Source organism: Flavobacterium tructae, from assembly GCF_001853485.1.
In the GTDB taxonomy this organism is placed as follows: domain Bacteria; phylum Bacteroidota; class Bacteroidia; order Flavobacteriales; family Flavobacteriaceae; genus Flavobacterium; species Flavobacterium tructae.
Window position 1 is genome coordinate 288,357 of the sequence record NZ_MIKE01000023.1, and the last position, 57,671, is coordinate 346,027.

Annotated in this window: 40 protein-coding genes (2 of these 40 cut by a window edge); 32 read left to right on the forward strand and 8 right to left on the reverse strand. The window is 37.7% G+C overall.

Annotated elements, in window-relative coordinates:
• The 17 genes from BHE19_RS12200 to BHE19_RS12275 all read left to right on the forward strand — a co-directional run.
• Positions 1-1,112: the 3' portion of a glycoside hydrolase family 88 protein gene (locus BHE19_RS12200; protein WP_070907351.1), read on the forward strand. Its footprint begins 91 nt before the window's first position; 1,112 of the gene's 1,203 nt are visible here — the last part of the coding sequence; its start codon lies beyond the left edge, outside the window; the stop codon is at positions 1,110-1,112.
• Positions 1,113-1,378: 266 nt separating this feature from the next.
• Positions 1,379-4,162 carry a polysaccharide lyase family 8 super-sandwich domain-containing protein gene (locus BHE19_RS12205; RefSeq protein WP_070907352.1) on the forward strand — a complete coding sequence of 928 codons (2,784 nt, stop codon included), beginning with the start codon at positions 1,379-1,381 and terminating at the stop codon, positions 4,160-4,162.
• Between the two features lie 39 nt (positions 4,163-4,201).
• Positions 4,202-4,369, forward strand: a complete 168-nt coding sequence (locus tag BHE19_RS22900; RefSeq protein ID WP_207544120.1) for a hypothetical protein — start codon at positions 4,202-4,204, stop codon at positions 4,367-4,369.
• Positions 4,370-4,381: 12 nt separating this feature from the next.
• Positions 4,382-6,184: a heparin-sulfate lyase HepC gene (hepC, locus tag BHE19_RS12210; RefSeq protein WP_207544121.1), complete on the forward strand. Its 1,803-nt coding sequence runs from the start codon at positions 4,382-4,384 to the stop codon at positions 6,182-6,184.
• Positions 6,185-7,564: 1,380 nt separating this feature from the next.
• Positions 7,565-10,717, forward strand: a complete 3,153-nt coding sequence (locus BHE19_RS12215) for a SusC/RagA family TonB-linked outer membrane protein (protein ID WP_070907353.1) — start codon at positions 7,565-7,567, stop codon at positions 10,715-10,717.
• A gap of 16 nt (positions 10,718-10,733) precedes the next feature.
• Positions 10,734-12,620, forward strand: coding sequence for a RagB/SusD family nutrient uptake outer membrane protein (locus tag BHE19_RS12220; RefSeq protein WP_070907354.1), 1,887 nt, complete (start codon positions 10,734-10,736; stop codon positions 12,618-12,620).
• Positions 12,621-12,808: 188 nt separating this feature from the next.
• Positions 12,809-13,774 carry an ROK family protein gene (locus BHE19_RS12225; protein WP_083342532.1) on the forward strand — a complete coding sequence of 322 codons (966 nt, stop codon included), beginning with the start codon at positions 12,809-12,811 and terminating at the stop codon, positions 13,772-13,774.
• Between the two features lie 435 nt (positions 13,775-14,209).
• Complete coding sequence (locus BHE19_RS12230) at positions 14,210-15,589, forward strand: sulfatase family protein (protein WP_070907355.1); 1,380 nt, start codon at positions 14,210-14,212, stop codon at positions 15,587-15,589.
• Between the two features lie 37 nt (positions 15,590-15,626).
• Complete coding sequence (locus BHE19_RS12235) at positions 15,627-18,293, forward strand: DUF4962 domain-containing protein (protein WP_207544122.1); 2,667 nt, start codon at positions 15,627-15,629, stop codon at positions 18,291-18,293.
• Positions 18,294-18,305: 12 nt separating this feature from the next.
• Positions 18,306-20,984: a DUF4962 domain-containing protein gene (locus BHE19_RS12240; protein ID WP_070907357.1), complete on the forward strand. Its 2,679-nt coding sequence runs from the start codon at positions 18,306-18,308 to the stop codon at positions 20,982-20,984.
• A gap of 92 nt (positions 20,985-21,076) precedes the next feature.
• Positions 21,077-25,120, forward strand: coding sequence for a hybrid sensor histidine kinase/response regulator transcription factor (locus BHE19_RS12245; protein ID WP_070907358.1), 4,044 nt, complete (start codon positions 21,077-21,079; stop codon positions 25,118-25,120).
• Positions 25,121-25,353: 233 nt separating this feature from the next.
• Complete coding sequence (locus BHE19_RS12250; protein ID WP_070907359.1) at positions 25,354-26,484, forward strand: DUF4861 family protein; 1,131 nt, start codon at positions 25,354-25,356, stop codon at positions 26,482-26,484.
• Between the two features lie 1,204 nt (positions 26,485-27,688).
• Positions 27,689-28,483 carry a gluconate 5-dehydrogenase gene (locus tag BHE19_RS12255; RefSeq protein ID WP_070907360.1) on the forward strand — a complete coding sequence of 265 codons (795 nt, stop codon included), beginning with the start codon at positions 27,689-27,691 and terminating at the stop codon, positions 28,481-28,483.
• A gap of 46 nt (positions 28,484-28,529) precedes the next feature.
• Positions 28,530-30,458, forward strand: a complete 1,929-nt coding sequence (gene nagB, locus BHE19_RS12260; RefSeq protein ID WP_070907361.1) for a glucosamine-6-phosphate deaminase — start codon at positions 28,530-28,532, stop codon at positions 30,456-30,458.
• A gap of 388 nt (positions 30,459-30,846) precedes the next feature.
• Entirely contained in the window at positions 30,847-31,725 is an 879-nt protein-coding gene (locus tag BHE19_RS12265) for a helix-turn-helix domain-containing protein (protein ID WP_070907362.1), read from the forward strand.
• 71 nt (positions 31,726-31,796) lie between these two features.
• Positions 31,797-32,624 carry an SDR family oxidoreductase gene (locus BHE19_RS12270; RefSeq protein ID WP_070907363.1) on the forward strand — a complete coding sequence of 276 codons (828 nt, stop codon included), beginning with the start codon at positions 31,797-31,799 and terminating at the stop codon, positions 32,622-32,624.
• A 116-nt stretch (positions 32,625-32,740) separates the two neighbouring features.
• Positions 32,741-33,124: a DUF5367 family protein gene (locus tag BHE19_RS12275; protein WP_070907364.1), complete on the forward strand. Its 384-nt coding sequence runs from the start codon at positions 32,741-32,743 to the stop codon at positions 33,122-33,124.
• Between the two features lie 80 nt (positions 33,125-33,204).
• Here BHE19_RS12275 and BHE19_RS12280 read toward each other — a convergent pair whose 3' ends face one another.
• The 3 genes from BHE19_RS12280 to BHE19_RS12290 are packed head-to-tail and all read right to left on the reverse strand — an operon-like array spanning position 33,205 to position 35,327.
• The gene (locus BHE19_RS12280; protein ID WP_070907365.1) at positions 33,205-34,476 is read right to left on the reverse strand and encodes an MFS transporter; all 1,272 of its coding nucleotides are present in this window, start codon (positions 34,474-34,476) and stop codon (positions 33,205-33,207) included.
• A gap of 20 nt (positions 34,477-34,496) precedes the next feature.
• Positions 34,497-34,724 (reverse strand): hypothetical protein, encoded by a 228-nt coding sequence (locus BHE19_RS12285; protein WP_070907366.1) that lies wholly within the window; start codon positions 34,722-34,724, stop codon positions 34,497-34,499.
• 6 nt (positions 34,725-34,730) lie between these two features.
• On the reverse strand, positions 34,731-35,327 hold the full coding sequence (locus tag BHE19_RS12290; protein WP_017495331.1) for a TetR/AcrR family transcriptional regulator: 597 nt from the start codon (positions 35,325-35,327) through the stop codon (positions 34,731-34,733).
• 376 nt (positions 35,328-35,703) lie between these two features.
• Here BHE19_RS12290 and nagA point away from each other — a divergent pair, with 376 nt between their 5' ends.
• The 3 genes from nagA to BHE19_RS12305 all read left to right on the forward strand — a co-directional run bounded on the left by nagA (position 35,704) and on the right by BHE19_RS12305 (position 39,392).
• Positions 35,704-36,843 (forward strand): N-acetylglucosamine-6-phosphate deacetylase, encoded by a 1,140-nt coding sequence (gene nagA, locus BHE19_RS12295; RefSeq protein WP_070907367.1) that lies wholly within the window; start codon positions 35,704-35,706, stop codon positions 36,841-36,843.
• 285 nt (positions 36,844-37,128) lie between these two features.
• Complete coding sequence (locus BHE19_RS12300; RefSeq protein ID WP_070907368.1) at positions 37,129-38,367, forward strand: hypothetical protein; 1,239 nt, start codon at positions 37,129-37,131, stop codon at positions 38,365-38,367.
• Between the two features lie 14 nt (positions 38,368-38,381).
• A complete protein-coding gene (locus BHE19_RS12305; protein ID WP_233431377.1) occupies positions 38,382-39,392 on the forward strand; it encodes a hypothetical protein in 1,011 nt (336 codons plus the stop codon).
• Between the two features lie 326 nt (positions 39,393-39,718).
• Here BHE19_RS12305 and BHE19_RS12310 read toward each other — a convergent pair whose 3' ends face one another.
• Both BHE19_RS12310 and BHE19_RS12315 read right to left on the reverse strand, forming a co-directional pair.
• Entirely contained in the window at positions 39,719-41,173 is a 1,455-nt protein-coding gene (locus tag BHE19_RS12310) for a glycosyltransferase (RefSeq protein WP_070907370.1), read from the reverse strand.
• A 705-nt stretch (positions 41,174-41,878) separates the two neighbouring features.
• Complete coding sequence (locus BHE19_RS12315) at positions 41,879-43,480, reverse strand: Na+/H+ antiporter (protein WP_070907371.1); 1,602 nt, start codon at positions 43,478-43,480, stop codon at positions 41,879-41,881.
• 339 nt (positions 43,481-43,819) lie between these two features.
• Here BHE19_RS12315 and BHE19_RS12320 point away from each other — a divergent pair, with 339 nt between their 5' ends.
• Positions 43,820-46,168: a mechanosensitive ion channel family protein gene (locus tag BHE19_RS12320; protein ID WP_083342534.1), complete on the forward strand. Its 2,349-nt coding sequence runs from the start codon at positions 43,820-43,822 to the stop codon at positions 46,166-46,168.
• A gap of 97 nt (positions 46,169-46,265) precedes the next feature.
• Here BHE19_RS12320 and BHE19_RS12325 read toward each other — a convergent pair whose 3' ends face one another.
• Entirely contained in the window at positions 46,266-47,273 is a 1,008-nt protein-coding gene (locus BHE19_RS12325; RefSeq protein WP_070907372.1) for a hypothetical protein, read from the reverse strand.
• Positions 47,274-47,647: 374 nt separating this feature from the next.
• Here BHE19_RS12325 and BHE19_RS12330 point away from each other — a divergent pair, with 374 nt between their 5' ends.
• The 8 genes from BHE19_RS12330 (at position 47,648) to BHE19_RS12355 (ending at position 53,509) form a co-directional block, all read left to right on the forward strand.
• A complete protein-coding gene (locus BHE19_RS12330; protein ID WP_233430701.1) occupies positions 47,648-47,812 on the forward strand; it encodes a hypothetical protein in 165 nt (54 codons plus the stop codon).
• Between the two features lie 58 nt (positions 47,813-47,870).
• Positions 47,871-49,574, forward strand: coding sequence for a tetratricopeptide repeat-containing sensor histidine kinase (locus tag BHE19_RS12335; protein ID WP_070907374.1), 1,704 nt, complete (start codon positions 47,871-47,873; stop codon positions 49,572-49,574).
• Between the two features lie 7 nt (positions 49,575-49,581).
• Positions 49,582-50,250 (forward strand): response regulator transcription factor, encoded by a 669-nt coding sequence (locus BHE19_RS12340; RefSeq protein WP_017495302.1) that lies wholly within the window; start codon positions 49,582-49,584, stop codon positions 50,248-50,250.
• A 202-nt stretch (positions 50,251-50,452) separates the two neighbouring features.
• Entirely contained in the window at positions 50,453-51,055 is a 603-nt protein-coding gene (locus BHE19_RS12345; protein ID WP_083342544.1) for a PH domain-containing protein, read from the forward strand.
• Positions 51,056-51,058: 3 nt separating this feature from the next.
• Complete coding sequence (locus BHE19_RS22300; protein WP_083342535.1) at positions 51,059-51,268, forward strand: TM2 domain-containing protein; 210 nt, start codon at positions 51,059-51,061, stop codon at positions 51,266-51,268.
• 22 nt (positions 51,269-51,290) lie between these two features.
• Positions 51,291-51,713, forward strand: coding sequence for a hypothetical protein (locus BHE19_RS12350; RefSeq protein ID WP_233430702.1), 423 nt, complete (start codon positions 51,291-51,293; stop codon positions 51,711-51,713).
• 24 nt (positions 51,714-51,737) lie between these two features.
• Positions 51,738-51,941: a hypothetical protein gene (locus BHE19_RS22305; RefSeq protein ID WP_083342537.1), complete on the forward strand. Its 204-nt coding sequence runs from the start codon at positions 51,738-51,740 to the stop codon at positions 51,939-51,941.
• Between the two features lie 215 nt (positions 51,942-52,156).
• On the forward strand, positions 52,157-53,509 hold the full coding sequence (locus BHE19_RS12355; protein WP_070907375.1) for a GH1 family beta-glucosidase: 1,353 nt from the start codon (positions 52,157-52,159) through the stop codon (positions 53,507-53,509).
• Positions 53,510-53,822: 313 nt separating this feature from the next.
• Here the strand turns inward: BHE19_RS12355 and BHE19_RS12360 are convergent, their stop codons facing one another.
• Complete coding sequence (locus tag BHE19_RS12360) at positions 53,823-54,455, reverse strand: hypothetical protein (protein ID WP_089059966.1); 633 nt, start codon at positions 54,453-54,455, stop codon at positions 53,823-53,825.
• A 333-nt stretch (positions 54,456-54,788) separates the two neighbouring features.
• Between BHE19_RS12360 and BHE19_RS22630 the strand changes: the two genes are divergently transcribed.
• Together BHE19_RS22630 and BHE19_RS12365 are read left to right on the forward strand one after the other, a co-directional pair.
• Positions 54,789-54,980 (forward strand): hypothetical protein, encoded by a 192-nt coding sequence (locus BHE19_RS22630; RefSeq protein ID WP_123923527.1) that lies wholly within the window; start codon positions 54,789-54,791, stop codon positions 54,978-54,980.
• Positions 54,981-55,037: 57 nt separating this feature from the next.
• A complete protein-coding gene (locus tag BHE19_RS12365; RefSeq protein WP_070907377.1) occupies positions 55,038-56,747 on the forward strand; it encodes an ATP-binding protein in 1,710 nt (569 codons plus the stop codon).
• A gap of 150 nt (positions 56,748-56,897) precedes the next feature.
• Here the strand turns inward: BHE19_RS12365 and BHE19_RS12370 are convergent, their stop codons facing one another.
• Positions 56,898-57,446, reverse strand: coding sequence for a 5' nucleotidase, NT5C type (locus BHE19_RS12370; RefSeq protein WP_070907555.1), 549 nt, complete (start codon positions 57,444-57,446; stop codon positions 56,898-56,900).
• Positions 57,447-57,530: 84 nt separating this feature from the next.
• On the opposite strand from BHE19_RS12370, the gene BHE19_RS12375 reads away from it, so the two are divergent.
• Positions 57,531-57,671 carry the beginning of a DeoR/GlpR family DNA-binding transcription regulator gene (locus tag BHE19_RS12375; protein WP_070907378.1) on the forward strand. 609 nt of this gene lie beyond the right edge of the window, so only the first 141 of its 750 coding nucleotides appear in the window; the start codon lies at positions 57,531-57,533; the stop codon falls past the right edge of the window.

The window sequence follows — 57,671 nt, forward strand, 5'->3', positions numbered from 1 at the left end:
GGTTTAAAAAAACAACCGAAACCATTCGCTTCCAGCTAAACAAAGCGGCACAGACTTATAAACCGGGGAAAAATCCGCGTTCTGTAAATCCTGACGGAACGGTGAGATTGGCCGGTTTAACAGACTGGACTACCGGTTTTTTTCCGGGAAGTTTGTGGTATGGCTATGAACTCACCGGGGATAAAGCTCTGGCGGATGAGGCTAAAAAGTTTACGCTTGCTTTAGATTCCATCCGAAATATAAAAAACACACATGATGTAGGTTTTATGCTCTACTGTTCTTATGGAAATGCTTACAGAATTACGGGAGACAAAACTTATCTTCCGGCACTGGCTGACGGAGCAGCAAATCTTTATGCCCGATTTAGTCCAACAGTTGGAGCTATTCGTTCCTGGGATTTCGAGTGGTTGCATTATCCGGTGATTATCGATAATATGATGAACCTTGAATATTTGTATTGGAGTGCCAATGCGTTTAACAAACCTGAATATGCCACCGCTGCCAATACGCACGCGCTGACGACTATAAAAAACCATTTTAGAAAAGATTTCAGTTCCTACCATTTGGTTGATTATGATCCGAAAACAGGCAAAGTATTACGAAAAGGAACGCATCAAGGTGTTACTGACGATTCGGCCTGGGCGCGAGGTCAGGCTTGGGGATTGTACGGATATACGATGTGTTATGCCAATACCAAAAAACCAAAATTTTTACAACAGGCCGAAAATATTGCTGCCTTTATAATGAATCATCCGCGTATGCCAAAAGACAAAATACCGGTTTGGGATTTTGATGTGCACAACGCCATGGACACTGCTGAACTTGCTCCAAGAGATGCTTCGGCAGCAGCTGTAATCGCCTCAGCATTGCTTGATTTAAGTACTCAGGTTAAGGATGGAAAAAAATATGCCAACTATGCCGAAGCCATTCTAAAATCTTTATCGTCTGATGCTTATCTCGCAAAACCGGGTGAAAACAATTATTTTTTACTGAAACACAGCGTGGGTGCCTTTTTATACAATTCAGAAATTGATACACCACTTGACTATGCCGATTATTATTATCTCGAAGCTTTGAAAAGATACGCATCTCTCAAAAAAATAGAAATTTAAAAGTAGACCGTTCGTGCAAAAATCTGTCTGCGAAAGGAAATAAAACAGGAAGTTCTTTACTTTAGAAATTACAAAAAAATACTCCACCGAACAATTAACAGTTTGCCGAAAAAGAGTTCTGGCGGTATTTCCTTAAAATAATTTCTGATAAAAATAACTTCATTACAAGCCCGCAAAACCTCCGATTCTAACCGTTGGAAGTCTTGCGGGTTAGTTGCTAAGAATACAATAAATTACTAACCACTAATCTATTAATAACCACTCTTATGCACAAAAAAATACTTTTATCCGTCGGGCTAATAGCCTTCGTTTTTAACTTTTCGTACGCTCAGATGAGTGTTGTAAACGAGATTGCCGTCAAATATCGAAACTGGCTCACAGGGGAGAATCTCGATTATTCTAAAACAGAAGTCAACGAAAGATACAGCCGTTTTCTGAGCAATGGTATAGCTGCTAAAAACCTCTCGGCATACGATTTTGCCAATCCTGGTCCGGCATGGAATTTTACCATCAGTGCCGATCAGACTGCGTATCAGGTTCTGGTCGAGCAAAAACTAATCCGCTTAGTCTTTTTGTACCAATTAAAAGGGTCAGCTGCCAGTCCTAATCCCGATTATCACAGTCCTGCACTGCGAGATTCTATTTTGGCACTTTTCAACTATATGAAAGCTAAAGGCATCAGTAGTACTACTAATTTTGCTTATCTCTCCATTCCTGCCACCGAAGAAGTGATTACCAGTGGTCATGGGATATGTTTGCGCTCCTCAGGATATGCAACTTCCGTTTTTTTGATGAAAGACGAATTAGTTGCTGCCGGAGAATTTACACATCATCTCGGAGCACTAAAAAGCTTAACGGCTTTTATTTCTCCGGATTATCCTAATTTCAATTTCACCAATCCCGGTTTCAATTCTGACGTTATCCGTTCTTCCATTCAGCAGCGATTTTGTTATGTACTCGCTCAGGACGATGCTTCAACTACAAAAGTGACCGATATGGATTTCCTGAAACGCTTTATTGACAATGCTCTCAAAATAAGCAACGGCTGGAACGATTGTATTAAGCCTGATTTTATTACCTATCATCACCGAGGTCCTTATTCGAATTCCTACGGAGTAGAAGCGCTGCAACAATCTTCGATTATGAATATGATGCTTAAAAACACCTCCTATGAATTAAATGTCGAAGCACAAAGCAATCTCAAAAATGCCATTTTAAACTACAGTAAATTCAGTAAAGGTTTTGAAATGCCTTTAGGACTCGCCGGAAGATTCTTCACCAACACTGATGCGCTAAACGACTTACGACCTGCACTGGCATTTTTATATGTAGCCGATCCTGTAGCCAATCTGGAAGCAGGGAGAGAATTTGTCCGCCTTTGGAATCTTTCTGCAACCGCTAATACAAATTTACTGAGACAGAATGCTCTATCGATCACACTGGTTCATACACCTGGCAGTTTAATGGATCTGCTGCAAACTTTAAATGCAGGACTTAGTCCGCTTCCTGAAATAACCCAAGGACAATTTAATTTTCCTTTTGCCGGATTGAGCGTTCACAAATACAATGGCTTTCAGGCAAGCATAAAAGGAACCAGTAAACACATCTGGCATTTCGAAGATTCGGCCACAGAAAATGTTTTTGGCAGATACACCTCTGCAGGCGCTATGGATTTACTGACCACCGGTGCTCCTGTGACCCGAGCTTCAAATGGTTATTCCGAAAATGGCTGGGATTGGTCACATCTTCCCGGAACAACAGTTGCTTATCTTCCGCTAAACATCCTTGAAACGGGGACTATGAGGGAGATGAACGGAAAATCATTTCTGGCAGTAGGCTCTTTAGACCATAATGGTATTTTTGGTATGGACTATAAAGATTATAATTCGGCTACCGGAATGACGGCTTTGAAGTCTAATTTTTTCTTCAAAAATATGATTCTCTGCCTGGGTTCTAATATCAAAGATACCAACGGAACCTACCCTATTCATACCACTTTGTTTCAAACAGCACTGGCCAATACAACAACCGCAACTTATGTTAACGGTACGGCTACTACAGGCAATACTTATACACTTACCCAAACTGGAGCCTTCTGGGCGACAGATGCTTTAGGCAATGGCTACGTAGTTCCCGGAAATTCAAGTAATACCGATGCGATAACCGTTAACCGATTGGAGCAAAATTCCCGCAACAACAGCAATACCGCTACTACTTCTGGTAATTTTACTAGTGCCTATATCAATCATGGTACCGCCCCTGTTTCAGCCAAATTTCAATACGCGGTTGTACTACAGGGCGGACAGACCGCTACACAACGACTGGCTGCTAATTTTACTTCTTACTTTAAAATTTACCATCAAAACAGTCAGGCACATATTGTACAATACCTGCCGGATGCCATATTTGGTTATGTTATTTTTACTCCATCAACCGTATTTACTTATGATGTAGTGGTAAGTGTAAACAAACCGGCGGCTGTGATGACGCAAAAAACAGACAATGGAAACCGATTAAAAGTCAGTCTGACCAATCCAAACTTAGGGTTGCTGGCTTCTAATGAAACCTACACTTGGAGCCAGATTAGCAGCCAGAACTCCATTTTAAACAGAGTGGCACAAGCAGATCCTGTAAAATTAACGTTGGCGGGTCAGTGGGAATTGGCCGCACCAGCTTCCAATATAACCACCTCTATCAATGGCGCTAATACAGAAGTTACTTTTGCTACCATTAATGGACTTACAATTCAAACTGAACTCGTGAAATCATCCACATTGGGTATTCATGATCCGACGGAGCAAGCTTCTAAAGATTTAACCGTAATTGTTGCTCCCAACCCTTCCCAATCCGATTTTAAAATCAATGTTACAGGTGAAGCCGGAGAGACTATTTTTGTAAATGTGTTCGACACTTTAGGAAAACGTGTCAACATCCTAAAATCAGACTATGGGCAAACCATCGTTCTGGGCAGTGACTGGACTCCCGGAATATACTTTGCCGAAATACGTCAGGGCAAACAAAAGAAAACCGTCAAATTAATAAAACGATAAACAATCAACTAAATTTTAAAAAACAATAACTACATACTAATGAAAAACCTTAAAAAAACAATAACCTTACTCCTCCTATTTACCACCGCTTATTTTACTCATGCGCAGGAAAAACAACTGACAAAAGAAAGTTTTGATGTTGTCAACCTTCACTATCCGGGTTTAGAGAATGTAAACCAGCTTTTTACTTCCGGTAAATATGACTAAGCTGCAAGAGCGTTGCTCAATTATTACCGCGAGCGAAGAAAAATCAAAAACCCTGATTTTAATGTGGGCGATGAAACCCGATTTAGAGGAAAAGATATCGGAAAAGCCAATCAGTTAAAAGCCGATAATGCTTTGTTGCATCAGTTTCAGCCTCATAAAGGCTACGGTTATTTTGATTATGGAACCGATATTAACTGGGATTATTGGCCTGTAAAAGACAATGAAGTACGCTGGCAGCTGCATCGTGTAACCTGGTGGCAACCTATGGGAATGGCCTACAGAAGCAGCGGCGATGAAAAATATGCCAAAGAATGGGTTTCCCAATTTCGTGATTGGGAGAGAAAAAACGTTTTAGGGCGTTCGAAAGAAAATGACCAATTTGCCTGGCGTCCGTTAGAAGTATCAGAGCGTATACAGAGCCTTCCGGGAACCTTCAACCTGTTTGTAGTTTCATCGAATTTCACACCCGCTTTTTTGATGGAATTCTTAAACAGTTTTTCGAAACAGACGGCTTATATTCCTAAGAATTACAGCAAAGAAGGCAATCATTTATTGTTTGAAGCACAACGTATCCTGAGTGCAGGAGCCTTTTTTCCGGAACTCAAAGCAGCAGAAGAATGGCGTAAAAGCGGCATCGAAATACTCAATCGCGAAATAAAACTACAAGTACTCCCTGACGGTGTACAATGGGAACTTTCACCGATTTATCATGTTGCCTGTATCGAAATCTTTTTAAAAGCCTACAACTCGGCTAAAATGGCGGGTGTAGCAAAAGAATTTCCGGAAACCTACTCCAAAACAATCGAAAAAATGATGGTCGCAACAGCCAATATTTCTTTTCCGGATTACAGTACACCGATGTTTGGCGACTCCTGGACTTTTGATAAAAATGGCAGAATAAAACAATTTCTAAACTGGTCAAAAATGTTTCCTGAAAACGGGCTCTTGAAATATTTAGGCACGACTGGTGCTGAAGGACAATTACCTAATTATGAATCCCATGGCTTATCAGACGGAGGTTTTTATGCTTTTAGAAACGGATGGAACGATAAATCAACCGTCATGATTGTTAAAGCGGGTCCTCCGGCCGAATTCCATGCACAGCCGGACAATGGTACATTTGAACTTTGGGTAAAAGGACGCAATTTTACACCAGATACAGGCTGCTACATTTACAGTGGTGATGCTGAGGTAACCAAAATGAGAAATTGGTACCGTCAAACCAGAGTACACAGCACGTTGACACTTGACAATCAGAACATGATCATTACCAAAGCCAAAGAAAACAAATGGAGTACCTCTAAAAACTTAGACCAATTGACCTATACCAATCCTAGTTATTCTGACTTAAATCATCAGCGTACCATTCTTTTTATAGATCAGAAGTACTTTATAATTCTTGATAAAGCAATTGGGAAAGCTACCGGAAACTTAGGAGTTCACTTTCAATTAAAAGAAGACAGCAAACCGGTTTTCAATAAAACGAACAATAGCATTACAACCACTTACGAAGATGGCAACAATCTTTTGATACAATCTTTAAATACCGATAAAGTGACATTAAATGAAGAAGACGGTAAAGTTTCCTATCAGTACGCCAAAGAAATTGCACGCCCTACTTTTGTTTTTGAAAAGCCGAAAACTACTGCTGCAGCACAAAGTTTTATTACGGTAGTTTATCCATATGATGGAACTAAAGCTCCGGAGATCAGTATTAAGATGAATAAGGCTAATGATTTCGAAAAAGGAATTATTGATTTGAGTTTACAAATTGATGGTAAAAAAAGTGAGGTAAAAACAAATCTGAATGATTAAGCTTTTCTAATTCCTTTCAAAATATTATGTATTGTAAAGGCGTCTAAATTTTAGGCGCCTTTTTTTGGGACCTACTAATTACTGGATAATTCCTTCTTCCCCACTTTTTTATCTGTTTTTTCATTCCTATTTCATCCGTCATAATCTGCCACCCCGGTGGGGTTCTAGCGTTGGGGATACTGTTTTCTACAAATATGAAGCCCCTCCGGGGCTTTATGTTTTGACACCATGATTACCGGATAATATGTGCCATTCCTACGGAATTCAAATATTCGGTGCGAAATTATTTTTAAATGGATTAAAATCCATCCCTACAAAATAGACCGAGCCAAAGGCTCTTTTTCAATAGTTCAGAAGAAACGACTCATATTGTAGCAATGGATTTTAATCCGTTGAATGTAAAAGGAACACAACATTTGAATTCCGTAGGAATGGCACATATAAAAATTACCGGCCCGCTGGAGTTCTAACCTATGAGACATTGTTTTTTTTTATAAATATGAAATCCCTCTGGGACTTTATTTTAAATGCACCTCCATTAATCTAACCTGAAAAAACAGTTCCACAGAAGTAAAATATTTATATCAATTTTATAATCGCACGACAGGTAAAGCTCCAGAGGAGCGGCATCTATTTCACAAACAAATAAAGCTTCCGATTAAATTCCCCATCAATTTCTAAATAACGATGAATCTATCGTCCAATTCCTATTCAAAAAATAAATGCTCGCAATACTTTTATCAGTTTTATCTGAAAAAGAGAAAGCAAACTACTTTACTTCCCTCCTACATTCTGTAAAAATTACATCGTTTTCGTTAACCTGCTATTCCATTTAATTTAACTTTTGCCCAACACAAATGATCACGGAACAGTGCAGTAAAAACAACACTTTTATACTGAAAACAAAATCTCAAAAACGCCATAAAACCCTGATTACACAAGGATTTTAAAGAGTTTTAAAAGCACAATTAATCAAAATCAATAGCAATTTGGACATTTTCAAAACTGTCCTCTATAGTCGATTTATATATTTGTTTTTATTAAATCAAAAAAACATGACCAATTCCAAAAAAATGAACCAGCAACTACAGAATCCATTTTTAATTGTCAGGCGGAAAATTCCTCTGCGAATTTCCTCAGTTAATAAATTGTTATAATTTTCGTCCATTAAAAATAATGAAGCGATTGGTTAAACAATAGTATCAAACGGCAGTCGATCTCAAACTTATTACAACAGTAATTCGGAATTTCGGTCAAGCAATAATAAGAAGATAAATGATTCAGAAGAGTGATTTCTAATTATCCAGCAAGACCAGATATCAACTTATACAACATCAATTTAGGAAGTAAGGTTACCCTTATTCCGGTTTAAAAAAAATTATGAAAAGGACTCTATTTTTATTTTTGCTGCTTACCACCTGCAAAGTGATGTACGGGCAGGATATTATTACCGTAAAAGGTGTGGTAACCGATGCTCAGAATATGCCTATGCCGGGAGCAACTGTTTCTGAAAAAGGAACCAAAAATACCACTGTTACTGCTATGGACGGTGATTATCAAATTAAGGTAAAACCAAATGCTATTTTGGTTTTTTCGTTCATCGGAACTAAAACTAAAGAAGAACCTGTTAAAAACAGAACGCTTATCAATACTAAATTACTCGATGACGCCAATAATCTGGATGAGGTAGTTGTAGTAGGCTACGGAACCAAAGCGAGAAAAGATCTTACGGGAGCTATCTCTTCCGTTAAGGGACAGGAACTCGCTAAAATTCCGGTTCAAAATGTGGCACAGGCATTACAGGGCCGTATTGCCGGTATGCAGGTTACCATGTCTGACGGTACACCCGGATCTGAACCTTCTCTTAGAATTAGAGGCGGAACTTCGATTACTCAAAGTAATGAACCTTTGTATGTCGTTGACGGTGTAGCTCAAACCGGAGGATTAAGCTTTTTAGATCCGATGGATATTGAATCTATCGACGTTTTAAAAGATGCCTCTTCGACTTCTATCTATGGTGCACAAGGGGCCAACGGGGTAGTTTTAGTGACAACCAAAAAAGCAAAAGGCGGAAAACTAACTTTAAGTTACGATACTTATGCCGGGATTAAGACTATCGCCAAAACAATTCCGGTGATGAATCCTTACCAATACACCCAATTACTTTATGAATCAGCAACTGATGATGCCAGAATGCAGAAGTTTGTGAGTGCTTTTGGAACTTATGATCAACTTGAAGGCCTTTACAAAGACAGACAAGGCATCAACTGGCAGGATGAGGTTTTTGGAAATGCCGTGGAAAGTCAATACCACAAACTAAGCATCAGCGGTGGTGAAAATGATACCAAATACAATGCTTTCTACTCGGTGAATAACGATCAGGGAATTATGCTGGGAAGCGAATCGGTAAAAAATATTGCAAAACTAAACGTAACCAATTCGATCAGCAAAAAGGTTACGGTTACCGCAATTGTAAATTACTCCAATCAAAAAGTAACCGGATTATCAACAAACGATGGTGGAAATGCACGTTTGAGCATGCTGCAAAATTTATTGCAATACCGACCTACCATTGGAAAAACAGGATCTGATGAAGATCTTAAAACCTTAACCGTAGATCCCTTAGACAATCAGGATTCTCCAACCTTCCAGAGTCCGTTGATTACCATTGACAGTCAAAAAAGAGAGGCCATTACCAGAGCCATCAACATGAGTTTACAGCTGCAATACAACATAACGCCAAGCTTAATCTATCGCGGATTAATCAGTTATACCGACAACAGCATGAAGAGCAAATATTTTAACGATTCCAGAGGTATACAAGCCATCAGAAGCGGTGGTGCCAATGGCGGGGTGACGCACAATATTGGCACCCGATTAAATTACAACAACGTTCTGACGTATAGTAAGACTTTCAGTAAAAAACACAAGTTTGACGCCTCTCTCGGACAAGAGTACATTTACAATTATGCAGAAGGAATTACGGCTTCGGCAACCGCTTTTCCTGACGTTAATCTGGGGTGGGATAAATTGCAACTGGGTACCATTGCCGGAATTCCGACAACCTACGCAGAAGATGACAAAATATTATCTTTTTTTGGAAGAGCCAACTACTCGTACAAAAACAAGTATTTGCTGACTGCCACTTTAAGAGCAGACGGGTCTTCTAAATTTGGGACAGAAAACCAATGGGGATATTTCCCTTCTGTTTCGGCAGCCTGGAGAATTATCGAAGAACCTTTTATGGATAAATTACCTGCATTTTCAGACTTAAAACTTCGTTTGAGTTATGGGGAAGCCGGAAATAACAGAATTGCCAATTATGCCGCTTTGGGTATTTTTAATTCTGGCTCTTATCCTTTGAACAATCAAATGAATATCACGGCATTTCAGAACAATCTTCCAAATCCCTTTTTAAAATGGGAGGCTACAAAATCGACGAATATTGGTTTTGACATTGGTTTTTTCAAGCAAAGGATCGCGCTTACTACAGAGTTATACGAAAACCGTTCTAAGGATTTACTGTATAACACCCGTGTACCTGCAAGTTCAGGTTTTAAAAAACAATTTCAAAACATCGGAGCTACCTCCAATCGCGGAATCGAATTTACACTGAACACGGTAAACGTAAAAAACAATAGTTTTAACTGGAGTACAACTTTCAACATTGCTTTTAACAAAACTAAAGTACTAAGTTTGAGTGAAGGCGAAAATTCGTTGATCACCAACAGTTATACCGATCGGAACGACTACATTTTGCAGGTTGGAAAACCGGTGGGCGTCATGTACGGTTATATAAGAGACGGATTGTATCAGGTAAACGATTTTGATTATAATACCACAACTAGTACCTACACTCTTAAACCGGGGGTAGTACGCGACAATATCGTTGCACAGCCTGGCTTTATCAAATTTAAAGACATCAGCGGTCCTAATGGTACACCGGATGGCGTAATTAATGATTTAGACAGAACTGCCATTGGAGATGCCAATCCTAAATATACAGGAGGTCTTAACAATACCTTTAGCTACAAAGGAATTGATTTAAGTGTATTTCTTGATTTTACGGTAGGAAATGATATCTATAATGCCAACGTTCTAAACAACTCAAGGCTTAATCTCGACAATTTAAACACCGTAGCGATCTATGCTGACAGATGGACAACCATTAACGCAGCAGGACAACGTGTTACCGATCCCGCCGAACTGACTGCCCTTAACGCTGGCAAAACCAATCCTGCCTTTAACGGAAATGCTACCGGACGTTTGTACAGCGATATTATTGAGGATGGCTCGTTTTTAAGAATCAACAACATCAGCCTTGGGTACACCTTACCAAAAGAATGGCTTAAAAAATCTAAAATCTCAAATTTGAGAATTTATTTTACCGCTTACAATCTGTATGTATTCACCAAATATTCAGGTTATGATCCTGAAGTAAGCGTACTCAACAATGCCATAACCCGCGGAGTCGATTTTAGTGCTTACCCTAGAAGTAAATCGTTTATCACAGGATTAAATATTTCGCTATAATTTAAAGTTTATAAAGATGAAAAACAATATATTTTCCCGCAAAACACTTATAGCAGCCGGTATTGCCTGCCTCTTATTACCGCTTAATTCCTGCGACAAAGAACTGGAAGTTACCCCCTATTCTTATTTCACCACTGCTAACTTTTTCTCTGATGCAAACGAAGCCAATATGGCCACCCTTGGTGTTTACGAATCCATGTCGTCAATGGACAGTTATGGCTGGAACATTTCCTTAGTTTTTGATGCCGATACCGATATTGAACAAATGACCGGAATTGGTGCCGACGACTGGAGAACCATAGCACACTATCAGGGAATTTCTCAAACGAATATGTTCTACACCGTTTGGAGCAAATTGTATGAAGGAATAGACAGAGCCAACGTAGTGATCGAAAGAATACCACAAATGGAACTTTTTTCAAACGGCAACACAGCCCAAAAAGAACAGTTGAACCGTTACCTCGGTGAAGCAAAATTTCTGCGTGGTTTCTATTATTCAGAACTTGTACGTTTATGGGGAGATGTGCCTTTTAAAACAAAAAGTTCACAATCCGGCGATAATCTGAAAGGAGCATTAGTAGACCGTCAGGAAATTTATACCCAGATCATCAAAGACATGACCGAAGCATCACTTCTCCTTCCGGAACAGTTGCCTACAGACGAACGTATCAACAAATGGGGAGCCAAAGCCATGCTGGCCAGAGTAGCCCTATTTGCCGGAGGATACTCTTTAGGTGCAGACGGAACGATGAAACGTCCTTCAAACTACAAAGACTATTACAAACTGGCACAGCAACAGATTAACGACGTTATAGCTCAAAATCCGTATAAGCTAAACCCATCTTATGCTAAAGTATTTAAAAACCAGTGTCAGCATGTATTAGAACCTACCGAGAATATTTTTCAGGTTGCTTTCTACAATCCGTCAGGAAACATAGGAAATGCCTCCTGGGTAGGAAACTTCAACGGTCCGGCAACAGCAGCTGGTTTCTATCCATCCAACATTTCGAGATGTTTGGTTCCAAAACCATTTTACAATAGTTTTAATGCGGCCGATCAGCGCAGGGATTTTTCAATTGCCACCTACTCCATCAACAATTTGGGGAACAAACTTCCTCTTTTAACCACCAATCAGGACGAAAGATGGACCGTTGGTAAATGGAGCAGAGAATACCAGACCAATGCAACTGCAGAAAGAGTTTACACACACATCAATTGGGTCATCATGCGTTATTCCGATTTGCTTTTGATGCGTGCTGAGGTAGAAAACGAACTAAACGAGGGCCCTAATACTATTGCTTACGACGCCATCAATCAGGTTCGCAAAAGAGCCTTTGGTGCTGACATACAGGGAAGCCGAATTGCGGTTGACATAAAAACAAAAGGAACCGGATATACCAATGCAGCCAATGTTTTAATACAAATCACAGGTGGCGGCGGTACTGATGCGGCGGCGGCAGTAATCACCCTTTCGGCCGGAGGAATCAATACCATTGGAATGCTGCGTTCCGGTGATGGTTATACCACTGCCCCAACTGTAACCATTACCAGTACAGACGGAAAAGGTACCGGAGCAACCGCAACCGCAAGACTCTTGACCAAACCCACTACAGCCGAAATGAGTTTAGCAACAGGTCTGAACAAAGACAATTTCCTGAAAGCCGTTCAGCAGGAAAGAGCCTGGGAACTTTCGGGCGAAGGAATGCGCAGAGCCGACTTGATCCGATGGGGAATCTTAGGAGATAAACTGATCGAAACAAGTGCCGCGGTCAAACAAATCCGATCGACTTATTTCTTCCCGGCAATTACCAATTTTGTGGCCGGAAAACATGAATTGTACCCTTATCCACAAAATGAAACAGACGTAAACAAAAACATCACACGTCAGAATCCAAAGTACTAGACAAATAGTATTTAAAAATCATGCACACCCCACTAAATAATGACACTTATTTTGAAAAACTCAAATTATTAAAAATAAATGATGCAACATTATTTAGAAATGAATAAGTTTATAACCGTTAATGCAGGACTTTGTTCTGCATTAATTGTTTGTAACAAAAAAGAAAACTACTAAAAATAAAAAACAATATGGTTACCAAAAATGATACACAACTGTCAAAATCCTACGCAATTGGGATCGACATTGGTGGTACTTCACTGAAATGTGGTGTTGTGAATGAACTCGGAGAAATTTTATTTTCGTTTATAGTTTCTTTAAAAGAAGCCCGTACCGAAAAAGAGATTATCCGCTTAATGGTCGATGCCATCACACAATGTACCGATCAGTTAAAAGAACCCATTGTGGGTATCGGAATTGGTTTTCCGGGTCTGATTGAAAATGATGTGATCATTGGCGGCGGTGTAAACTTACCCGGTTTTGACCAATTGCCCTTGGGAAAAATTCTAAAGGATCTAACCGGACATCATGTGGTAATTGATAATGATGCCAACTTAATGGGGCTTGCCGAATTAATTTACGGAGCAGCCAAAGACAGTACCGATGCCGTTTTTCTAACGATTGGTACCGGAATAGGCGGTGCCATTATGATTAATAAAGGCTTGTATAGCGGTTTCAAAAATCGCGGTGGCGAACTGGGCCATACCGTAATTCAGCAAAATGGTATAGCCTGTAATTGCGGTGGACGAGGCTGTCTGGAAACCTACGCTTCTGTAACCGCTTTAATCAAATATTATCAATCTCAAAATCCTGCCGCAGATGAAAATATTGACGGCAAAACCATCATCGATAAATACCTTGCCGGAGAAAATCATGCGATAAAAACCATGGAGCATCATTTTGATTACCTGGCTGCCGGAATTGTTAATTTTGTCAACATCTTCAGTCCGCAAAAAGTAATCATTGGAGGAGGTATTAGCGAAGCAGGTCAGTTTTATATTGACGAACTAACCCACAGAGTCAAAACCTTTGCTATTCCCGTTGCTTTTGCGCATACCAGCATCGTAGCGGCAGATTTAGGCAACAAAGCAGGATTACTGGGAGCCTGTGCCAATGCTTTTCAAAAATTTAAAGATTTGAAATACAGCACTACCTAAAAAGAAAACGCTCGCGAAGGCACAAAGTCGCAAAGATCTTGGTAGATTGTGTGAATGGATTGCCTTTCTACAAACTGCAAAAAACTTTCCGCCTTTGCGTCTCTGCGAGCAAAATCCACACCAACAACGCATCACTCTAATCCATTTAATCTGCGGCATAAAAACTTTACGGCTTTACGTCTCTGCGAGCAAATCCACACCAACAACGCATCACTTTAATCCATTTAATCTGTGGCAAAAAACTCTGCAGCTTCGCCTCTCTGCGAGCAAATATTCTTAAGAATCACCTCACTAATTGCCTATTATTACAGGTTTTAACTAAAATTAATAGCATTTTGAACAAATTCAAAACCCCAATTGAAGCCCGATGATTAACTTCGTTTTTGCATTTAAGAATTTAAAAGGCAAAACGTAATCTATTAAAATCAGGCCGATATGATATTTCAAAAAATCATAGGATTTATTTGTTTGTTGGGAATACTGGCTATTCCTTTTTCCGGCAATACCCAAACCACTGCACGCCCCAATATCCTGATCATCATGACCGATCAGCAAACTGCCGATGCGATGAGTATTGCAGGAAACAAAGACCTCCATACCCCAGCAATGGACAAACTCGCTCAAAACGGAGTCCGTTTTACCAAAGCCTATTGTGCTCAGCCTTTATGTTCCCCTTCACGTACGGCCATCATGAGCGGGAAAATGCCTTTTGAAACCGGTTTTGTGGGCAACGCTCCTGAAAAAGACGGTCAATGGCCGGACGACTTACTAATGATGGGGAAAATTTTCCACAACGGAGGATATAAAACCGGCTACGTAGGCAAATGGCACCTTCCGGTTCCCACTACCAAAAAAAGCCAGCACGGTTTTGAATACATTGAAAACACCAATTTTCAGGATTACAACGATGCAGCGACACCCTCGTTTTGTGCGCGCTTCATTAAAGAAAACAAAAACACTCCTTTTCTTTTGGTCGCTTCTTTTTTAAATCCGCATGACATTTGTGAATGGGCCCGAGATGAAGATTTAAAAATGGATGTATTAGAAAAAGCACCACCGCCAGCTCAGTGTCCGCAATTGCCTACCAACTGGAAAATCCCCGACTATGAACCTAAAATTGTCCGTGATCAGCAAAAAGTAAGTTTCAGAACCTACCCTACTGTAAACTGGACTGCAGATCAATGGCGTCAATACCGTTGGGCCTATAATCGTTTAGTTGAAAAAGTAGACGGTTATATCGAAATGGTGCTTGCCTCTTTGAAAAAATACAACATCGAAAAAAATACGATCATTATTTTTACAGCAGATCATGGTGACGGTTATGCAGGCCATAGCTGGAATCAGAAACAAATACTTTACGAAGAATCTGCTAAAATACCTTTCATCATTTCAAAAATAGGCGAATGGAAACCTCGCACCGACGATCTTCTGGTTTGTAATGGTACTGACATTATTCCAACCATTTGTGGCTTCACCGGAGTACCCAAACCAACCTATTTGAAAGGAATTGACATCAGTAAAAAAATAACCAATCCAACCGAAATCCTGCGGGATACTTTGGTTATCGAAACCGATTTTGCCGATAACGAAGAACTTTTAAACATTAGCGGACGCGCTGTAATTTCTAAAGATTTTAAGTACATCGTTTACAATAAAGGCGATTTAAAAGAGCAGCTTTTCAATCTGACGACAGATCCGGGAGAAATCACCAATCTTGCAGTAAACAAGGCCTATAAAAAAGAACTAATTGCCCTGCGTCGTTATTTAAAAGAATGGTGCAAAAAGAACGGAGACCCTTTTCAATCCGGGTTATAAATCAACCAACAAGATGATGTTGCAACGAAAAACATTTATGTTATTACTGTCTCTAATAACATTTCAAATATACAGCCAACAGCCAGCGTCAATTCAACTGACTGCTGAAAAACTGCATAGCAGATTGAGAGAGTGGCCTTATCCGGCAAATGGAGTAACCATCCATACAAATGCACCGGCTTTGTTATGGCCGGGAACAAATGGCGAAAAAGAAATTGTATTGTCAGGCGATATTGGGGATGATTTTACGATCGATCCTAAAATTCACGATGTGGTTTATAAAGTAATACTGGCTTCCGATCCTGATTTTAAACAAAATTTAATCATCGGCGAAGAGCAGGAATGGGCCATGTATCCACTACACCAGTCTTTGAAATCCGGAATGTGGTACTGGAAGTATGGCTATCGTCAGAAAAACACACCAAATTGGGTTTGGTCGCCTTCCTATAACTTTATTGTTAATGCAACAGCCGCAAACAATCCGGTTTCACCAGCAGCCAGTACGGTATTACAGCGTGTAAGTGGCCAGCATCCGAGACTTTGGAATATGAACAAAACAGGTAACGAATTTTACCTGAAAAACCTGTCAAATCCGGAAGCTAAAAAATTTATAGCCTACGCCGAAAAATTAATGCTCGAACCACTTCCTGAAGAAAAACCAAGACGTTACATTGATACTACCGGAAAATCTGAACTTCAGAAAAAAATCAACATTGAAGCCATGTACCACGGTTTTGGAGATATGGTGGGTAATCCTGTACGCAATCTCTGTATTGCTTATCAGTTGACCAAAGACAAAAGATTCATTTTAGATGCCAAACGTCGAGCCATAAACCTCGCCAACATGAATCCTGACGGTCTGGCTACTCGAGATGATTTTACAGGAGGTGCTTTATTAGAAGCTATTGGATGGTTTTACGATGCCGGATTTGAATTTCTGAGTCCGGATGAAAAAACATTCTTAAAATCTGTTATCAAATTAAGAGGTGAACGAATTTACCGTCATCTTCCCAATCGCTTTGAAATCAATATCAACGACAATCACATTTGGCAGATTACCTTACGAAATCTGGCTATAGGTGCTGTTGCTACAGTCGATGAACTGCCTGAAGCCAATAAATGGCTGACTTATATTTATGAAGTCTGGTCGGCCCGATTCCCTATTTTAAGCAATACCGATGGCGGATGGCATGAAGGCAGCGGCTATTTTAAAGTCAATTTCAGGTCCTTTCTTTATCTGTCGCAATTATTAGGAGATTTGAGTGGTGTCGATTATTTTCAACTTCCCTGGATGCAAAACCTTCCCTATTTTCTGCTTTACACACATCCGTCTGCAGCATCTTGTATGGCCATGGGCGATATGTGGGAAAAGGAGCCTAATATCGCTAAAATAGACGCCTGGTTTGCCGATGCGCTTACGTATCGAATAAACAATCCTTTTTTGAATACTTATGTAGCAACCATTAAAAAAGATTATCCAAACTATTTTACAGGAACAGATGACTTATTGCTTTACCGCTTATTAAATTACAAATCGGAGCAAAATCTGCCGGAATCGTCATTTCATGAACTTCCTAAATCACGTTGGTTTCAAGATGTTGGGATGACTGCCATGCATGAAAATTTATCGGATTCCTCTAAAAATTTAAGCAGTTATTTTTTTAGCTGTCCTATGGGTTCTTCCGGACATGGTCATGCTTCACAAAATGCTTTTACGATTAACTACAAAGGCAAAACCATATTTGGAGGTACTGGCTATTACAGTAATTTTAGTGATCGTCATAACCTTTTAGACTATCGCAGTTCTAGAGCCTATTCGACCATCCTGGCCGACAGTCTCGGACAGAAAATTGGCGAAGACGGCTATGGCTGGACACCACGCTTCATTACAGGAAAACACCTTCAATATGTGCTTGGTGATGCGACAAAAGCTTACGGTCCTGTCACCAATGAATTTTGGCTGGATCGTTTTGAAAAAATTAATATCGTACCCAATGAAGCAAATGGATATGGACAGCAAAATATTACACTTTATCGTCGACATTATCTGCAATTAGAAGAAGGTTATGTGGTGATCTACGACGAACTGGAAGCGGAAAAACCTGTAAAATGGACTAGCCAATTCCAGGTACCTTATTATACCATCGAATCCCAAAAAACTGTCAGCAATAAACAGCAGAATTTTACCGTAAAAACAGATGTAGGTTTAGTCAATACCAGTGTTTTTGCCCATAATGACCTTAAAATGCAGGTACACGATCAATTTGCCGAAACAGCCGTAAACTGGAACAAAGTAACCGGGGCAGACGGAAAAGTTTTCGAATATAAAAATCAGTGGCATGCCGGAATAACTTCTGTATCCAGTAAAAAAATGCGCTTTCTGACCCTCATACAAATCGATGGTAAACCTATTGACAACATAAAATCTGCCGTATTAAAAAATGGAATCCTTCAGCTTAATTTTGGCAACTGGCAGCTGTCTGCACAATTAAATAGTGATGAAGCCCCGATGCTGGACATTAAAAATGAAAAATTAAATTCGGCCTTTAATTACGGTACTTCTTCCCTTAAACTAGGAAAGAAAACGTATGAGCACCAAACCAGCGGAAGCTCAATGCTTGTTGAAATAACCAATAACAAACCGACCCTACAAGAAGTAATCGACGAGTTACCAGATGTCGCAAAATATGATTTTAAAAAATAAGTAATGATTGTTATGATAAAAAAAATAAGCTTCTCCATCTTACTGATTCTAAGCGGTAAGTTATTTGCACAACAACCTGCCGAAATTAAACTCACCGCCGAAAAATTACATTCAAGAGTGCGCGAATGGCCCTATCCTGTAAACGGAATCACGGTACCTACCAATGCTCCTGCCCTGCTTTGGCCGGGAACCAATGGCAAAAATAGGATAACCCCAATGGAAAGCGGAAGCGATATTCCGGAAGATCCCAATATTGGCAATGTACGCTACAAAGTGATGCTCGCAAGCGATAAAAACTTCACCAAAAACCCGTTCACCAGTGCCGAACAACGTTGGGCAGTTTACCCCTTGCATCAGGCCTTAAAAGCCGGAAAATGGTATTGGAAATACGGTTACGCCTTAAAAGGCAGCAATCAATGGACCTGGTCGCCTGTTTATGATTTTGTGATTGATGCCAAATATGCTGCGCAAAAGGTAGCTCCTCCCATTAATGAAGTCCTTAAAAGAAACGAAGGTGCACATCCTCTTTTATGGGATATGAACCGCATAGGCGAGGCCTTTTACCGCAACAATCTGGACAATCCCGAAGCTAAAAAATTTATTGCTTTCGCAGAAAAACTAATGCTGGCTCCTCTTCCAACAGAAAAACCGCAGAGAGTAATTGATACCACAGGCAAAAATCCGTTAGAGAAAAAAATTATTATAGAAAGAATGTATCACGGATTTGGAGATGCTGTTGGAAACCCTGTTCGAAATTTATGCATCGCCTATCAGCTCACCAAAGACAAACGTTTTATTTTGGATGCCAAACGCAGAGCTTTAAACCTTGCCAACATGAATCCTGACGGCCTGGCAACAGGAGATGATTTTACAAGTGGTGCCGTACTGGAAGCCCTGGGCTGGTTCTACGATAGCGGTTATGATTTTTTAACGCCGCAGGAAAAAGAAACCTTAAAAAACATCATCACGATCAGAGCCAAAAGAGTTTACGACCATTTGCCCAATCGTTTTGAGCTGCACGTAAGCGACAATCACGTTTGGCAAATCACCTTACGCAACCTTGCCATCGCAACCGTAGCCGTAATTAATGATGTTCCGGAAGCCAAAGAATGGCTCACCTATATGTACGAAGTCTGGTCGGCACGTTTTCCGGTCTTGGGCACTACTGATGGCGGCTGGCATGAAGGAAACGGCTATTTCAGAGTCAACTTTAAATCCATTATTTACCTGTCTCAAATGTTTGGTGATTTTAGCGGGGTCGATTATTTTAAATTACCGTGGATGCAAAATCTTCCGTACTACATGCTGTACACCCATCCAAACGGTGCGGCAAGTACTGCCATTGGTGACATGTGGGAAAATATTCCATACATCGTAAAAGGCGAAGCCTGGTTTGCCGATGCTTTAACCTACCGCATGAATGATCCTTATCTGAACTGGTATGTTGCTGAAATTAAAAGAGACTATCCTTCCTATTATCATGGCACCGATGATTTTTTATTCTTTAGATTATTAAACTACAAACCCAATAGAAACTTACCTGCGACCTCGCCCGAAAAACTCCCTAAAACTCGAAAATTTGCCGATGTAGGCGTTGTAGCCATGCACGAAGATCTGACCAAAGCCAATACAACCCTGAGCAGTTATTTGTTCAGCAGTCCGTTTGGTTCTTCGGGACATGGTCACGCTTCGCAAAATGCCTTTACGATTAATTATAAAGGAAAAGTCCTCTTTGGCGGAACAGGATATTACAGCAATTTCAGCGACAAACACAATCTTTTAGATTACAGATCTTCTAAAGCATACAACACCATTTTAGCCGACAGTCTGAACCAAAAAATTGGAGAAGAAGGTTACGGATGGATTCCGAGAGCGATTTCCGGACAACGCATCCAATACGCTTTAGGAGATGCCAGCAATGCTTATGGAGACATAAAAAGTGATTTCTGGCTGAACAGATTCAAACAAATTAACGTAGTACCCAATAAAACAAACGGTTACGGAGAATCGGGTGTGACCTTGTACCGCAGACATATGCTGCAGCTTGAAGGCGGGTATATTGTTTTATACGACGAACTGGAAGCTAAAACCCCGGTAAAATGGACTACTCAGTTTCATTGTCCGTACTATGTCATCGAAGGACAAAATTCGGCGAATGCCAAACAGCAAAACTTCACGGTACAAACAGATTTAGGAAATATAAACGCCAGTGTTTTTGCTAGTAGTTCGCTAAAAATGGCTGTACACCATCAATTTTACGAAGCCGCTGTCAACTGGAATAAAGTAACCAACGACGAAGGTCAGATCAAAGAATTTAAGGACCAATGGCATGCCGGAATCACTTCTGAACCGAAACAAAAATTCAGATATTTAACCATCATACAAATAAAAGACGGCAAAACGGAAGTAATCAAAACAGGATCAGACAACGGTGGTTTATCACATTTTCAGGTGGGTGACTGGGACATACAGGTACAATTAGACGGCGAAAAACCGGCTGCTTTACAAGTTACCGGAAAAAGGATAAAATCATTATTCAACTATGGAAGTTTACCCATTACATTTGAAGGTAAAACATTTTCTCCTAAAATTGCAGGAAGTTCTGTATTGCTTGAAATGAACGGTACTGAGCTAAACAAACAGGAAGCTGTTGACGAATTACCGGATGTAGCCAAGTACGACAAAAATTAAAAACAAAAGGACGTTTGCTTTTTCTTTAAATTTAGAGTTAAATTACCGATAACCTATTAAACACAAACCAAACCATTAAAATTGAAACTTTCATGAAGAAAACGATTGCCCTAGCTGTGCTTTTCTATCTTATACTATTTGCCGTTAAAAGTCAGGCTCAGGTACAGGATCGATACTTCCGTACGATTTCGGTTGATAAAGGCTTGTCGCAAAGTTCCGTTTTTGCTATTGAACAGGATACTCTGGGTTTTATCTGGATAGGAACTCAGGACGGACTAAATCGTTATGACAGTAAAGGTTTTAAAGTGTATCGTCCCGTAAAGAATGTCAAAAACAGTTTGCAATCGTACTACATCCGAAGCTTGTTTACCGATCATAAAGGGCAATTATGGGTGGGCGGTAATCAGGGAATTAGTGTTTACAATTACAGTACCGACAGCTTTACCAATTACAAGCTTCCGCGAACTATTGGGGAATGGTACATCTCGTCGATCACGGAAGACCCTGCACATAGAATTTGGGCGACCTCGATTACCGGAGAAGTTTTTGTTCTGAACCCTGAAGAACAGAATTTTTCATCCATCCGATTTAATGCTTCTTCGCACGAAATCAAAAAAATTGCCTACATCGGCGTTTGGCAAAAACAAATAATTCTGGGAACAGATGTTGGTCTGTTTAAACTAAATCCCAACTCACATCAGCTTACAAAAATTAATTTAGGCCCAAAAAAGCCGTATATCAATGCGGTTTATATCGATGGTAAAAAGCTGTGGGTGGCCACCGAAGGAGCAGGTCTAATTTGCTACAATGAAGAAAATGGTCAGACCTCTTCTCTGCTCCACACCGCCGGAACCAAGAGTATTGCAGATAATAACATCAGATGTATTGGAAAAGATACCGAAGGAAATATCTGGCTCGGCACTTTTAAAGGGCTCACCATTTTTAATCCTAAAACCAACTCTTTCAGTAATTATTACCATCAAATAGCACAGCCTTACACCATCAGTCAAAACTCTGTTCGTTGTTTCTTTAAAGACAAGCAAAACGGAATCTGGCTGGGAACGTATTACGGAGGCATAAATTACTATCATAAAAACGATATTAAATTCAATTTGTTAAGCCAAAACTCCGGAAAACCTTCTTTGAATGATGAGGTAATTGGCGCAATCAAACAAGATTCAAAAGGCAACTTCTGGATTGGAAGCAATGACAAAGGCTTGAATTACTGGAACAAAAATGCCAATACCATCAGCTATTTTTCGAACAGTGAGAACAACGCCAACAGCTTAAGTTCGAACAATATCAAAGCCATCGAATTTGATGCTAACGGGAATGTATTAATTGGTACCCACAATGGTGGATTAAATGTACTCAACCCGAATACAGGTTTTGCACAGCGTTTTCGCCATGACGAAAACAATCCCAACTCAATTGCAGGCGATTTGGTTTACAGCTTATTGAAAGACTCCAAAGGCCGTATCTGGGTAGGTACACGATCAGGATTGGACCAGTTTCATCCGGAAACCAAATCGTTTACGCACCTTCATTTAGACAAAGCCGGAAAACGTCTGGCATCAGATGATATTACTTTTCTTTTTGAGGACAGCAAACACCGAATCTGGATTGGAACGACTAATGGAGTCACGCTTTTTTATCCGGACACTAATCTGTTTGCCACTATCGGTCGAGGCAAATTAAGCGATGATATCATAAATTGCATAACCGAAGATCCAAAACACCGAATCTGGATGGGTACCCGTGAAGGATTACGGTTGTACGATGAAACTCAGGAGTCCTTCAAAAATAGTAAAGCCCGAAAAGATTTTGTTAAAGAAAACATTTACGGTATCCTTCCGGACGATGAAGGAAATTTATGGATTTCGACCAACGGTGGCTTAATCAAATTTAATCCCGACAAAGGTTCTGTACAGGCTTTTGACGAAAGTGATGGTCTGCAGAACAAACAATTTAACGATTATGCCTTTTGCAAAGCCAAAGATGGTATGCTGCTTTTCGGCGGAATCAAAGGACTTTCCTATTTCTATCCTACGATTGTAAAACAGCAGCCGCTTCCTTTAAAATTAAGTTTTACAGCTTTAGAAGTACTAAACAAAACGGTTGCTGCCGGAGATGATACCGACATACTCGAAGGACATATTGACCAAACCGGCGAATTAGAAATTGGACCTGAATACAAACAGTACAGCATCTTCTTTAATACGTTTAATTATATTTCTTCCAATCGGACTTATTACTATTACAAACTGGAAGGAATCGACAAAGACTGGCAGCGAACAGATGAGCTTAAAGTAAGTTACAGCAACTTATCTGCAGGAAACTACAACTTCCAGATCAAAGCCGTTGGACCAAACGGAGAAATGAGTGCTGTTCGAAACTTAAAAGTTATTATACTTCCGCCCTGGTATAAAACCATCTGGTTTTCATTGTTATTACTTGCCATCATTGGTACCGCAGCCTATATTGGTTTTAAAATTATAAAAGAAAGAATAAAAGCCGTTCAGCAATTAAAATTGGAACGCATCGATAAAGAACGCGTAAACTATATCAATCAGGTTAAAATGGATTTCTTTACCAATGTTTCTCACGAACTAAGAACTCCTTTAACCCTGATCTTAGCACCTCTGGAAGAACTTTTAAAAATGCCGTTTACCGATAAAGTTTCCAAAAAGAAACATGAATTAATGTTTATCAATGCCAAAAGACTCTATAATTTGGTCGATCAGCTTTTTGAGTTTCGTAAAACCGAAATGGGCACGCGACAATTAAAAGTAGGCAAAGGCGATATTGTAAGTTTCACGCAGGAGATTTTTGAGTCTTTTAAACCGCTTTCAGAGAAAAACAGCATTCACTATACCTATCATTCTGAAGAGCCACAATTGTCATTTTATTTTGACAAAGATGCTATGGAAAAAATCCTCTTCAATCTTTTATCCAATGCTTTTAAATATACTAAAACCGGGCAAAGTATTGCTGTCACACTAGTACAGAAAAAAGATACGGTACAAATAAAAGTCGCTGACAAGGGAGTCGGAATTAGTACGGAAGATTTATCAAAAGTTTTCGACCGTTTCTATCAGGTAAACAATCGCGAAATGAATTTGGGTTCCGGTGTTGGTTTGGCCTTTACCAAACGTCTGGTCGAATTGCATCATGGTGACATTACTGCCGAAAGTAAAATGCAGGAAGGAAGCAGTTTTACTGTCACTATTCCGATTTCAGATGCTGTTTATAATAATGATCAGCATGTGGAAGAATCTGCTTATGACCTCGCAATCCTGTCCGACAACGATCTTGAAAATGAAGACGCTTTACTGCCGGAAGAAAACGAAATCATCGAAAAAAATCAACCAATTAAGCTTTTGATCGTCGACGACAACAAAGAGATTTTAGATTATCTACAGGACTATTTCAGTAAAATATACGAGGTCACCGTAGCTCATAACGGACAAATGGCATTGGAACTTCTCGAAATCCAGCCTTATGACCTGATCATCAGCGACGTAATGATGCCCGAACTGGATGGTTTACACTTTTGCAAACGCGTCAAACAAAACATTAATACTTCGCACATTCCGTTGATGCTTTTAACGGCAAGAACCGAAACCAGCCAGCAGATAAAAGGACTCGAAATGGGTGCCGATGATTATATTACCAAACCATTTTCGACACCTTTACTCGCCGCAAAAATTACCAATCTGTTGCGCTCCCGTAAAAGACTGAAAGAATATTATGCGGTTGGAAAAGAAATGGTTCCGGAAAATATTGCTTTTAATACACTGGATGAGGAGTTTCTAAAACAGGCCATTCGCATCGTTGAAGATCATTTGGCCAATTCTGAATTTTCAGTGGATCAGTTTAGCAGAGAAATTGGCATGAGCCGATCGAATCTGTATTTAAAATTAAAAGCCATTACCGGAGAATCGGCTATGGATTTTATCAAACGAATCCGATTTAAAAAAGCGGTCGAATTGATGCAGAGCAAACGCTATACGATTGCACAAATCACTTATATGTGCGGTTTCAACTCTCCTTCTTATTTTTCAACAGCCTTTAAACAGCATTATGGCTGTATGCCAAGTGAGTACTTAGCAAAAATCGACGATACAAAAGAATAATTTAAACGACACAAACTACTATAAATGCAAAAAGAAAAAACAATACCTTAAAAACCCTGATGCTATTGCATTAGAAATCCTTTAAGCCACCCCGAATTTCAATTTTAGAAATCAGAATCTCGTTCAGATGAAACTTTCATTTTAGAACGGGAACGCCAAAACTATGTCTTAACGGAACTGTTTTATTGAAAAAAAACAATCCCAAATCAACGTTTAAAAATTAAATCCCCTTTATGAAAATAATGAAACTCCTCTTACTACTGATTCTAGTTTCACCGATTACTACAATTGCGCAAACAAAAGCAACAGTAACCGTTCACAATAATTCGATCATAGACCGCAAAGAAACGGTTGTAGCCATACCCTGGAAATCGGTACTTTCCTCCTATCCGCAAATTGACACAGCTAACTTTGTCGTGTTGAATACCCTCACCAAAAAACAAATTCCGTTTCAGTTAGAACATCGCGGAAATACTGCCGTTCAAAATCTACTGGTACAAATTGATGTAAAAGCAAAAGCAATTCTGAATCTTTCCATTCAAAAAGGAAAACCGGAACCTTTTGCTGTCAAAACCTATGCACGTTATGTCCCGGAACGTCTGGATGATTTTGCCTGGGAAAATGATAAAATTGCCTTTCGTACTTATGGAAAGGCTCTCGAAAAAACAGAAGGTGATGCGTACGGTTATGATGTTTGGGTAAAACGAACCGATAAACTCGTCTTAAACGATCGCTACAAACGCAACGATTATCATATCGATCATGGCGACGGACTAGACTATTATCATGTTGGGCACACTTTAGGCGCAGGAAATATGGCTCCATACGTAAAAGATACTATTCGATATTCCGGTAATTACCACCAATGGAAAATTTTAGACAATGGACCTCTCCGTACCACTTTTCAACTGACATATGACCTCTGGAATGCCGGTGGAATACCCGTTAAAGCCACAAAAATCATTTCTATAGATGCCGGTTCACAGCTCAACCGAATGGAGAATATTTACACGTTTGATGATAAAAATCCACTGCCAGTAGTTGTTGGAATTATTAGAAGGGAAAAAGCCGGAGTTCTTTCTTTAAACGAACAACAAGGTATTATGGGGTATTGGGAACCTACTTTTGATAAAGAAGGCACTACCGGAGTTGGTTCCATATTAACAACTCCGGCAAATGCAATATGGGTAAACAAAGAACAATTACTCACCAAAACCACTGTCAGAAACAATGAACCTCTTGTCTACTATACTGGTGCAGCCTGGGACAAAGCCGGAAAAATTACTTCGGCCAGACAATGGTTCAATTACCTCGATCATTTTAATGAAGAGCTTAAAAATCCATTAACAATTAGTGTAAAATAACTGTAAAACGAAATCGCAATTCATAACGTGCATTTTTTATAGCCACAGATTCGAATGATTTTATGGATTAACTCCTCTAATCTGCAAATCTGTTGCAGAAACTTTCAAAATATTAAATCCCTTTAATCGGTGAAATCTGTGGCAGATATTTTAAAATTATGAATGTGCTAAAAATAAAGGCCTTCAACGAAATAAAAACAAATTAAAATTACTAATAACCAAAAACAAACAAAAAATGCCAATTACTTATTTGATTTAATGGGAATTACCTGAATCATTTTAATGAAGAGCTTAAAAACCCTTTAACGATCAGTGTAAAATAACTGTAAAACGAAATCATAATTCATAACGTGCATTTTTTATAGCCACAGATTCGAAAGATTTTATGGATTAACTCCTCTAATCGGCGAACCTGTTGCAGAAACTTTCAAAATATTAAATCCCTTTAATCGGTGTAATCTGTGGCAGATATTTTAAAATTATGAATGTGCTAAAAATAAAGACCTTCAACGAAATAAAAACAAATTAAAATTACTAATAACCAAAAACAAACAAAAAATGCCAATTAACTTATTTGATTTAATGGGAATTACCTCGATCATTTTAATGAAGAGCTTAAAAACCCTTTAACAATCAGTGTAAAATAGCAGTAAAACGAAATCATAATTCCTAACGTGCATTTTTTATAGCCACAGATTCGAATGATTTTATGGATTAACTCCTCTAATCGGCGAACCTGTTGCAGAAACTTTCAAAATATTAAATCCCTTTAATCGGTGTAATCTGTGGCAGATATTTTAAAATTATGAATGTGCTAAAAATAAAGGCCTTCAACGAAATAAAAACAAATTAAAATTACTAATAACCAAAAACAAACAAAAAATGCCAATTAACTTATTTGATTTAGTGGGAATTACCTGAATCATTTTAATGAAGAGCTTAAAAACCCTTTAACGATCAGTGTAAAATAACTGTAAAACGAAATCATAATTCATAACGTGCATTTTTTATAGCCACAGCTTCGAATGATTTTATGGATTAACTCCTCTAATCGGCGAATCTGTGCAGAAACTTTCAAAATATTAAATCCCTTTAATCGGTGGAATCTGTGGCAAATATTTTAAAGTGATGCATGTGTTAAAAATAAATGCCGCCAACGAAATAAAAACAAATTAAAATTACTAATAACCAAAAACAAACAAAAATGTCAATTAACTTATTTGATTTAACGGGAAAAACAGCACTCATTACAGGAGGCGTTCATGGTTTAGGAATGGCAATGGCCAAAGGACTGGGACATGCAGGAGCAAAAATTGTAGTAAACGATCATTCCTCACAACAAGCAGTTGATGATGCAATTGCTGAATACAAATCAGAAGGAATTGAGGCCTTCGGATACTTATTTGATGTAACAGACGAAGCTGCCGTAATTGCAGCCATCAGCAAAATAGAGGCCGAAGTGGGACCAATCGATATTTTAATCAACAATGCCGGAATTATCAAAAGAACTCCAATCATAGAAATGGAAGTTGCAGACTTTGAAGCGGTAGTAAAAGTAGATCTGACCGGTCCTTTTATTGTTTCAAAAAATGTAGCAAAAGGCATGATCACACGCGGAGGAGGAAAAATCATCAACATGTGTTCAATGATGAGTGAACTGGGAAGAGACTCTGTAAGCGCTTACGCTTCTGCAAAAGGCGGACTTAAAATGCTGACCAAAAATATGGCCACCGAGTGGGCTAAATTTAATATTCAGACCAACGGAATTGGACCGGGCTATTTCGCCACAAGTCAAACAGCACCTATCAGAGTAAACGGACATCCATTTAATGAATTTATTATGGGAAGAACTCCCGCAGGTCGTTGGGGAGATCCGGACGATTTACAGGGAGCCGCCATCTTTTTAAGCTCAAAAGCAAGTGATTTTGTAAACGGTCATATCGTATATGTTGACGGCGGAATATTGGCAACAATAGGAAAACCTTCAAACGAAGACTAATACTTTCCTTTTGGATACTATCTTAAAAGGTCAAAACTAAACTAAAATGATAAAAAGTAACATTGATAAAGCAACGGGCTTCGAAAAGCGATTTGAAAACATCGATACAGTTGTTTTTGAAAATTCAACCGAAGCCTCTAAAGCAGTCGCTCAGCAAATTGCAGCACTTATTCAATCCAAACAAAAAAACAACGAATCTTGTGTATTAGGCTTGGCAACCGGCTCTTCACCAAAAGGACTGTATGCCGAACTGGTTCGTTTGCACAAAGAAGAAGGCTTAAGTTTCAAAAACGTAATTACTTTCAATCTCGACGAATACTATCCGATGGAACCTGATTCTGTAAACAGTTATGTTCGATTTATGAAAGAATTATTGTTGGATCAGATAGACATCTTACCCGAAAACTACCACATTCCCGACGGACAACTATCCAAGGAAGAAATCGCGGATTACTGTCACCAGTATGAAGCTAAAATTGAAGCTTTGGGCGGAATCGATTTGCAAATTCTTGGAATCGGCGGAAACGGTCATATTGGATTTAACGAATCGGGATCGCTACAAAACTCAAAAACGCGTTTAGTGGCTTTAGATCACATTACCAGAGTAGCAGCCAGCGGGGACTTTTCCGGTCTTAGCAATACACCAAGAACCGCCATTACACTTGGAGTTAAAAAAATAATGGAAGCTAAGCAGGTCATTCTAATGGCCTGGGGAGAAGGAAAATCCAATATCATTAAAAAATCGGTTGAAGGAGAAGTGACCAATCAAATTCCCGCTTCATTTTTACAGGAACACAACCAGATTGTTTTTGTACTGGACAAAGAAGCATCCTCAAAACTAACGCGTATCAACAGACCCTGGCTGGTTGAAAAAATCATCTGGACCGATAAACTGATTCGAAAAGCAGTTTTAGGACTGGCACTCGATTTAAAGAAACCGATTTTGATGCTTACCGATGCCGACTATATTGAAAACGGGATGAGCGATTTACTGGCCGATTCAGGTCCGGCATACGACATTAACATCAGGATTTTCAACAAACTTCAGAATACTATCACGGGTTGGCCCGGAGGTAAACCAAATGCTGACGATACAAATCGCCCGGAAAGAGCAGAACCAGTCCGAAAAAAAGTATTGCTTTTTAGTCCGCATCCAGACGATGACATTATCAGTATGGGCGGAACTTTTATGCGCTTACAGGAACAGGGACACGAGGTACATGTGGCCTATCAAACCTCCGGAAATATTGCCGTTGCCGATGATGAAGCCTTGAGATTTGCCAAATTTGCCTGTGATTACAATGACAAATTTAAAATACAAAGTATCGAAGCCGAAACCATCTGCAAAAAAGCGGAACACTTTTTAAAAAACAAAAAAGCCAGTGAAATTGATATTCCGGAAGTTCGCTATTTAAAAGGATTGATCCGAAAAGGAGAAGCACGTGCCACCAGTCAATTTGTAGGTTTACCGGAAGAACAGATTCATTTTATGGAACTTCCTTTTTACGAAACCGGAGCGATTGAAAAAAAGCCTTTGGGCAGTGAGGATATCCAACTGACCATGGATTTAATTGAAAAAATCAAACCGCATCAAATCTATGCAGCAGGAGATTTAGCCGATCCGCACGGAACGCATAAAGTATGTCTGGACGCGATCTTTGAAGCTGTAAAAACACTAAAGCCAAAACCTTTTATGAACGATTGCTGGGTGTGGCTCTACCGAGGTGCCTGGCAGGAATGGGGAATCGATGAGGTTGAAATGGCCGTACCAATGAGTCCCGATCAGGTATTGGCAAAACGCCATGGAATTTTCAAACATCAGTCGCAAAAAGACGGTGTTGTTTTTCAGGGTACTGATGCCAGAGAATTTTGGCAAAGAGCCGAGGACCGAAACAGCGAAACAGCTCAATTGTACAATCAGTTAGGTTTGTCGCGTTACGCTGCAATGGAAGCCTTTGTACGCTGGGAATTTTAGCTTACTAATTCAAATCATACCTTTATTTTGTTCAAAAATGGATCGATTATAAAATCGTCCATTTAAAAAGAAGCCTTCTCAGATTATTTTTTGGGGAGGTTTTTTTGATTTTTCAGAAATACGGATCCTTTTAATAGATTCCATTCCTACGGAATTCAATTGTTGTGCTATTGATTTATTTTTGGATGGATTAAAATCCATCCCTACAATATTGGTCGAGCCAATGGCTCTCGCCCTAAAGTTCCGGAGGAACGAACGATATTGTAACAACGGATTTTAATCCGTTGAATAAAATGATATCACAACAATTGAATTCCGTAGGAATGGCACATATTAAAAATAATTGGTAACTTTTCAGACAATTTCGAGTCAAACCTATTAAAAAACAATGACAACAGACATTATAGAATTAAATGATTTTATTGTTTTAATCGAACAATCGAATACCTCTAAGACTTTCATACAGCAATGTGAAATCGACGGAGATGCTGTTGGCTTTGCCTTTTATGGCTCCGGAAATGTTGAACTGGAAATCAAACACAACAATCAGACTAAATATCTGACCAATACAACCGGACTCGCCATTTGTTTTTTTGGCAATCAAAAGGTCGAGTTCTCTCATAAAATAGAACCAGATAAACCACTACAGTCCATCAGCATCTTCACCAAACCAAAACATTTACATTCCCTGCCTCAGGCCGAGAAAGAAATTTTTGAAAATTACCTTCCTGAATTATTAAATCCGCAGGAACATTTTGTGCAAGGACCTTCCTTTTATATGACTTTGGAGATGCAGGTCGCGGTTCAAAAGATTTTCAATACCACCTACACCGGCAATACGAGATTACTGTTTTTAAGAAGTCAGGTCAACGAACTTTTGGCTCACTTTTATGCGTTGCTCGCAACTGGTACCAAAATTGACCTTTCCGAAATTGATAAAAACAAACTTTTCAAAGCAAAAGAAATTGTAACCAACAGCTATTCAAAACCGCCATCGATCACACAATTATCGCAAATGGTAGGCTTGAACAGTAACAAATTAAAAAAGAATTTTAAAGAACTTTTTGGCATTCCTGTTTTCAAATTTGTTCAGGAAGAAAGACTGCACAAGGCTTATGAATTGTTGCGTGACAACGAAAAAACAGTTCAGGAATCGGCCTGGGAGGTGGGTTATGACAGTTTGAGTTCGTTTTCGAATGCTTTTCATAAAAAATTTGGTATGCGTCCCAATGAAGTTCGGCAGCAATTCTTTTCAAACAAATCATAATTCTTTTACGACAAATGAATCCGTTTTAATCTAAACACCTTTGTATCAGTAATCATTTAAAAAATACTGATATGAAAAATACAAAAATTTTAGTTCTGGGTTCCAATGGAAAAACAGGACGCAGAGTAGCCGAAAGATTAGAACAAATTGAAGGTATTGCAGTTCGTTTGGGTTCCCGAAATGAAAAACTACCTTTCGATTGGGAAAAACAGGAAACCTGGCCCGCTGTTCTTCAGGGAATCGATACAGTTTATATTACTTTTCAACCCGACCTGGCCATTCCTTCAGCGGTAAAAACGATTCAGAATTTTACTGGTCTAGCCACACAATTGGGAGTACAGAAAATGGTTTTACTTTCGGGAAGAGGCGAAAAAGAAGCACAGCTTTGCGAGGAAATCGTTAAATCGACTGCCAAAAACTGGACCATTATTCGTGCCAGCTGGTTCAATCAGAACTTTAGCGAAAGTTTCTTTTTAGATCCGATATTAGCCGGAATAGTGGCCTTACCAAGAGCAGAAGCACTGGAACCTTTTACCGATGCCGATGATATTGCCGATGTGGTTACTGCCGCTCTTTTAGAAGACAAACACAACGGACAAACTTATGAATTAACCGGTCCAAGGTTATTGACGTTCCAACAAGCCGTAAATGAAATTGCCGAAGCCAGTGGTCGAAATATTACCTTTCAGGGACTATCGTTAGAAGAATACAATCAGCTTTTGCAGGAATATCACGTTCCGGAAGATCATATTTGGCTCATCAACTATCTTTTTGAACAAGTTCTAGACGGTCGAAATTCCAGTATCACCTCAGATATAGAAAACATTTTGGGCAGAAAAGCAAAGGATTTTTCCGCCTACGCGAAAGAGACTGCTAAGACCGAAATCTGGAACTCCTAAAACTAATACCGATTGTATATTCAATATAGTCCAAGTACATTGTACTATTTTCATATTACATCGGCATTATATCGGAAAACATTGGACTAAAATATAAGTAAAATTGATATAAGATTATGAAATATAGCAGAGGAATATTTTCAGGATTTATAGTTTGGTTGTGCGTTAGTTTTTCTTTTTATCTTTTAGGGAATACTCCCCTTCTGAAAGATTCTTTTCTAATACAAGCCGCAATCGTTATGGTGCTTATCGTTTTTTATGCTATCGTTGGCGCAAAATTCTATTATCAGAAAAAATACAACATCAACGGTTTTACACTTGGAGTATTAATGTCGGGAACAGCATTATTTTTGGACGTTTTGATAACCGTTCCTTTTGTTGAAATTCCCGAAGGAAGAAGTTATGAGAGCTTTTTCACCAGTCCAATTTTATGGACACTGGCTTTTATAAACGCTTTTTCGGTTTACTGGTATTGGCATAGAAAGATAAAAACCTCCTAATCAACAATTTTCATGAAAAGATAAAAAAAGAAAGCTTGTCGTTAACAGACAAGCTTTCTTATGATTTGAAATCTACAAAATTAAACTTCTGCCATTTCCGGAACCGGAGTAGGAGCAACTGTATCTTTTGATTTCACCAGTTTATTGACTCTCCAAATCAAAAATATGGTCGAAAGTGTAATTACCGCAATTACATATCCTAAAATATCGTAGTTTTCGAGAGGTGATGTCTTTGTTTTCTGATGTACAATAAACCCGGCGCAAACCGCGGCAATTCCACCTGCAATTTGCTGCAAAGAAGAAGAGATCGACATATAAGCACCACGATCTTCTAATCCGGGAATAGCTGTGTTTAATGTTGTGGCAGGGATCATTCGACTCATAATACCCATAAACATAATCATAGTAAGCACTACGATTTGCCAAAGAGGTACCGGACCAAGATTGGTGTAAATGATAATCATAATAACCGAAAGTATAGATCCGGCCGCAAACAGTTTGAACTTACTGACTTTATCACTCAACTTACCCACCAAAGGCATGATGAAAAGTACCGAAAGTCCGGTAAAGAAAAAGACCATTGGCAATTCGAGCTGACTGATGTGAATATTGTTGACTAAAAAGGCACTTCCAAAGGGCTGTAACATAAAACCTCCAACCGAAAGAAAAGCAATAGACATAAAACCAACCTGATAGTGTTTGTTACTCAGGGTATGCCACAGATGTAAAAAAGGGCTTTTGTCTGATTGTACTTCTAAATGTTTGGTGATCGGTTTCATCTGAGTGATAATGGCAATAAGTATCAATACCGCCAGAACTGCAATCATAATAAAAGCCGAATGCCATCCCCAGTGATTGGCAAAATACAAGCCTACCGGAATTCCTAAAATCTGACTGGAAGCAAATGCCATTTGAATAAATCCCATCACACGTCCGCGTTGGTGAATCACGAACAAATCCGTTACAATCGCCAGGGAAACAGATCCTATTACCCCTCCGAAAAGTCCGGTTACAATCCTTGCCAAAAGCAGCATTACATAACTGGTTGAAAGTGCGCAGAAAACGGTGCCTATAATAAATCCGATGTAAAAGAAAATTAAAAGTTTCTTTCGGTCAAACTTATCTGCAAAACCTGCAGCGAGTAATCCTGAAGCTCCAGCACTAAAGGCGTAGGCAGAAACGGTAAAACCAAAATTTGCCGGTGTCATGTTCAGGGTTTTCATTAAAATATCTCCTAAGGGAGAAATAACCATAAAATCGAGTATCACGGTGAATTGCAAAAGCGCTAATATCGCAATAATGATTTTTTGATGTGTCGAGAAAGCCGGGCTTTCTGTAGTGTTTTTTTTCATTCTTTATAAAATGTATTAGTTTAGTCTAACTCTTGACATTCATGGCCAAAGGATGTGACCATATCAATAATAGTTTCAGGATGTAATGTTTCTGAAACAACTCTGAGAACGCAATCAACATCTTCGCAGTCAATGCTCCATTGCTGAATGTCTGAATGAGTGTCAAGTTTTTGACGTATGGGACAATTAGGGTCTTTGTCGCCAATGTTTGTTTTAAAAATATGTATTGTACTTAAATTTGTTTCCATAATTTTTCATGGTTTTAGTCCTTTTACAGTGGCCTGAAAGGCTTCTTTCATAATTTCCTTAGTAAGTGTAAAGGGTTTTCCTCCCATACTCTTACCTTCAGTATGTAAGTTCAATAAAGTGTACAAAGGCCCGTAGGCAACACTCCAAAAAGCCTCAAATGTCATAGGAATCAACTCGTTATTGCGCAAGCCGTTTTCTATAAACGTTTTCATAATCCTTCTAAAATCTGCAAACTCCTGAATAGAATCCAGAATGATCTCTGAATGAGGGGAATGTTTGACAATTTCAAAAAATGCAACTTCCTTGGGATATTTCATGGTAAAGTTGGCGCGGTTTTCCCACTGTTTCCATAAACCTTCCTCAAATGACATTTCGGGCGAAAAGTTCTTCACGGTGCTGGTAAAAAACTTCAGCGCGATAATGGCACCTATTTTTTGAATCAAATCATCTTTGTCTTTGTAATAGATGTAGAGCGTGCCAACAGAAATAGAACAGGCCTTCGCCAGCTTGTTCATACTAAAACCCTGAAATCCTTCCTGGACAATCTGGTCAATTGCCATTTCGATTACTAATTTTTCTTTGTCGACATCTCTTGCTCTCATACTGATTATTTTAGCACAAATATAACATAATAAATGAATGAACATTCTTTTATTTAAAATTATTTTTGTGAACTGAAAAAATAATGACCTCACAAACAAAATTATACGGATTTCTAAAGGACAAAACAATAGCATTTTACCTCCCCGAAGCTTTAGTCTGTTCAAGTTTACCAGCCCTACTCTACGGTACTATTGGAATTTATTATGAAAAATGCAGAAAGTTCAATTTATCAAATGTACTTTGTTCGTTTTAGCTTAAATTGGTTGACTAATAAGGCCCCGTACATTTACATCTGCAAACACAGAGGTCATTATCTTTTAAATGCAAATAACACTTATTCTGTTATTTCCACTAAACTAATAAATACACTAAAAAATGAAACAAGCCATTATCAATGCCACTGTACACACTGGTGACGAAATTATTACCAACGGAGTAATCATCATTGAAAACGGAATCATCCTTTCTGTTCAAAAAGAAACTCCAAATGATATCGAAACGATTGATTTAAAAGGCAAACATATTGCTCCCGGATTTATTGATATTCAAATCAACGGAGGCGAAAAATTGTATTTCAGTCAAACCCCTACCGAGGAAACCATTCAGGACATTTATGATACAAGCCTTCAATACGGTACGACTCATATACTTCCGTGTTTGATTTCTTCTTCAAGAGAAACTATCATAAACGGAATTGAAGCGGTACGAAGTTACATGAAAAAATACCCCAACGGTGTAATAGGAATGCATCTGGAAGGCCCTTTTCTGAATCCGTTAAAACGTGGCGCACATCCTATTGATCAGGTTCGTAAACCTACTAACGAGGAACTTGAAGAAATTATCCGATTAGGGAAAGATGTTATAAAAGTAATCACCATTGCTCCAGAATGCTTTACTGAGGAACAACTCAACATGTTGATTGAAAGCGGCATTGTAATTTCGATCGGACATTCGACTGTAACCTACCAAGAAGCACAGGTTTATTTCTCAAAAGGCATTAAACTTGTCACTCATTTATTCAATGCAATGACACAATTCGGACATCGTGAACCGGGTTTAGTTGGTGCCACTTTAGAAAATGAAAATGTATATGCCCCAGTTATTTTAGACGGTGCACATTGTGATTATGCTGCTGCGAAATTAGCCTACAGATTAAAACAGGATAAGTTCTTTTTGATTAGTGATGCCACTTTCCTGGGGCGAAAAATTGCCAGTTTTAAATGGAATAATTTCGATGCATACCTTGAAGACGGCTTTTACCGAAACAGTGAAGGTAGTCTGGCCGGAGCAACAATCTCGATGCTGGAAGCCGTTCAGAATGCTTACAATCATCTGGAAGTTTCAGCAGACGAAGCTATTCAAATGGCCACTTCGCGCGTAGCTGCTGCAATAGGTCTGGAAAATCAAATTGGAAAAATAAAGCCGGGGTTTCCTGCAAGTTTTGTTCAGTTCAATGATAATTTATCTGAAATAAAAACCTTAAATTTTTCGAAAACACCGTTTTTTATTTCATAGAATAAGGAAAGAAAAATAGATTTTACAGTAATTTTTTGACTTTCCTTAAACTCGATTTCTTATGGAGTATAGTAGCGTTTTTAACTTACATTAGTAGGAAACAATCCGGAAAAAATAAATCAGAATAATCAATCATTCCCTAAACAGCACCAATTGTTACCCTCCTGAAACTAAATGTGAATAAGTTTTTTAACTTTGCCCAAAATTGCCCCAAAAACAAAACTTAAAAATTTATTTAAACAACAACAATTTTTTATATAAACCCAAATTTAACCTACTAATCCTATGAGAAAACCCATTTCTTATTTTTTGCCTTTTGTCTTTTTCGCAGGCATATTATTCGGATGCAGCGATGATGATTCAAAAGGTGACAGCTACAAAGCCAATTATTTGCCCGCTATTGATGCGTCGACTTTACCCCCAGAAAACCGACCAATGACCATGTTTGAAGACACAGAAAGTTCTTCAAAAATGTATGACAACAAAGACCGCTGGTTTCGTGTTAATCAGCCCATGCAAATTATTCAAAAAGGCAAAGATTCTGTACAAATTTCTCTTTATTCTCCAGTTGGACTTAAAGATGTAAAAGTGTATGCAAAATTACCTAACTATGACAAGCGATTTTTGCTTTTTGAATTTACAACAGTCCCTGCTTTTCACCGTTCGGCACATCAAATTCCATTAATAAACGGAACTCACGACTATCAACTTGAAAGTGGCAAGGCTGTTACTATTGATAAAATTGATGGCTTCTCTTCGGGAGCAATCGAATTTTCGGTAGAATCAACTGATCCTTTATTTGCAATGTTCAAAAGAATCAAATCAAATCGACTCGTACAATTCAGCACACAATATCACCTTAATAATCCTGCTGATGATCCTAATAAATTTTTACCAATGAATCCTGTTTTGGCTAAAGAAGCGATCACTATGATTATTAACTATTCCTATGCTATAAGTCATCCTTTGTATTATGATACTTTTATGAATTTTGACCGTTATAAAAAAGAACAGGCAACAGCAGCCGGAGCAGGTATAAACGGTGCTTTAAACTGGCACGGAAATGCTGAAGACAAAGATGGTGTTTACGATTATCTGACCAAAGCCCAAATTGAACAAGCCTATAACACTTATATCGATAGCCGGACTCTGAATATGGCGATGGTAGGAGGTGGTTCCGCCTGGGGAGGGGGAGCTTTGGCCTCACAATGGGAATCTGGTTATGTGACCGGACATTGGGTTGGCGATATGTCTGTTTGGACCCACGAATACTCTCACCACTCCGGCTACAGTCACAGTAGTAACTTATGCAACAGTGGCGAAGGCGGTGGTCAACAGGGAATGTTTACTGATTTCTATAAATACCTCATCTCTTTGAATGATCTTCCTTTTACAGATCCTGATATATTAAAAGGATATACAAAAACAAGCTATCTAAGTCAATCTTATAAAAAGCCTGTTTTCAAAATTGATCCTAAAAACCCATTTTTAGTAAAATATAAAGGAGAAGGAAAATGGAAATAACCTACAAAACTATCATGAACAAAATATCTTTTTTATTCATTCTACTCTGTCTTTTTACAGCTTGTAGCGATGATTCTTCAAACGGCAGTGAACCAGCAAAATACGATTATTACTTTCCAACAGAAGAAGCTTCCATCACAGCAGCTCAAATTGGTGCAGGAACAGGAACTTTAGATCCTAAAGGAATTACGGTTGCCAACAATAAACTATACGTTTGTAATGGTGATGTCCTGGAAGTTTTTGATGCTGTTTCGATGGCTTATATCAAAACGATCTCGGCTTATACTAAAGGAGCCACTACAATTCCGTTTACCAAACTTACTTCAGTTTGTGTAGATAGCGGACGTCTTTATATCGGAAGTGTTGACTCCAGACTATTTGTACTGGATGAGATTACAAATGCCGGAATCAATACGGTTGGAAACGGTCAGTGGTGGAATACTTTTGTGCACGTTTTTGGTGTTGTGGTTAAAGATGGTTTAATCTTCGTAAAAGAAAAAGAAACCTCAATCAAAGTTTTTCAAACTACCCAAATTACCGATAGCAGTGATTGGAATTTAAAGCCAATTGCTAAATTAAACACTTTAGACGGTTGGGATGAGGTGTATGCTATGGATATAGATGCAGGCAATTTAGTAGTAGCCGGAAGAGATGCTAAAAGTTATTTGTATTACAACATTGAGTCTATTAAAACTAATGCTGCTGCCTCTTTAACTGAACCCATAAAACCAGTAACAGCAGTTTTTGCTGCCGCGGAACCTATGGCCATAAGTTTTTCTAAAGACTGGGCTATTACATCCGAAAATATAGGGAGCAACAACTACTTGCGTCTGTATCCAAAAGGAGAATTCAAGGATCGAATCTATACTCCAAGAGTAAATGCTCTTGATATTATGGGACAAAATCCATTTGGAAGTATTGTTGGTGTAGCACAATTGAACGATCGTTTGTATTTATCTGATAATACCAACAAGAAAATCAGAGTTATAAAGCTTAATAAAGCAACAATTACAGAACAGCCATAATCGTTCTCGCTTTTAAAATATTTAAAACCTCTAAACTTAAAAACTTTAGAGGTTTTTTTATTGAAACAAAGTATAGTAATCAGAATCGCTTCTCCCATTCTCCATAATACAGATAAGTCAATTTTATCACAACTATCCAGCGATCTTCGCGTAAACCTTTGCGCACCTTGTGGTTAAAAAACAGCACAAGAATCATACGACTTCAGATTCTTTCCTTTTTAAATCCCAATTCCTAATTCTTCCAAAAATAAAAAACTCCTGCTCAGATGAGAAGGAGTCCTAAAAAAACAAATCAATTTCTATTTTTTTAATTACAATATTTTTTTCTAGGCCAATCCACGGGTCAGCCAGCCTTTTTTATTGGCTGTAACGATAGCATACGGTGTAATCCAAAACAAACTGAATGTATAAAAAACACTGTACGAATAAGCCCAAAGTGAATCGGCAAAATTATATCTTTTGGTGTAAAACAATACCGGAAAACTCGATACGATTAAAATCGCTAAAAGTGTAGAACTTAAAAACAATATCGGATGTACCGCGATGAAAAAGAACATAAAAAACATAAACGGATACGCCATAATCATCTTCATAGATTGACTCACAAATAAAAGACGTGCTCCAAATTTAGATTCACTTCTGAAATCTGTAAAAACATACTTTGCCATAGCGATGTTCTCACGCACATTACTTCTGCTCCATCTGATAAACATCTTATACAATCCGGTATATTCTTCCGGCACGTTGGTCAATACATAAGCATTTCGCTGAAACAACACATGCTGCCCTTGTCTCAAAATCATATTGGTCATGGCACGGTCTTCACCAATGTCCGATGGCTGTCCCATAAAAGTCTGATTGATCCATTCGTCCAGACAAGCAAAAACCGAGGTTTTTCTGTAAGCTGCCGCTGCTCCCGGAGTACAAAGCACAGACCCTAACTGACTTTCGGCAGAACGCATAAACTCAAAACTCATCACAAAACTCACATTCAGCATTTTAGGCAGAATTGCTTTTTTGCTATTCAATACATGAACATTTCCGGCTACTGCACCACATTTTTCATCTACTACAAACGGACTCACTAAGTTTCTTAAGGTATCTTTTTTTACGATCGAATCGCTGTCTACCGTAACAAATATCTCTCCCGTTCCCAACTCGAATCCACGGTGCAAGGCATGACGTTTTCCTCTATTTTCAGGTTGTTGAAAAATCGTCAAACGATCTCCCAATTTTATTTTAGCTTGTTGCATCCAATACCAGGTATCGTCTTTACTTCCGTCATCAACCGCTAATATTTGCATCTTTTGCTCCGGGAAATCACTCTCTGCCAAACTCATTAAAGTATCCCAAACCAGCTTTCCTTCGTTATACGCAGGAACAATCACAGTACAGGTTGGCAACATTTCATCCGAAACGGATTCGATTGGTTTATAAGTAAAATACAAGTATAAATTATACAGAAAAACTCCGGCCTGAAATACAAACAATACACCTGCCAGTATCAGGAAAGGGAATCCCCAGCTTGAATTTATTCGCTCCAACTGAAACTGATCAAAGTCAGATTGCAGCTGATAAGCAGTATAAGCTCCAATAAACATTAGGATAAATGTACTTACCAGTACAAACAACCCTGTCTTACTTTTGGTACGCTCGCTTACTTTCTTTGAAGTTACATTGGCATTACTAATACGAAAAATGGAACTGTTTAAGGCTTGTTGGTTATTAAGATCTGGATTTGAAGTATAAAACTGTTCTGATGTTAAGGTTTCACTTTTCATATGACATTACTTTTGATTGCTTTCTAATGGCTCTTATTTAATTCTTTCCCTCCGATACTACATTTTGATTAATGGAGAGAATTTTATACTAATGCCATTTTGCAAGCGTTATGCCATAATTATTCTTTTACTGATTTCTAATGAATTAGCGGTTTTGCGTCATTTTTAAGTGTGTAATTATTACACGTTTTCGTATACAGTATACAGTTTTTGTTGGGGTTTTGGGAGGTTTTAAGTTGAGGTTTTGTGGTCTTTGAACATGACGAAGTTTAGAAATAACGTTTTCTGGTGTTTATTATTGTCTCCCAAAACAAAGTCAAAAGATTTTTGGAATTTGGAATTTTAAAATTTTGGAATTTCTTTTTCTGGAGCTATTTCCTGCTATCCGCTTGTATCTTTTCCTTGCTAAAGGAGCAAGAAAAAGGATACCACTTCTATCAGGGCTAGGGCACTTGTTTTTATAAAAAACTTTCTTTTTCGATAATCAAGCCTTTCAAAGGATTTATTGGGGAGTAAACAGACACTTATAAATTTAATTTTAAAATATAGCCTGCAACATAACCAATTACAAATATTACTTGTAAAAAATCAGTAATTCCGGACCATTAAAAAACTAAACAATTAAAAACAAATAAATTACACTTTTTTCATTTAATACTCCATTTGTATCTCTATTATAAAACTTTATGTTACAAAAAGTAAAAATTACTCCTCATACATCTCCATCCACAATCTTGTCTCCTCCAAATCCAGTTCTTTTTCAATTTTCCTGAAAATCTCTTCGTGAACAGAACCGGTTTTGTGCATCCATTCGAGTTTGTCACGCTCTATGTTTAAAAGATCGATTTGTAGTTTGGTAAAATCATTAAAGATCTCCCCTCCTAAAACCTTTCCTTTTCCGAAGAAATTAGCCGGAAGTTCGGTTTTCTGAAGGCGATTGAATTTGACTTCGTATTTGCTTTTTATGTTGTGCAGTAAATCATCATTAAGCAAAGAAAAATTATCCTCGATATGAGTAATAGTTTGCGAAACGATGGTATTACGAATCTCGTATTCTTCGGCAAGAATTGAATACGGTTGCACTTTTAATTTTTTAATCAGCCACGGTAAAGTAAGTCCCTGAATTACCAAAGTCGAAAGTATCACACAAAAAACCAGGTAGATGATGAGGTTTCGCAAAGGGAATTCGGTTGTTTTGTTCATCATTAACGGTAAGGCCAGTGCAGCCGCCATGGATACTACACCTCGCATTCCGGACCAGCCGAAAATAATCATGTTTCGATAGTCAAATTCTTCTTTCAGACGAATTCTTTTGCTAAGCATTCTCGGAAGCAAAGTTGCCGGAACAACCCATAAAAACCGAACCAAAATCACCACTACACTTATCGAAGCCCCCCAAACAAACAAGGACCAACCGGAGTAATCTCCAATTCCGGCAATAATTTGTCGCAGTTGAAGTCCAATTAAAATAAAAATCAAACCGTTTAAAATATTGGTCAAAACACTCCAGATCGTTCCGGCCATAATTCGGCTTTCGTGCGTAAAAATTGTTCCGGATCGGGCTGACAAATAAAGTCCGGTAGCGACTACGGCTAAAACTCCCGAACATTCAAAATGTTCTGCGATTAGATAAGAGGCAAAAGGCGTTAGCAAAGTCAAAGTGGCTTCGATCACCTCATCACAGACAAATCTCTTGTGAATATAACACATAATAAACCCCACAGCCAAACCAATTGCGATTCCCGCTACAGACATCACAACAAAGTTTAACCCCGCCTGCCAGAGCACAAAATTACCGGCCGTAATTGCGGTTAATGCATATTTGTAAGCCACCAGACCACTGGCGTCATTCACCAGACTTTCGCCTTCAAGAATGGAGATTAATCTGGGATGCAAACCCAATCCTTTGGTAATCGAAGTTGCAGAAACCGCATCTGGAGGCGAGACTATCGCGCCTAAGAGAAAAGCCAAAGGCCAGGAAATATCATCAATAAGCAGGTGCGCTGCAATCGCTACTGCCACCGTGGTAAACAACACTAAACCTACCGCTGCCAAAGTAATAGGCCGGATGGTTTGTTTAAAATCGGACCAGCTTGTGTACCAGGCGGCGTGGTATAAAAGCGGTGGCAAAAAGATAATAAAAACCACCTCAGGACTTAAAGCAATTACCGGAAGTCCGGGAACAATACTAATCACAACACCACAAAGTACCAGTACAATGGGAATTGGAAAATTGTATTTTTTACTAACGAGACTCAAAAAAGCGACTCCAAATAGTAACATGATGATTACTGTAATATTTTCCATTTTCGAATTGTTTTGGTATTTTGATTATAACATTACGAATATACTATTTTTAGGACTTTAGTTAGAATTATGTTTCTAGATGTTGCTTTTTTAGCCACAGATTACACGGATTAAAAAGATTTTTTTTACACATGTCCAAAAACTAGGTATCACCAATATTAAAATACTTTTTACACAAAATTTAAAATCCAAATAATCGTTTTAATCTGTGGCAAAAACAATTGCCAGCGGCAGATAAAATCAGAAGTGCTAAAGCTCATATAACCAAATTTTATTGCATCCGACATTATAAATACTTTAAAAAAAATTACATTTGAACCTTAATTCATATCCCAAATTATGATCCTGAAAAGAAATTTTATCGGTGTACTCGCCTTACTGGCTGTCTTATTTCATGCACCGATTGCCTATTCTCAAACGACTTCTCCAAAAACAGAGACTAAATCAAAACTATTTGAAGAAACCACTACGGATAGTGACTATCTGATGGCTATTGAAAAAGCGGGAGAGGTTTTGGAATCTGCGCATAACGATACTGAATTTGATGGAAACAGTCATCGTTTGTTTGGTGAAATCAAAGGAACGCAAAGTAAACTTGATCTTATTCTGGCCAGCCTAAAAGGAGCAAATCCGAATGTACGCAACCAACAAATGTATCGCATTGTACTGAAAGAAATTGAGCTGGAACTTGACGAACAAAATACAGCAATCAATTCTCGCAACCTGGCACTTGAAAAAATCAAAAACAGGGTAATTGATTTGCGCAAGGATAAAACCCTCATGGGACTTTTGAAAGACACCCTTCGCCGCAAGCAATTCAAACAGGAATTTGCGAATCTGAAAAAAAGATACCTGAGTACCGACAGTCTGATGACCAAGAATCAAAGTATCTTAAACCATAATAAAAGATTAACGGTTGAGAGAAAAATTGCCGTATCAAATGCCCTAATTACTGTAGAAAGCAAACTGGAAAAATCCGGAATCCGTATGCTTAAAAAAGAGTACCCGGTTTTATGGAGTACAAACGATTCTGTAGCAAAAAAAATAGTAGGCAAAAACATTAAAGCCAAAATAATTATTGAAGAAAACGTTGCAGAATATTACTTAAGTTATCGAGCCGGTGGTTTAATCACACTGCTTTTGTTGATGGGAATATTGGGTTGGTACATTTCCCGTAATTTAAAATACCTCAACAGTAATGCACATGCCGAAAACCTGTCTCAGCTTAACTTCAAATACATCAATAGAGGTGTTGTTATTCCGGTTGCTGTCATTGGTCTTAACATTGCTGTAGTTAGCAATTTATATGCTCCGGCCCTATTTATTGAATCGATTCAGCTGGTTCTTCTGGGACTACTTACAGTACTTTTTAAAAATAAATGGTCGGCCGTTGCCATGCGCAACTGGTTACTTCTTTTGGTATTGTTTTTTATACTGTGTTTCTTAGACTTGTTTATCCCTGTTGGTTTTATGCAGCGTTGTGCCTTTATTGTAATCAACCTCTTCGGAATCCGCTATGGTTTCGTACAGATCAAAACCTTAAAAGATCAGTTATACATCAAAGGCTTTTTTAAATGGGCCACCATCATTTTTATTGGTCTGAATGCTTTATCCATTTTCGATAATGTTCTAGGAAGAGTTTCACTTGCCAATATGTTAAGTCTTACTGCTTTTATATCGCTAACGCAGATCGTGGCACTGAGTGTACTTTTAAAAATTGTACTCGAAATTATTCTTTTACAAATTTACACGACCCGCATTAAACGCGGTATCGAGAAAATTTTTGACCATGAAAGCTTATCTGATACGTTAAAAAGACCATTCATCATCGTCATCAGTTATATGTGGATTGTAGTCATTGCAGCCAATTTAAACATTTGGGAATCACTGCGCACCGGTTTGGGTTCGTTACTAAGTCACCCAAATACCATTGGAAGCATCACTTTTACGCTGGGCAATATTGTCTTATTTTTTATCATCATCTGGGTTGCGCATTTATTACAAAACTATGTGGCTTATTTCTTTGGAGAAATTGACGATGAAAACGAAGAAACCATCAATAAAAGACAGCATTCTAAACTACTCATCACAAGGCTTGTGGTTTTAATAAGTGGTTATCTTTTGGCTGTAGCTGCTTCGGGAATGCCTCTGGACAAACTGAGCATTCTACTGGGAGCCTTGGGTGTTGGTGTGGGTCTTGGACTTCAGAATGTCGTTAATAATTTCGTCTCAGGTATCATCCTGATTTTTGACAAACCCATTCAGATTGGAGATGTAATCGACATTAGTTCTGAATCTGGCCGAGTAAAATCGATGGGATTGCGTACCACCAAAATCAACTCTTCAAACGGTGCCGAAATCATTATTCCGAATGGTAATTTACTGTCGCAAAACATTACCAACTGGACGTATACTGATAATTTTAAACTAGTAGAAATTACCGCTGAGGTTACTGGTGATGTTATGCCGGAAGCAATCAATGCGATTATTCTGGAGTCTCTTGAAAGCATGGCATTAGTCAATACGACAAAAGTTCCGCAAATTTATTACAGCGCCATTTCTGATGGAAAATTCAAACTGCAAATAAAATTCTGGTGCAGCATTTACCGTACTGAAGAAACTATCAGCAATGCAAGACAGGTTCTTTTCAGTAATTTTAAAGAAAAAGGTTTAACGCTGTCTACCTAAACATACTCCTACTTTTCGAATTCAAAGGAATAAAAAACGGAAATGACTTTCTCAAAAGTTATTTCCGTTTTTTTATTTAATCTTCTAATGAACTCATTTACCTCTTTATATATTTATTCAGGATGTAATGTGTCACAGGTCGTAACGGACTATTATTTTCCGGATGTCTGCCGTGTGCATCAAAAAATTCAATTCCATTTGCCGTCTTAGCATACCATATAATCGCTACTCCGTTTTTATCAAAATAAGTGGTCGTATCACAAACCTTAATCTTTTTAAGATTGACAAGCGTTGGGTCTATTATTTCAATATTTGCAGATTTAGCCAGTCCTTGTATCTTTAAATCACAATCTACCATCTCATAATGGTCGCCCGACCATTGCATGCATTCCTTATCCTGAAAAGCATAATAAGTACTTATACTTATTAAACACAGAAAACTAACAATCCCCATAATAACAAGTTGTCTTCTTGTCGGAAATTTAGAATTAGGATTAGGGACAGGATTAGGGACAGGATTAGAGTCAGAATCAGGACTTTTTTCGACATTTACATTTACAAATGAATTGATTAGTGGTTTTATCACTTCAATACCACTTACTTCTTCTCTTCCACTCACTTTTTCTCTTTCTTTTCTATTCAGAAATGTTTCCAGAATTCCAGAGTCCGAACTTAGTTCCATTTGTGGATTCAATACTTCTAACTTGTCCTCATCTTCAAGTTGAACCTCATCTTCAAATAATTCCTGAATTCTAAATTTATTAAAAGGTCTTGCCTTGAAATCTACTAGGATTGCAGCCATATTTACCGCATCGACAATTGCAGGATCTGATCCTCCTTTGAAAAATTTTTCGATAGGTCTGAATTTATCAATTTGCTCCTCAAACTTGTTCTTTTTATTCACATCAAAAGTCAATCCTAATAAAGAACTAAAAACATTTAAATCGTCCTGATTTCTATTTTGCTGCTGAAATAACTCCCAACATAAATTACGCAGTTTTGCTCTGGTAGGACTATTCAAATAAACAAAATGATCGTTGTTTTTTTCTATCTCATATTTCTTCTTAACCGCTTTTTTGTAATCTTCAAAAGTATTGTTTGGCATGATATCTTAGGATTTTTAAGGATTTGTCAATTGGATTTTCAAGGACTTTTACGGAATTATAAGGACTTCAAAAAATACATCGGAATTCCCGGAATTCCTTGTCAATACAGGCTTACAAGCATCGTTACTTTGCCTTCAGAATCAGTTAACGTTTTGATCTGCAGGTCAAAAACAAATGTACAAAACTAGTTCAATTAAAAAGTGTGGAAAACCGTAAAACGGAGTTTATCCGGGAAGTATAAATGAAAATTTTACGGCCTACGCACTTCACTTCCCAACAAAATTGGCATCGCCATAACAAGATTCAGAAAAGTTCTGAACGGGCATGCCGCATATAATTTTTAAATCCAAAAACCATGAAAAATTTATATTTGATGGGAGCAATTGTGCTTCTTAGTGCCTCTTTATATTCTTGCACCGCTGACGAATACGATACTGCAAAAACAAATGACAAACCTGCAATACCTGCATATGCTGACGGTCCTGGTGATCAACCCATAACGGTTCCACCACCACCGCCACCACCACCAGTAAAATAATGAAGAAGTAAGATATTTCATTAATAATAAATTAGTATTTTCGGGGAAAGTAACTTTTATGGTACGATCCCCGTTTTTTTATTTTTTATTTTTTCTGCTGCTTCTTTCCTGTCAAGAGCAAACTTCCCATACTTCTAATGCTTCATCTATCAGAAAAGATGCTATAGACTATGTCAATAAAGGAAGGGTTAGTTTTCAAAACAAAAACTTTAATACCGCATTTTATCAATTTAATAAATCAAAAATTGCCTCTGAAGCTATAAAAGACAGTGCCAATGTCGTTTACAATCTTATTCAGATGGCTAATATACAGCAGATCAACGGAGATTATTACGGCAGCAAAGAAACCCTAACCGAAGCACTGCCCTATCTCAAAAAGAAAGATGTTTATAGCGCTGCCATCAATAATTTATTTGGTATTGCTGACAAAGAACTCTCTATCTATAATGACGCTATTTTCTTCTATAAAGAAGCTTTAAAAGATTGTACCGATGATTCGTCCAGGCAATCTCCTTTGAATAATATTGCTGTTGTTTACATTCAGCAGAAAAAATATAATGAAGCGATCAATATCTTAAACACGATATTGGATAAAAAACTCTTAGATAAGGAGCCACCAAAAAAAGCAAGGGTTTTAGACAATCTGGGCTATGCCTATTTTAAAATGGGTGAGACAGAAAAGGGATACTCCCTGATGAACGAAGGGCATAAAATGAGAACTCAGAGTGAAGATTTCTATGGAAGTATCGAAAGTAATTTACATTTAGCCGACTTTTATTCCAAATCAAATTCCCAAAAATCTAACCAATATGCTCAGGCAGCCTATCAGCTTGCGACACATTTCAATAGTGTTGATGAACGCTTAAGGGCTTTGTCTTTTTTAATGTCTAATGATTCCGGAATTAAAAACGTACAGTATGCCCAAAAGTTCATTTTCCTGAACGACAGTATTATTAAAATCCGAAACAATTTTAAAAATAAATTTGCTAAAATTAAGTATGATTCTAAAAAAGAGAAAGATGAGAATCAAAAACTTCGTTTAGAAAGAGCCGAGAACTTACTTTCAATTCAGGAAGCCAAATACCAAAGGGCGTTTTTTATAATCGGAATAGCTGCTTTGTGTCTTTTATTATTGTATTTGAGAAAATTTTATCAAAACCGAAACCGAATCGAAAAATTAACAGCGGCATACGATACCGAAACCCGGATTGCCAAAGACATTCATGACGAATTGGCAAATGATGTTTTTAATACCATCACCTTTACACAAACACAGTCCCTGGAAAGTCCCAATGTAAAAGAAAATTTAGTTCATAAACTGGATCAGATCTACAATCGGGTTCGTGGAATTTCAAGAGAAAATAATGAAATTGATACGAAAGCCAATTATGCGGTTAACTTAAAAGAAATGCTTTCGACATATAACAGCCCCAGTACCAATGTAATTATTAATAATATTGAAAAAGTAAACTGGGATTTAGTTGACGATATCAAAAAAGTTGCTGTACATAGGGTTCTACAGGAATTAATGGTCAATATGAAAAAGCACAGCGAGGCATTAGTAGTTGTTTTGAAATTTGAAAATACTGCCAACAAAATACTTATTGAATACTCTGACAATGGCAAAGGCTGTGAAAAAGATAAAATAATTAAAAATGGCCTTCAAAATATGGAAAACCGTATTCTGGCCACAAAAGGAACTATTACTTTTGACACTGAACCCCACAAAGGTTTTAAAGTAAAAATAACACTGCCTAAATAAATAACTTATGTTTAAAAAAGTACTAGTTGCCGAAGATCTTGATACTATGAATTTAGGAATTGAACAAGTCCTGAAGGATTTAAATATCAGCCATTTTCAACAATCAAAATATTGTGATGAAGCCTTTCTCAAAATACGGAGAGCAATTCAGGATGATGAGCCTTATGACTTATTAATTAGCGATCTTTCCTTCAAGACTGATCATCGCGAAGTAAAAATTGCTAACGGAGATGAACTGGTTCAAAAAGTACGTGAATTACAGCCCAATATTAAAATCATTGCTTATTCGGTCGAAGATAAAAGTTATCGTATCAAATCACTTTTTGAAGACGCAAAAGTGGATGCTTTTGTATTAAAAGGTCTCAATAGCATCCAAGAACTGAAAAAAGCGATTCACCTTATTTTTACTTCAGATCAAAAATTTATTTCGCCTGAGGTTGCTTCTGCACTTCAGGAAAAAAATAATTTTGAAATCGATGATTTAGACATACTCATCCTAAAACATTTATCGCTCGGAACTCTTCAGGATGATATTATAGAAACGTTCAAAGAGATGGGGATAAAACCCAATAGTAAAAGCGCCATCGAGAAGAGAATTTCGAAACTGAAAGATTTTTTCAAAGCCAATAACACCATTCATTTGGTTACCATTACCAAAGACATGGGAATTATTTAAAATCCCTGATTTTTAATCCTACCTATTCAAAGCTCCTTCGGGAGCTTTTTTTATGGTCCAATTATAATTTTTCCAGATTATGGATTTCCGTAAAATACTGGTTCTTAATGAACCTACATTTGATAAAAATAAAAGAATGATTCGTTCAGATCAGCTATTATTAGAATTACCGAACGCAAATAATAATTTTAAAAAACCAATTATGATAAACGATTTAAAAAAATTCTTAAACGAAGAACAAGACCCAAAAGCAGTTGAAAAACTATTAACCAAAGTCAATGGATTACTAACCTCAGGTGAACAGGTAGAATACATAGCAGTACAAAAAAAACCGGCCTTAAATTTATCACCCGACTGTATTGCCCTAACAAACAAAAGAATAATCTTCTGTAGGCCGAAAAATTTAGGTTTGTCAATGGATTTTCAGGATTATGCCTGGAAAGATATTTTAGATTGTCACATGAAGGAAGGAATTATGGGTGCAACTTTTACGATGAAGACGACCACAGGAAAAATGAACATGCTTGATTATTTGCCAAAGTCACAGGCTAGAAAATTGTATCAATTTGCTCAGGAAAAAGAAGAAGAAATGATTGTTTACAGACGCGAACGCGATCTTGAAAACAAGAGAGCAATTGCCGGAGGAGGAATAACTGTAAATACCGGGACATCAGTTCCTCAAAGTACAGAGCAAAAAGAAGATCCTATTGAAACACTTAACAAACTCAAAAAATTACTGGAAGGCGAAATCATTTCGCAAATAGAATTTGACTCAAAAAAAACAGAAATATTATCTAAAATGTAAATTATGAAAAGTAAACTAACTGCAACAATTTTAACTTTCTTTCTTGGAGGACTTGGAATTCACAAATTCTATTTAGGAAAATCAACACAGGGAATAATGTATATCTTATTTTGCTGGACATTTATCCCCTCTATACTAGCTTTCTTTGAATTTTTCGGATTGTTATTTATGTCGGATCATTCCTTTAATGTGAAGTACAATAATGGATTCTAGCTTTTAAACACATTAAAAAAATATGCTTAATAATTATAGAATCTTCTATAAAATCTCATTTCTACTTCTAACATTAGGAATGTGCTCATGCCATAAAAAATTACCTCCTCAAAAAATAAACACTTTTTATCAGGAGGTAATTACTCCGGCAGATCGCCAGACTATTAATCCCGAAGAAGCCAAAACCTACCACATAGACACTGAATATCAATATAAATACCGTACAGGCACTTCAGGGGATTATGAATACAACTATAACGTAAAAGGGATTGATATCAAGGGAGATTCGGTTTTTGGAAACATCAATGTAAAAGGAAAATATGGCGCAGGAATCTTAACGTTTGATACCATTCCTGATCTCGAAATTAAAACAGAATGGATAGAACATGGAAAACTAAATGCCACAGATTTAAAAGGGAATACTTATCAACTAGTCGTTCAGTAGCCAATTTCCCAAAAACCTATTCTTATGAAATACACTTTACTTTTTATATTTTTAACCTCTTTTCATCCCTTTGAAGCCAAAGTATTTATCTGTGGCCCAACAGGTGCCAAAAAATACCATTACAATGAAAATTGTCGTGGTCTGAGCTCCTGTCGTAGTGAAGTTACGAAAGTCTCCCTCAAGCGTGCACAAGGCCTTGGACTCACCCTTTGCGGTTGGGAAGACTGACCTTTTCAAAGCGACAGAAATTCTTTTAAACATTTGATAATAATCACTTTACATTTAATTCACATTAGTTTTATTAATTTGAATAAAACTAAACGTTATGAAATTCTTTAATCTAAATTTTCTAGTTTCATTCAAAGAATGGCTTTTTTTAAGAGCAATGCAATCTTCTTTCCTTCATTAATAAATTACAATTTTAAAAAGGAAAGTACAATTGAATGAATAAAGTTGAGACCTCATTTTTGCATAAAAACCAATTTGGAGATGATTTCTTGTGGGGTGTTTCAACCGCCGCTTTCCAAATTGAAGGCGCACATGATACCGACGGAAAAGGTCCTTCTATTTGGGATGTTTTTACTTCTCAGAAAGGAAAAATAAAGAACGGACATCATGCTTCAACTGCTTGCGATTTTTATAATTCGTACCAAAACGATATCGATTTAATTCGTGAGCTGAATATTCCGAACTTTCGATTTTCGATCAGCTGGCCCCGAATCATGCCTACCGGGGTTCCTCCAATTAATCAGGCCGGAATAGCCTATTACAACAAAATCATTGACGCTCTGCTCTTGGCCGGAATTGAACCGTGGATTACACTTTACCACTGGGATCTTCCACATGATTTAGAGCTAAAAGGAGGCTGGACCAATCGCGAATCGGTTAACTGGTTTTCGGCCTACGTTGAAATCTGTGTCCAAAGTTTTGGTGATCGGGTTAAAAACTGGATGGTAATCAATGAACCCTCCGTTTTTACAGGTGCGGGGTATTTTCTGGGCATTCATGCTCCAGGAAAAAAAGGCATTACCAACTACCTGAAAGCCATGCACCATGTCACTTTAGCTACCGCAGCAGGTGCCAAAATAATACGAAATCGTATACCGGACGCTCATATTGGAACAACTTTCTCCTGTACACATATTGAACCCGCAACTCAGTCTTCTAAAGACATCGAAGCAGCGAAACGGGTAGACACTTTATTAAACAGAACTTTTATCGAACCCATTTTAGGAATGGGTTATCCCCAAGGCGATTTACCGGTATTAAAGAAACTTAATGCTTATATTATAGAAGATGATCTCAATAATTTGTCTTTTGACTTTGATTTTATTGGTCTGCAATGTTACACCCGCGAAGTTGTAAAATCATCTTTACTTATTCCGTATATCGGTGCTGAACTAATCAGTGCCGAAAAAAGAAATGTCATTTCAACCGATATGGGATGGGAAGTTTACCCTCCTGCTCTTTATGAGGTGCTTAAAAAATTTAATGCCTACAATGGCATCAAAAAGATTATTATTACCGAAAATGGCGCCGCTTTTCCCGATACTCTAAAAAATGGAAAGGTATATGATATTAAACGCACGCACTACATTCAGGACCATTTGGAGCAAATTCTGAAAGCTAAAAAAGAAGGTCTAAATGTTGACGGTTATTTTGTTTGGACACTTACTGACAATTTTGAATGGGCCGAAGGTTACAACGCCCGTTTTGGATTGATACACGTAGATTTCGACACCCAACAAAGAACCATCAAGCATTCAGGATTGTGGTTCAAAGATTTCTTGTCTTAAGATAAACGCTGAATAAAGTAATTTTGCTCCACTTCCATTGACGAATTCAGAACAAATTTTATTGGCTTAAAAAGCAAAAAATACGACACCGAAATCTTATAAAATTTTTGTGTTAAAAAGCAAAAAAAACACCAAAAACCCTTGATTTCATTAGGTTTAATGGTGTTTTTTTCTTATCTTTATAGTATAAATAACAGCCAATATATGCCGAAAAACACACTCTTTACACGCCTGAATTTTGTTTCAAAAAATGATTCATTTTACTTCTTCCTGCATTTTATTTTTCAAAATGCTTCTCTGTTTTATTTCAAAACTATTCCGTTTGGTCTTTTTTACGCACAAAGTATAAACGTGCAGAAGACACAAAAGCGACCGCCCCAACTGTAGCTGTAATTATTTTTCGTGGATAGATTTTCTTAACTATTTTTCTTGAGAGTACGTACTTAAAATTATAGAAACGATTTCCTTTTTCAGAATAACTTTCCACGAGATTGCCTTCTTCGAGGTTGCTTTCTTCGATGATCTCGACCTCAGCAGCTGCATTAATTTCGACAACACTTATCATGTGTTTGACCTCATTAATTCGACACTTTTCATTGTACTTTTTAAAAGGACGTGGTTGAAAGTCTACCATAATTGCTGCCAGATTTATGGCATCAATATTTGATGGATCGGTCTCTCCTTTAAAAAAAGTTTCGATCGGTCTGAACTTATCTTTTTGTTCATTAAACTTATTTTTTCGTGTATGATCAAAATCTAAACACAATAAATTTCTGAAAACATTTAAGTCGTCCTGAGTCGGATTATTTTCAAAAATAATCCAACACAAGTCACGGAGCTTTGCGCGCGAAGGGTTGTACAAATAATCAAAGTATTCACCTTCTTTCTCGATCTCGTATTTGCTCTTAATCGCTTTTTTGTATTCTTCTAATGTCTGGCTATGCATGGTATTTTTTTGGGAATTTTCGGGAATTGTTGGGAATCTCAGGAAAACGAGGGAATTCTGGGAATCCCCTACCATTAAAGGCTTTAAAGTGTCTTTTCTTTGCCATAGAAATTAGTTCAAGTTTTATCTGCAGATTAAAACAAAAATATAAAACTAGTTCAAATTAACAGTGTAAAAAAAACCGTAAGACCGATTTTATTCGGGAAGTATAAATAACGTCTTACTGTTCTACACATTGTACTTCCCAAAAAACCAATATTGGTATTGCCCTAACCAACCTCCGGACTATTTCCGGTCAGCAATACCCATGTCTAATTTCTAAATCTAAATAATATGAAAAAGCTAATAATTTTTATCGCTTTCACGATACTATTCACCATGTTCTCCTGTACACCTGATGAATACGAAACTCCAACCAAACAGGAAACAAAGAAATCTATTGATCCTGCAAAACCAACTTTTGCTGATGGTCCTGGTGATGGTTCTGGAAATGGAACACCACCACCACCACCACCAGATATTTAATAAAGATATTATTTTTAGTATCTAATTAATTACTATTTTCGGGGAAAGTAAATTTGTATGTTACGGTCCCCGTTTTTTTGTTTCATTATCTTTCTTTTTCTGTTTTCCTGTAAAGAAGAAAAGACCAATATTACTAGCAAAGCATCTATTCAAAAAGAAGCATTTCGTTTACGAGATAAAGCAATTGAAAACTTTAAAGAACAAAACTTTAATACCTCCTTTTATGAGTTTAATAAATCGAAACAGCTTTATGAAATTTTAAAAGACAGCGCTAATATTGGGTATGTACTTACTATGATAGGATGTATTCAACAAGTCAACGGAGATTATTATGGTAGCAAAGAAACTGTGACTGAAGCAATCGTCTATGTTAAAAAAAAGAGCATGTATGCTGCTGATATTAATAATGCATTAGGCATTGCCGACAAAGAACTCTCTCAATATAATGATGCTATTTTTTATTATAAAGAGGCTGTTAAAGATTACCCAACTGCTTTACAAAAGCTACTCCCTTTAAGTAATATTGCCCCTGTATATATCCATCAAAAAAAATATCCTCAAGCTATTGCAATTTTAGAATTCATTTTAAGTACTAAATTACTGGACGATAAATCTCAAGAAATTAATAAAGCAAGAATTCAGGACAATCTAGGGTACTCTTATTTTAAGAATGGAATAGATGAAAAAGGATTCCATTTAATGAATGAAGCGCTCCAGACCAGAAATGAAATTAAAGATACCTATGGCAGTATTGAAAGTTATCTGCACCTAGCCGACTACCATGCTAAAAAAGACATCCAGAGATCAGACGAAAATGCTCTTGCAGCTTATAACATTGCTACAAAACTAAACAGCATAGATGAAAGACTGGAAGCCCTCCAAATTTTAATCTCGAATGATCATAGTCCTCAAAATCATAAATATGTTCAAAAATATTTTAAACTAAATGACAGCATCATAAAAGTTCGGAACAACTTCAAAAATAAATTTGCTAAAATTAAATACGATGCTAAAGTAGAAAAAGATGAAAATGCCAAACTCCGTCTGGAAAAAGCCGAAACTCAATTGTCTCTTCAAAAAGCTAAATATTTGCGAATTGTATATATAATCATTTTCGTTTTCTTAGTCATTCTAATTTTAATTGTAGTGCGTTATTACAAAAACAAGAACAAAGCAATCGAATTTAAAACTTCGTATATGACCGAAGCCCGCATCGCAAAAAAAATTCATGATGAGCTGGCAAACGATGTCTACAATGTCATTGCTTTTGCAGAGTCACAGCCTTTATCTAAAGAAAACACCAGAGAAAATCTACTGCAGAAACTAGATGATATTTACGGACGTGTAAGAGGAATCTCCAGAGAAAATAACAAGATTGAGACCGGTGCAGATTTCACTTACAGCATTAAAGAAATGCTTTCGACTTACAAAACTAACGAAAGAAACATTATTGTCACCAATTTAGAAAGCATTAACTGGGAAACGATTAACGACACTAAAAAAATTACCATAAGCCGAATTTTACAGGAATTAATGGTGAATATGAGAAAACACAGCAATGCCAGTATTGTTGGGATAAAATTTGAAAATAACGAGAAATCAATCGCAATAAACTATACCGATAACGGGAAAGGTTTTGAAAAGGCCACTATTGCAAAAAATGGTCTGCAAAACATGGAACAACGCATCCAGGCCGTTAAAGGAACTATTACTTTTGATACAGCACCGGATAAAGGATTTAAAGCAAACCTTTCTATACCTAAATAAATTCAACATTATAATTTGACTATCTAATAACTTGGATATACAAAAAAAAAGCCTTTCAAGATTACTCTCAAAAGGCTCTTTCCCTTCAAAAAACAGGTTAATAAAAAACTAATCCTGTATACTATTTCGTTATTTTAAGGCAAATAAACTTTAGTTTAAATTAGATACAATGTCTTTCTCTAAAATTTCAACGGCTTCTTTCCAGTTGTTTACCCTTAAATGGTGCGTTAGATTAACGTTATGAAATGCGGTAAACATGATTGGTTTTCCCATGCAATGATCTAAATTTTTTCTGTGATCATCAATCATATAATCGGTATTGATAATTCGTTTGCTGCCGCATAAAATGATATTTTCCCATGTGATAAAAGGAAAATGCTCTGCCAGCCAGGCTACTTTCTCAGCCAGTGATACCGGAAATTCTGTTGCAGCAGAAACAATAAATATTTCAAAGTTTTCTTGTAAACGGCGTAAACTTTCTATTGCGTCGGGTATTACCGGTAGATTTCTGAAAAAATTATCTGCATTCAAAACTTTACGCAAAAGTACCCTGTCACTAAAAGCTTCTTCTTCGCTTAATCCCTGAATGCTTTCTTTTGAAAGTGAGGTTCCGCTCTCTTCATTATACTGTTTTATTAATTGTGCTTCAATGTCGGCAAGTACACCGTCCATATCGATGGCAATAGTTTTCTTTTTCATTTCGATTAATTTTGCAACAAATTTACGCAAATATTGCAAAGTATTGCAATTTTAACTTATTTTTGCAATATAAATTTGCACGACATGAAAAAAGAGGAACGTCAAAAAGTAATTTTAGAATACCTGTCAAAAGAACATCGACTTACTTTACAAGAACTTAGCGTCTATTTAAATGTTTCTGAAGACACGATAAGACGGGATGTAAAAGAACTTTCAGATCAGGGA

Excerpts from the sequence above, each read along its gene's own strand:
- BHE19_RS12205 (WP_070907352.1), top strand. The coding sequence starts at position 1,379 with ATGCACAAAAAAATACTTTTATCCGTCGGGCTAATAGCCTTCGTTTTT.
- BHE19_RS22900 (WP_207544120.1), top strand. The coding sequence starts at position 4,202 with ATGAAAAACCTTAAAAAAACAATAACCTTACTCCTCCTATTTACCACC.
- BHE19_RS12215 (WP_070907353.1), top strand. The coding sequence starts at position 7,565 with ATGAAAAGGACTCTATTTTTATTTTTGCTGCTTACCACCTGCAAAGTG.
- BHE19_RS12220 (WP_070907354.1), top strand. The coding sequence starts at position 10,734 with ATGAAAAACAATATATTTTCCCGCAAAACACTTATAGCAGCCGGTATT.
- BHE19_RS12225 (WP_083342532.1), top strand. The coding sequence starts at position 12,809 with ATGGTTACCAAAAATGATACACAACTGTCAAAATCCTACGCAATTGGG.
- BHE19_RS12230 (WP_070907355.1), top strand. The coding sequence starts at position 14,210 with ATGATATTTCAAAAAATCATAGGATTTATTTGTTTGTTGGGAATACTG.
- BHE19_RS12235 (WP_207544122.1), top strand. The coding sequence starts at position 15,627 with ATGTTATTACTGTCTCTAATAACATTTCAAATATACAGCCAACAGCCA.
- BHE19_RS12240 (WP_070907357.1), top strand. The coding sequence starts at position 18,306 with ATGATAAAAAAAATAAGCTTCTCCATCTTACTGATTCTAAGCGGTAAG.
- BHE19_RS12245 (WP_070907358.1), top strand. The coding sequence starts at position 21,077 with ATGAAGAAAACGATTGCCCTAGCTGTGCTTTTCTATCTTATACTATTT.
- BHE19_RS12250 (WP_070907359.1), top strand. The coding sequence starts at position 25,354 with ATGAAAATAATGAAACTCCTCTTACTACTGATTCTAGTTTCACCGATT.
- BHE19_RS12255 (WP_070907360.1), top strand. The coding sequence starts at position 27,689 with ATGTCAATTAACTTATTTGATTTAACGGGAAAAACAGCACTCATTACA.
- nagB (WP_070907361.1), top strand. The coding sequence starts at position 28,530 with ATGATAAAAAGTAACATTGATAAAGCAACGGGCTTCGAAAAGCGATTT.
- BHE19_RS12265 (WP_070907362.1), top strand. The coding sequence starts at position 30,847 with ATGACAACAGACATTATAGAATTAAATGATTTTATTGTTTTAATCGAA.
- BHE19_RS12270 (WP_070907363.1), top strand. The coding sequence starts at position 31,797 with ATGAAAAATACAAAAATTTTAGTTCTGGGTTCCAATGGAAAAACAGGA.
- BHE19_RS12275 (WP_070907364.1), top strand. The coding sequence starts at position 32,741 with ATGAAATATAGCAGAGGAATATTTTCAGGATTTATAGTTTGGTTGTGC.
- BHE19_RS12280 (WP_070907365.1), bottom strand. The coding sequence starts at position 34,476 with ATGAAAAAAAACACTACAGAAAGCCCGGCTTTCTCGACACATCAAAAA.
- BHE19_RS12285 (WP_070907366.1), bottom strand. The coding sequence starts at position 34,724 with ATGGAAACAAATTTAAGTACAATACATATTTTTAAAACAAACATTGGC.
- BHE19_RS12290 (WP_017495331.1), bottom strand. The coding sequence starts at position 35,327 with ATGAGAGCAAGAGATGTCGACAAAGAAAAATTAGTAATCGAAATGGCA.
- nagA (WP_070907367.1), top strand. The coding sequence starts at position 35,704 with ATGAAACAAGCCATTATCAATGCCACTGTACACACTGGTGACGAAATT.
- BHE19_RS12300 (WP_070907368.1), top strand. The coding sequence starts at position 37,129 with ATGAGAAAACCCATTTCTTATTTTTTGCCTTTTGTCTTTTTCGCAGGC.
- BHE19_RS12305 (WP_233431377.1), top strand. The coding sequence starts at position 38,382 with ATGAACAAAATATCTTTTTTATTCATTCTACTCTGTCTTTTTACAGCT.
- BHE19_RS12310 (WP_070907370.1), bottom strand. The coding sequence starts at position 41,173 with ATGAAAAGTGAAACCTTAACATCAGAACAGTTTTATACTTCAAATCCA.
- BHE19_RS12315 (WP_070907371.1), bottom strand. The coding sequence starts at position 43,480 with ATGGAAAATATTACAGTAATCATCATGTTACTATTTGGAGTCGCTTTT.
- BHE19_RS12320 (WP_083342534.1), top strand. The coding sequence starts at position 43,820 with ATGATCCTGAAAAGAAATTTTATCGGTGTACTCGCCTTACTGGCTGTC.
- BHE19_RS12325 (WP_070907372.1), bottom strand. The coding sequence starts at position 47,273 with ATGCCAAACAATACTTTTGAAGATTACAAAAAAGCGGTTAAGAAGAAA.
- BHE19_RS12330 (WP_233430701.1), top strand. The coding sequence starts at position 47,648 with ATGGGAGCAATTGTGCTTCTTAGTGCCTCTTTATATTCTTGCACCGCT.
- BHE19_RS12335 (WP_070907374.1), top strand. The coding sequence starts at position 47,871 with ATGGTACGATCCCCGTTTTTTTATTTTTTATTTTTTCTGCTGCTTCTT.
- BHE19_RS12340 (WP_017495302.1), top strand. The coding sequence starts at position 49,582 with ATGTTTAAAAAAGTACTAGTTGCCGAAGATCTTGATACTATGAATTTA.
- BHE19_RS12345 (WP_083342544.1), top strand. The coding sequence starts at position 50,453 with ATGATAAACGATTTAAAAAAATTCTTAAACGAAGAACAAGACCCAAAA.
- BHE19_RS22300 (WP_083342535.1), top strand. The coding sequence starts at position 51,059 with ATGAAAAGTAAACTAACTGCAACAATTTTAACTTTCTTTCTTGGAGGA.
- BHE19_RS12350 (WP_233430702.1), top strand. The coding sequence starts at position 51,291 with ATGCTTAATAATTATAGAATCTTCTATAAAATCTCATTTCTACTTCTA.
- BHE19_RS22305 (WP_083342537.1), top strand. The coding sequence starts at position 51,738 with ATGAAATACACTTTACTTTTTATATTTTTAACCTCTTTTCATCCCTTT.
- BHE19_RS12355 (WP_070907375.1), top strand. The coding sequence starts at position 52,157 with ATGAATAAAGTTGAGACCTCATTTTTGCATAAAAACCAATTTGGAGAT.
- BHE19_RS12360 (WP_089059966.1), bottom strand. The coding sequence starts at position 54,455 with ATGCATAGCCAGACATTAGAAGAATACAAAAAAGCGATTAAGAGCAAA.
- BHE19_RS22630 (WP_123923527.1), top strand. The coding sequence starts at position 54,789 with ATGAAAAAGCTAATAATTTTTATCGCTTTCACGATACTATTCACCATG.
- BHE19_RS12365 (WP_070907377.1), top strand. The coding sequence starts at position 55,038 with ATGTTACGGTCCCCGTTTTTTTGTTTCATTATCTTTCTTTTTCTGTTT.
- BHE19_RS12370 (WP_070907555.1), bottom strand. The coding sequence starts at position 57,446 with ATGAAAAAGAAAACTATTGCCATCGATATGGACGGTGTACTTGCCGAC.